General features: G+C 52.0%; 54 protein-coding genes and 1 tRNA gene (1 of these 55 cut by a window edge). 28 read left to right on the top strand and 27 right to left on the bottom strand.

Annotated elements, in window-relative coordinates; translation table 11 throughout:
* Positions 1–190, bottom strand: the start of a protein-coding gene (locus ACYVIY_RS17250; protein ID WP_460977623.1) for a chemotaxis protein CheB. The gene continues 4,409 nt to the left of window position 1, outside the view; 190 of the gene's 4,599 nt are visible here — the first part of the coding sequence; the start codon lies at positions 188–190; its stop codon lies beyond the left edge, outside the window.
* 251 nt (positions 191–441) lie between these two features.
* Here ACYVIY_RS17250 and ACYVIY_RS17245 point away from each other — a divergent pair, with 251 nt between their 5' ends.
* Positions 442–1,470 carry a chemotaxis protein CheB gene (locus ACYVIY_RS17245; protein WP_460977622.1) on the top strand — a complete coding sequence of 343 codons (1,029 nt, stop codon included), beginning with the start codon at positions 442–444 and terminating at the stop codon, positions 1,468–1,470.
* A gap of 578 nt (positions 1,471–2,048) precedes the next feature.
* Positions 2,049–3,086: a spore photoproduct lyase family protein gene (locus tag ACYVIY_RS17240; protein WP_460977621.1), complete on the top strand. Its 1,038-nt coding sequence runs from the start codon at positions 2,049–2,051 to the stop codon at positions 3,084–3,086.
* A gap of 112 nt (positions 3,087–3,198) precedes the next feature.
* Here the strand turns inward: ACYVIY_RS17240 and ACYVIY_RS17235 are convergent, their stop codons facing one another.
* The 3 genes from ACYVIY_RS17235 to ACYVIY_RS17225 form a co-directional block, all read right to left on the bottom strand.
* Positions 3,199–3,378: a hypothetical protein gene (locus ACYVIY_RS17235; protein WP_460977620.1), complete on the bottom strand. Its 180-nt coding sequence runs from the start codon at positions 3,376–3,378 to the stop codon at positions 3,199–3,201.
* A 170-nt stretch (positions 3,379–3,548) separates the two neighbouring features.
* Positions 3,549–3,746 carry a hypothetical protein gene (locus ACYVIY_RS17230; protein ID WP_460977619.1) on the bottom strand — a complete coding sequence of 66 codons (198 nt, stop codon included), beginning with the start codon at positions 3,744–3,746 and terminating at the stop codon, positions 3,549–3,551.
* A gap of 35 nt (positions 3,747–3,781) precedes the next feature.
* Positions 3,782–4,216 carry a DoxX family protein gene (locus tag ACYVIY_RS17225; protein WP_460977618.1) on the bottom strand — a complete coding sequence of 145 codons (435 nt, stop codon included), beginning with the start codon at positions 4,214–4,216 and terminating at the stop codon, positions 3,782–3,784.
* Between the two features lie 217 nt (positions 4,217–4,433).
* Here ACYVIY_RS17225 and ACYVIY_RS17220 point away from each other — a divergent pair, with 217 nt between their 5' ends.
* Complete coding sequence (locus tag ACYVIY_RS17220) at positions 4,434–5,144, top strand: DUF2461 domain-containing protein (RefSeq protein ID WP_460977617.1); 711 nt, start codon at positions 4,434–4,436, stop codon at positions 5,142–5,144.
* A 212-nt stretch (positions 5,145–5,356) separates the two neighbouring features.
* Here the strand turns inward: ACYVIY_RS17220 and ACYVIY_RS17215 are convergent, their stop codons facing one another.
* From ACYVIY_RS17215 to folP, 6 genes are all read right to left on the bottom strand, one after another.
* On the bottom strand, positions 5,357–6,847 hold the full coding sequence (locus tag ACYVIY_RS17215) for a glutamate synthase subunit beta (protein ID WP_460977616.1): 1,491 nt from the start codon (positions 6,845–6,847) through the stop codon (positions 5,357–5,359).
* 23 nt (positions 6,848–6,870) lie between these two features.
* A complete protein-coding gene (locus tag ACYVIY_RS17210; protein ID WP_460977615.1) occupies positions 6,871–7,095 on the bottom strand; it encodes a DUF4926 domain-containing protein in 225 nt (74 codons plus the stop codon).
* A 103-nt stretch (positions 7,096–7,198) separates the two neighbouring features.
* Entirely contained in the window at positions 7,199–7,432 is a 234-nt protein-coding gene (locus ACYVIY_RS17205; protein ID WP_460977614.1) for a DUF6883 domain-containing protein, read from the bottom strand.
* 4 nt (positions 7,433–7,436) lie between these two features.
* A complete protein-coding gene (gene gltB, locus ACYVIY_RS17200; RefSeq protein WP_460977613.1) occupies positions 7,437–12,035 on the bottom strand; it encodes a glutamate synthase large subunit in 4,599 nt (1,532 codons plus the stop codon).
* 359 nt (positions 12,036–12,394) lie between these two features.
* A tRNA-Lys gene (locus ACYVIY_RS17195) sits at positions 12,395–12,467 on the bottom strand.
* A gap of 78 nt (positions 12,468–12,545) precedes the next feature.
* The gene (folP, locus tag ACYVIY_RS17190; protein ID WP_460977612.1) at positions 12,546–13,388 is read right to left on the bottom strand and encodes a dihydropteroate synthase; all 843 of its coding nucleotides are present in this window, start codon (positions 13,386–13,388) and stop codon (positions 12,546–12,548) included.
* Positions 13,389–13,494: 106 nt separating this feature from the next.
* Here folP and ACYVIY_RS17185 point away from each other — a divergent pair, with 106 nt between their 5' ends.
* From ACYVIY_RS17185 to ACYVIY_RS17175, 3 genes are all read left to right on the top strand, one after another.
* Positions 13,495–14,034 carry a DUF1599 domain-containing protein gene (locus ACYVIY_RS17185; RefSeq protein ID WP_460977611.1) on the top strand — a complete coding sequence of 180 codons (540 nt, stop codon included), beginning with the start codon at positions 13,495–13,497 and terminating at the stop codon, positions 14,032–14,034.
* Between the two features lie 122 nt (positions 14,035–14,156).
* Complete coding sequence (locus tag ACYVIY_RS17180; protein ID WP_460977787.1) at positions 14,157–15,254, top strand: BT_3928 family protein; 1,098 nt, start codon at positions 14,157–14,159, stop codon at positions 15,252–15,254.
* A gap of 78 nt (positions 15,255–15,332) precedes the next feature.
* A complete protein-coding gene (locus ACYVIY_RS17175) occupies positions 15,333–15,839 on the top strand; it encodes a shikimate kinase (protein ID WP_460977610.1) in 507 nt (168 codons plus the stop codon).
* Positions 15,840–16,010: 171 nt separating this feature from the next.
* On the opposite strand, the gene ACYVIY_RS17170 is transcribed toward ACYVIY_RS17175, so the two are convergent.
* Positions 16,011–18,440, bottom strand: a complete 2,430-nt coding sequence (locus ACYVIY_RS17170; protein ID WP_460977609.1) for a prolyl oligopeptidase family serine peptidase — start codon at positions 18,438–18,440, stop codon at positions 16,011–16,013.
* 327 nt (positions 18,441–18,767) lie between these two features.
* Between ACYVIY_RS17170 and ACYVIY_RS17165 the strand changes: the two genes are divergently transcribed.
* The 3 genes from ACYVIY_RS17165 (at position 18,768) to ACYVIY_RS17155 (ending at position 20,838) form a co-directional block, all read left to right on the top strand.
* A complete protein-coding gene (locus ACYVIY_RS17165; protein ID WP_460977608.1) occupies positions 18,768–19,055 on the top strand; it encodes a YciI family protein in 288 nt (95 codons plus the stop codon).
* Between the two features lie 259 nt (positions 19,056–19,314).
* Positions 19,315–20,010 carry a hexitol phosphatase HxpB gene (hxpB, locus tag ACYVIY_RS17160; RefSeq protein WP_460977607.1) on the top strand — a complete coding sequence of 232 codons (696 nt, stop codon included), beginning with the start codon at positions 19,315–19,317 and terminating at the stop codon, positions 20,008–20,010.
* 27 nt (positions 20,011–20,037) lie between these two features.
* A complete protein-coding gene (locus ACYVIY_RS17155) occupies positions 20,038–20,838 on the top strand; it encodes a PhzF family phenazine biosynthesis protein (protein WP_460977606.1) in 801 nt (266 codons plus the stop codon).
* Between the two features lie 29 nt (positions 20,839–20,867).
* On the opposite strand, the gene ACYVIY_RS17150 is transcribed toward ACYVIY_RS17155, so the two are convergent.
* The 4 genes from ACYVIY_RS17150 to ACYVIY_RS17135 form a co-directional block, all read right to left on the bottom strand.
* Positions 20,868–22,091 carry an N-acetylmuramoyl-L-alanine amidase gene (locus ACYVIY_RS17150; RefSeq protein ID WP_460977605.1) on the bottom strand — a complete coding sequence of 408 codons (1,224 nt, stop codon included), beginning with the start codon at positions 22,089–22,091 and terminating at the stop codon, positions 20,868–20,870.
* Positions 22,078–22,491, bottom strand: a complete 414-nt coding sequence (locus tag ACYVIY_RS17145; protein ID WP_460977604.1) for a DoxX family protein — start codon at positions 22,489–22,491, stop codon at positions 22,078–22,080. Before ACYVIY_RS17145 ends, ACYVIY_RS17150 begins: the two co-directional genes overlap by 14 nt.
* A gap of 10 nt (positions 22,492–22,501) precedes the next feature.
* Positions 22,502–23,296 carry a DUF4198 domain-containing protein gene (locus ACYVIY_RS17140; RefSeq protein ID WP_460977603.1) on the bottom strand — a complete coding sequence of 265 codons (795 nt, stop codon included), beginning with the start codon at positions 23,294–23,296 and terminating at the stop codon, positions 22,502–22,504.
* Between the two features lie 299 nt (positions 23,297–23,595).
* Complete coding sequence (locus tag ACYVIY_RS17135) at positions 23,596–24,972, bottom strand: hypothetical protein (RefSeq protein ID WP_460977602.1); 1,377 nt, start codon at positions 24,970–24,972, stop codon at positions 23,596–23,598.
* A 51-nt stretch (positions 24,973–25,023) separates the two neighbouring features.
* Here ACYVIY_RS17135 and ACYVIY_RS17130 point away from each other — a divergent pair, with 51 nt between their 5' ends.
* From ACYVIY_RS17130 to mtgA, 3 genes are all read left to right on the top strand, one after another.
* Positions 25,024–25,476 (top strand): GNAT family N-acetyltransferase, encoded by a 453-nt coding sequence (locus ACYVIY_RS17130; RefSeq protein WP_460977601.1) that lies wholly within the window; start codon positions 25,024–25,026, stop codon positions 25,474–25,476.
* Between the two features lie 36 nt (positions 25,477–25,512).
* Entirely contained in the window at positions 25,513–26,634 is a 1,122-nt protein-coding gene (hemW, locus tag ACYVIY_RS17125) for a radical SAM family heme chaperone HemW (RefSeq protein WP_460977600.1), read from the top strand.
* A gap of 110 nt (positions 26,635–26,744) precedes the next feature.
* Positions 26,745–27,572, top strand: a complete 828-nt coding sequence (gene mtgA / locus ACYVIY_RS17120; protein WP_460977599.1) for a monofunctional biosynthetic peptidoglycan transglycosylase — start codon at positions 26,745–26,747, stop codon at positions 27,570–27,572.
* A 58-nt stretch (positions 27,573–27,630) separates the two neighbouring features.
* Here the strand turns inward: mtgA and ACYVIY_RS17115 are convergent, their stop codons facing one another.
* A complete protein-coding gene (locus ACYVIY_RS17115; protein WP_460977598.1) occupies positions 27,631–27,984 on the bottom strand; it encodes a hypothetical protein in 354 nt (117 codons plus the stop codon).
* A 58-nt stretch (positions 27,985–28,042) separates the two neighbouring features.
* Here ACYVIY_RS17115 and ACYVIY_RS17110 point away from each other — a divergent pair, with 58 nt between their 5' ends.
* Both ACYVIY_RS17110 and ACYVIY_RS17105 read left to right on the top strand, forming a co-directional pair.
* Positions 28,043–28,501, top strand: coding sequence for an OsmC family protein (locus tag ACYVIY_RS17110; protein ID WP_460977597.1), 459 nt, complete (start codon positions 28,043–28,045; stop codon positions 28,499–28,501).
* Positions 28,502–28,595: 94 nt separating this feature from the next.
* Positions 28,596–29,390 carry a thymidylate synthase gene (locus tag ACYVIY_RS17105; protein ID WP_460977596.1) on the top strand — a complete coding sequence of 265 codons (795 nt, stop codon included), beginning with the start codon at positions 28,596–28,598 and terminating at the stop codon, positions 29,388–29,390.
* Between the two features lie 68 nt (positions 29,391–29,458).
* Here ACYVIY_RS17105 and ACYVIY_RS17100 read toward each other — a convergent pair whose 3' ends face one another.
* Both ACYVIY_RS17100 and ACYVIY_RS17095 read right to left on the bottom strand, forming a co-directional pair.
* Positions 29,459–29,758, bottom strand: coding sequence for a 2TM domain-containing protein (locus tag ACYVIY_RS17100; protein ID WP_460977595.1), 300 nt, complete (start codon positions 29,756–29,758; stop codon positions 29,459–29,461).
* A gap of 72 nt (positions 29,759–29,830) precedes the next feature.
* Positions 29,831–30,391 carry a DUF2306 domain-containing protein gene (locus tag ACYVIY_RS17095; protein WP_460977594.1) on the bottom strand — a complete coding sequence of 187 codons (561 nt, stop codon included), beginning with the start codon at positions 30,389–30,391 and terminating at the stop codon, positions 29,831–29,833.
* A 487-nt stretch (positions 30,392–30,878) separates the two neighbouring features.
* Here ACYVIY_RS17095 and ACYVIY_RS17090 point away from each other — a divergent pair, with 487 nt between their 5' ends.
* Both ACYVIY_RS17090 and ACYVIY_RS17085 read left to right on the top strand, forming a co-directional pair.
* A complete protein-coding gene (locus ACYVIY_RS17090; protein ID WP_460977593.1) occupies positions 30,879–31,334 on the top strand; it encodes a (2Fe-2S)-binding protein in 456 nt (151 codons plus the stop codon).
* A 30-nt stretch (positions 31,335–31,364) separates the two neighbouring features.
* The gene (locus ACYVIY_RS17085; protein ID WP_460977592.1) at positions 31,365–33,617 is read left to right on the top strand and encodes a xanthine dehydrogenase family protein molybdopterin-binding subunit; all 2,253 of its coding nucleotides are present in this window, start codon (positions 31,365–31,367) and stop codon (positions 33,615–33,617) included.
* 131 nt (positions 33,618–33,748) lie between these two features.
* On the opposite strand, the gene ACYVIY_RS17080 is transcribed toward ACYVIY_RS17085, so the two are convergent.
* Positions 33,749–34,198 (bottom strand): putative quinol monooxygenase, encoded by a 450-nt coding sequence (locus ACYVIY_RS17080; protein ID WP_460977591.1) that lies wholly within the window; start codon positions 34,196–34,198, stop codon positions 33,749–33,751.
* Between the two features lie 53 nt (positions 34,199–34,251).
* Complete coding sequence (locus ACYVIY_RS17075) at positions 34,252–35,169, bottom strand: helix-turn-helix domain-containing protein (RefSeq protein WP_460977590.1); 918 nt, start codon at positions 35,167–35,169, stop codon at positions 34,252–34,254.
* Positions 35,170–35,316: 147 nt separating this feature from the next.
* Here ACYVIY_RS17075 and ACYVIY_RS17070 point away from each other — a divergent pair, with 147 nt between their 5' ends.
* The 4 genes from ACYVIY_RS17070 (at position 35,317) to ACYVIY_RS17055 (ending at position 37,675) form a co-directional block, all read left to right on the top strand.
* Complete coding sequence (locus ACYVIY_RS17070) at positions 35,317–35,466, top strand: hypothetical protein (RefSeq protein WP_460977589.1); 150 nt, start codon at positions 35,317–35,319, stop codon at positions 35,464–35,466.
* 13 nt (positions 35,467–35,479) lie between these two features.
* A complete protein-coding gene (locus tag ACYVIY_RS17065; protein ID WP_460977588.1) occupies positions 35,480–35,977 on the top strand; it encodes a nuclear transport factor 2 family protein in 498 nt (165 codons plus the stop codon).
* Between the two features lie 88 nt (positions 35,978–36,065).
* Positions 36,066–36,542: a nuclear transport factor 2 family protein gene (locus ACYVIY_RS17060; protein WP_460977587.1), complete on the top strand. Its 477-nt coding sequence runs from the start codon at positions 36,066–36,068 to the stop codon at positions 36,540–36,542.
* Between the two features lie 149 nt (positions 36,543–36,691).
* Positions 36,692–37,675, top strand: a complete 984-nt coding sequence (locus tag ACYVIY_RS17055; protein ID WP_460977586.1) for an aldo/keto reductase — start codon at positions 36,692–36,694, stop codon at positions 37,673–37,675.
* Between the two features lie 127 nt (positions 37,676–37,802).
* Here ACYVIY_RS17055 and ACYVIY_RS17050 read toward each other — a convergent pair whose 3' ends face one another.
* Positions 37,803–38,324: a DUF2306 domain-containing protein gene (locus ACYVIY_RS17050; RefSeq protein WP_460977585.1), complete on the bottom strand. Its 522-nt coding sequence runs from the start codon at positions 38,322–38,324 to the stop codon at positions 37,803–37,805.
* Positions 38,325–38,425: 101 nt separating this feature from the next.
* Between ACYVIY_RS17050 and ACYVIY_RS17045 the strand changes: the two genes are divergently transcribed.
* The 5 genes from ACYVIY_RS17045 to ACYVIY_RS17025 all read left to right on the top strand — a co-directional run bounded on the left by ACYVIY_RS17045 (position 38,426) and on the right by ACYVIY_RS17025 (position 45,907).
* Positions 38,426–40,135, top strand: coding sequence for a helix-hairpin-helix domain-containing protein (locus ACYVIY_RS17045; RefSeq protein WP_460977584.1), 1,710 nt, complete (start codon positions 38,426–38,428; stop codon positions 40,133–40,135).
* 167 nt (positions 40,136–40,302) lie between these two features.
* A complete protein-coding gene (locus tag ACYVIY_RS17040) occupies positions 40,303–42,714 on the top strand; it encodes a TonB-dependent receptor (protein WP_460977583.1) in 2,412 nt (803 codons plus the stop codon).
* A gap of 2 nt (positions 42,715–42,716) precedes the next feature.
* Entirely contained in the window at positions 42,717–43,775 is a 1,059-nt protein-coding gene (locus ACYVIY_RS17035) for a DUF4249 domain-containing protein (RefSeq protein ID WP_460977582.1), read from the top strand.
* Positions 43,776–43,780: 5 nt separating this feature from the next.
* Positions 43,781–44,863, top strand: a complete 1,083-nt coding sequence (locus ACYVIY_RS17030) for a DUF4249 domain-containing protein (protein WP_460977581.1) — start codon at positions 43,781–43,783, stop codon at positions 44,861–44,863.
* A 48-nt stretch (positions 44,864–44,911) separates the two neighbouring features.
* Positions 44,912–45,907, top strand: coding sequence for a glycosyltransferase family 9 protein (locus tag ACYVIY_RS17025; protein ID WP_460977580.1), 996 nt, complete (start codon positions 44,912–44,914; stop codon positions 45,905–45,907).
* A gap of 10 nt (positions 45,908–45,917) precedes the next feature.
* On the opposite strand, the gene ACYVIY_RS17020 is transcribed toward ACYVIY_RS17025, so the two are convergent.
* Together ACYVIY_RS17020 and ACYVIY_RS17015 are read right to left on the bottom strand one after the other, a co-directional pair.
* Positions 45,918–46,973, bottom strand: coding sequence for a glycosyltransferase family 9 protein (locus ACYVIY_RS17020; protein WP_460977579.1), 1,056 nt, complete (start codon positions 46,971–46,973; stop codon positions 45,918–45,920).
* Positions 46,974–46,988: 15 nt separating this feature from the next.
* Positions 46,989–47,591, bottom strand: a complete 603-nt coding sequence (locus tag ACYVIY_RS17015) for a DUF4254 domain-containing protein (RefSeq protein WP_460977578.1) — start codon at positions 47,589–47,591, stop codon at positions 46,989–46,991.
* Between the two features lie 206 nt (positions 47,592–47,797).
* Between ACYVIY_RS17015 and ACYVIY_RS17010 the strand changes: the two genes are divergently transcribed.
* Positions 47,798–48,817, top strand: a complete 1,020-nt coding sequence (locus ACYVIY_RS17010; RefSeq protein WP_460977577.1) for a prefoldin domain-containing protein — start codon at positions 47,798–47,800, stop codon at positions 48,815–48,817.
* A gap of 222 nt (positions 48,818–49,039) precedes the next feature.
* On the opposite strand, the gene ACYVIY_RS17005 is transcribed toward ACYVIY_RS17010, so the two are convergent.
* The gene (locus ACYVIY_RS17005) at positions 49,040–50,479 is read right to left on the bottom strand and encodes a carboxylesterase family protein (protein WP_460977576.1); all 1,440 of its coding nucleotides are present in this window, start codon (positions 50,477–50,479) and stop codon (positions 49,040–49,042) included.
* Between the two features lie 482 nt (positions 50,480–50,961).
* Here ACYVIY_RS17005 and ACYVIY_RS17000 point away from each other — a divergent pair, with 482 nt between their 5' ends.
* Positions 50,962–52,608: a two-component regulator propeller domain-containing protein gene (locus ACYVIY_RS17000; protein WP_460977575.1), complete on the top strand. Its 1,647-nt coding sequence runs from the start codon at positions 50,962–50,964 to the stop codon at positions 52,606–52,608.
* 76 nt (positions 52,609–52,684) lie between these two features.
* On the top strand, positions 52,685–53,284 hold the full coding sequence (locus ACYVIY_RS16995; protein WP_460977574.1) for a hypothetical protein: 600 nt from the start codon (positions 52,685–52,687) through the stop codon (positions 53,282–53,284).
* Positions 53,285–53,478: 194 nt separating this feature from the next.
* Here the strand turns inward: ACYVIY_RS16995 and ACYVIY_RS16990 are convergent, their stop codons facing one another.
* The 3 genes from ACYVIY_RS16990 to ACYVIY_RS16980 form a co-directional block, all read right to left on the bottom strand.
* Positions 53,479–54,309 (bottom strand): NAD-dependent epimerase/dehydratase family protein, encoded by an 831-nt coding sequence (locus tag ACYVIY_RS16990; protein WP_460977573.1) that lies wholly within the window; start codon positions 54,307–54,309, stop codon positions 53,479–53,481.
* Positions 54,310–54,382: 73 nt separating this feature from the next.
* Positions 54,383–55,237: an AraC family transcriptional regulator gene (locus ACYVIY_RS16985; protein WP_460977572.1), complete on the bottom strand. Its 855-nt coding sequence runs from the start codon at positions 55,235–55,237 to the stop codon at positions 54,383–54,385.
* Positions 55,238–55,849: 612 nt separating this feature from the next.
* Positions 55,850–57,046, bottom strand: coding sequence for a molybdopterin molybdotransferase MoeA (locus ACYVIY_RS16980; protein WP_460977571.1), 1,197 nt, complete (start codon positions 57,044–57,046; stop codon positions 55,850–55,852).
* Between the last annotated feature and the right edge of the window lie 20 nt (positions 57,047–57,066).

Here is a 57,066-nt window from a genome sequence, read left to right as displayed (position 1 = left end):
TGTCCAGATTACTTTTATGTTCAGGGCTCAGATGTTGGATATAAACGAAGGCGAATCCGGTGGTTGGCGACAGCTTTTGCAATAATTCGGTGACCGCTTCCATTCCTCCGGCCGAAGCGCCAATGGCAACGATCGGCACAAGTTCAGGTTGAGCGTTTATGGTAGGTAAGGAGGTTTTCTTCGCAGGCATAGGTGTTGTTTAAACGATAAACCAATTGGTGTTTTACTTGTTAACAAGTCGGCAATTGGTGGACAAGCATGGATTTTTTAACAGGGTAATTCAAGGAAGCCATCGCTACAATCCTTTTTTCTCCGTGAATAAGGGCCGGGAGCGTATTTCTGTTAATTCAGCTGAATGTCCGTTTAAAAGTCGGTATATTTTAAAATAAAAGCTATTCTTCGCAGAGAAGTTTGCGACACGAGCTCGTTACGCTTACGGCTATGACTAAACGCGATATTATTGTAATAGGGGCTTCGGCAGGTGGCGTTACAGCGTTGAAAGAAATTGTAGAGGCATTACCTGCGGATTTCAAAGCGCCTATTTTTGTCGTGCAGCACGTAGCACCCTATTCACCGAGTTTACTGCCCCAAATTCTGACCCATGTCGGGTCGCTGAAAGCGGTTCACCCCAAAGATGGAGAATCCATTCAGGCTGGCTATGTCTACGTGGCCCCGCCCGATCACCACATGCTTGTGGAGGATCATACGATCCTGGTCAAGAAAGGACCTAAAGAGAATCGGTTTCGTCCGTCAATCGACGCCTTGTTTCGTTCGGCGGCCTATACATTCGGCACGCGTGTAATTGGCGTCGTGCTCACGGGACTGCTCAACGATGGTACGTCGGGGATGTGGTCGGTCAAGCGGCTAGGCGGTCTGGGTATTGTTCAGCAGCCCCAAGACGCCATGTATCCGAGTATGCCCGAGAGTGTGCTCGAATTTGTTGAGGTTGAGTATGTTGTGCCGCTGGCCGAAATTCCGGCATTACTGTGTAAACTAACGGAAGAACAGGCTCCTGAAACCCCGGAACTGCCCATGGATGAAATGGAACGATTGCAGACCGAAGTCCATATTGCCGCTCAGCAAAATGCATTCGAAATGGGCGTGCTGGGCATGGGGCAACTCACTCCGCTCACCTGTCCCGAATGTCATGGTGCGCTGGTCAGCTTCAAAGAAGGAAAGCTGATTCGGTACCGGTGCCATACCGGTCATGCCTATACGGCCAGCACGCTGCTGGCCGAAGTAACGAAGACGGTTGAAGATGCATTCTGGAGCACGATCCGTGGCCTGGAAGAAAGCATCATCCTGTTGGAGCAGTCGGCGAAGCTTTTTACGGAAGCGGGTGATACCGAAGCCGCTGACCAGTTTTACCGGAAGGCCACTGAAACCAGAGAACGGTCTGTAAAACTACATGGACTGGTTTTCCAGCAAGAGCAGTTGAGCGAAGATATAGAGAACGCAGAGCCGACGTAATGAACTAAGCGTTACGTCGGCTCTACGATACGGGTTTGCAACTAATCAAGGCGCTGCATCACGGACTTCCTGTCTCGTTGTGCCTGCCCTAACAACCTTGTATGCCGCCCGGTCCCAGTAAACCTTTCTAATCTCAATCCGGAATATCGTTTGTTTACTGTGCTCAATTTGTTGATCAGGGGCGTTCAGTTCAGATGTCGCTGCATCAGGGCGTTTAGCCAATCGAGGTCGGATTCTGTCGTCCGGATGGGTTCACGAAGCACTTCCTGCCACTGTTGTTCGAGCTGTTGAAACACCATCGACAGGTTCTGCCCGTCCAGGTCTTACGCAGGTGTATCGGCGGTAAAGGTTTTATCAACTATTTGGGCCGTTAAGACCGAATTAAAGTTGAAGAAGATGGTGTCTAATTTGCACATAGAGTTCTATGTTTATTAGTAGACGGCCTAATAGGCGAAGAAGGGGCTGTTTATTGTATAAATTAGCTAGCAAATGGTTAATTATCAATTAGTTAAGTGCGTAACGTGGTGAACTAATGCCTGTAGCAGACTGTTCTTATTACAGACACTCAACGTAATTTCATGCCTGATTTCAAGCCCAGTATTGTGCTATATACCGCCGATTCCCTCAACGAACGAGGGGAGGCCATTCTGAGTCAATATCCGGAGGCTGAGACCTTAGAGGTCACGCAGCATAACCGGCTCCCTGAGCTGGGTATGAATCACTTTAAGGTTAAATCAGACGTCTTGGTTCTGGGTAAGCTCAAGACGCAGGATATTAAGTGGAGTGGCCGCAGCTCCGACTACATCGCTCCGAGCCTGGCAAACGGCTGCTTTGGGGGGTGTGCCTACTGCTACGTCGACCGTCACAAGAAAGTAAATCCCATTACGCTGTTTACCAACGTCGACGAGATTATGGCGACGGTAGACAAGCACGTGCATACGCTGGCCTGGCCGAAGCCGGTCAACCAGACCGACCCGACGTACTGGACTTACGATATTGGCTGCAATTCCGATATTTCGGTCGACTACAGCCTATCCGACGGTATCCGCCAGGTGTTTGAATTTTACCGCGATCATCCGCGGGCCAAAGCGACGTTTGCTACTAAGTTCGTGAACCGCGACTTGCTTGACTTTGATCCCAAAGGCAAGGTCCGGATTCGCTTTAGCCTCATGCCTTCCCATGTCAGTAAACTCGTAGACGTACGGACCGACAGCATTGAGAAACGTATTGCGGCCATCAACGATTTTTACGACGCAGGGTACGAAGTGCACGTTAATTTCTCCCCCGTCATTGTATATGGCGGCAAGCAGTGGCGCGACGACTACCGGGACCTGTTCCGACAACTCGACGCCCAACTACGTCCTGAAGTGAAGGCGCAGCTTAAATGCGAGGTTATTTTTCTGACGCATAACCAGTGGCAGCACCAGGCTAACCTAGCCATCAACCCCAAGGCGGAGGAACTGCTGTGGGTGCCGGAACTTCAGGAAAACAAGCGCAGCCAGTACGGTAGTTGGAACATCCGCTATGATCACCAGCTTAAGTCGAAGATGGTAGCCGTATTCGAGCGCATTGTTGATGAGGAAATTCCCTGGTGCGAAATCCGGTATATATTCTGATCAGAACCAGGATTTGTAGGATTGAAATTGATTTATCTGATTTTTCTTTCGGAGAAAGCGTTTTCAGAGTCCTGTTAATCAGCAATAATCCCATAAATCCTGGTTCTAACGATTAATCGACGCTGTTCGCGTTCTTCTTGGTATCTGGCACCGAATCGTCGGGTTTCTCCGTCGTCTTCTTGGTAGTGCGCTGATGGCTGCCGTCTTTTCCGGCTTTACCTTCCTCTTTCTGATTTTTCGAGCTATTTCCTCCGCCAGTTTGCGGAGAATAGTACTTGATGAACAGGTTCATGGCGTTGTTGCGTTGATTGCACGATTACGTTGTGATGCTGCCTTATAAACTACTTATTGAGTAGACTGATTGCGAAACTGACGTAACGGCCTGACCTAACCAGCCTATAAATCCAGAAGCAGGCACCGATCGGTGCCTGCTTCTGGATTTATTCCTGATGACTTGATCAATTAGTTGCTATGACCACCTTTGTTACCACCGGTGGCGTGTCCGGCGCTGCTGTTTCCTTTCGAGTGTTTGGCACTCTTATGAGAGGTTGACGAGCGGCCGTTGCCTTTCTCGCCGTGTTGCGTACCGTTGCCCTGATTTCCCGTAATGCGCTGGTCCTGATACTCCTCCTCGACCTTGTCCAATGTTGACTTTGCCATAACCGTTTGCGTTGAGTGTTTCAGGACCTAACCCCTTAGCGGGCGTTTTGTTTGACGTATTCGTCCATTGAAAAGCGTCCGGAGCCCAATACCAGAAATAACAGCAAGAGCATCAGCACGATAACTGAAAGCCACAACTCCGAATTCAGGGCCGAAAAGCCCCGGCTAATATTCACGAAGAAAACCGCCCCGACCAGAATGGGTAGTTGCAGCAGCACCATCAGCCGCGTCAAACAGCCGACTGCGATCAGAAAGCCACCCATCAGGTGCGCAAACGCAATGTAATGCACCAGCATAACGGCCCACAGGTCGAAGTGCAAACCGCCCACTAACTGCGTCAGGTACGTAGTGTCACTAATGAAGCTAATGCCTTTCAGCACCAGAATAGTCCCCAGCATAATCCGCAACGCGTCAGTCCAGGCAGGGTGATGCGTGTCACCCCAATGCTCAACTCGGTGTAATAGGTTCATACGTGCAACAGGTTTAGTGAATCTATACCTAATGTATGTGTTAAGACGCTTAATGTCAAGACAATATACAATATATTATCTTGTAAGTACAATCTTGATGCAGGTAGGAGGCAGTTGATAGACATTGGATCGGTGGTAAAAATCGATCAAAAGTTTCAGGGACAATCGGCCGAGCGATGCCACTTAGATGAGCGCGAGTGCTTATCTTTGATTAGTTATGACAACAAAACAGACTTCAAAAGCTGTGCTGACAGCACCAACGTTTACTTTCTTACGTGATCTGGTAAAAAACAACAATCGGGAGTGGTTCCACGCGAACCGAAGCCGGTACGATGCCGCTAAAACTGAGCTATGTGGCGTGGTCGAGCGGGTTCTCGCCGGATTGGCTCCCTTTGAACCGCTGGCCAATACGGCCGTAAAAGACTGCATCTTTCGCATCAACCGCGACATCCGTTTTTCTAAAGACAAAGCTCCTTACAAATCAAATCTGGCGTTCGCCGTGGGACCCGGTGGTCGTCACTCCGGCCGGATTGACTATTACGTACAGATTCAACCCAACAACCAGTCGTTTCTAGGGGCGGGCATGTGGCAGCCTACGCCCGCGAATCTGGCCAAATTTCGACAGGAGATTGACTACAATGTCGATGAATTAAAAGAGATTATTGAAGCCGACGAGTTTAAAGCGTTCTTTCCCGAAGCCGCCGGTGAAGTGATGAAAACAGCGCCGAAAGGTTACTCGGCCGACCACCCGGAAATTGACCTGTTACGTCGGAAAGAACTGTTTTTCATCCATCGGTTCACGGACAAGGACGTACTAAAACCCAATTTCGCGGATGAGATTGTGCGCGGTTGCCAGCTCATAAAACCCTACTGCGACTTCCTGAATTATCTGTTCTTCGACGAAAAAGAAGAGCCGGTTACGCTCTAAGATGGTAACTAACCATGCTGACGTACAGCCCCAACACATTCTAAATACCCCTCCCAGCCTCCCCTCTAAGGAGAGGAGCAGAACTTACCAGGATAAACTTCTCTTCGAGGGGAGGCTGGGAGGGATACAGCACAGGATTGTATCAACATAAAGAGAGCCAGCCAGGATAGCCTGGCTGGCTCTCTTGTGTATCTACTGTGGTTTTAAACGTACTAAACGGCTTCGATCATCGATACGGCTTTCGCTTCCAGCAGTGTTTCGCCCATCAGGTAGCAGTCGGCAGCGCGGGCCGCTTCGCGACCTTCGGAGATGGCCCAAACAACCAGCGACTGTCCGCGACGCATATCGCCCGCGGCAAATACTCTTGGATTGGTTGAGGACTGATAATCCTTTGTTTTTACGTTGCCCCGTTCGTCATACTCAAGTCCTAAGTCATCGAGCAAGCCGTTGTGTTGTGGGTGCAGGAATCCAGCCGCCAGCAGGGCCAGTTCGCAGGGAATATCGCGCTCTGAGCCTGGAAGCTCAACCATCTGCATTTTACCGTTCTCGTTTTTCCAGGTCAGGTCAACGATACGTAACGCTTTCAGATTGCCGTTTTCATCACCAATGAATGCTTTTGTATTAATTGACCAGTGACGTTCGCAGCCCTCTTCGTGCGAAGTGCTGGTCCGCAGCATCATCGGCCAGTTTGGCCAGGGGGTAGATGCTGCCCGATCCTTCGGTGGCATCGGCATCAGCTCGATCTGCGTTACACTCTTCGCTCCGTGGCGGTTTGAGGTACCCACGCAGTCGGAGCCAGTATCACCACCGCCAATCACGACTACGTTCTTGTCAGTCGCCCACAATTCGCCGTCAGCGTATGGAACGCCCTGGTGGTTGACCTGTACCGGGCGGTTGGCAACCCGCTTATTCTGCTGACTCAGGAATTCCATGGCCGGGTAAACCCCTTTCAGGTCGCGACCCGGAATGGGTAGGTCACGGGGTACCGTCGATCCACCGGTTAGCATGACCAGGTCGAACTGTTCCAGCAAATCGTTTGCCTTAATATCAACCCCGACATTTACACTCGTCTTGAACGTAATACCCTCAGCTTCCATAACCGCCAGTCGACGGTCGATGGTCCACTTCTCCAGTTTGAAATCAGGGATACCGTAGCGCAGCAAACCGCCAATCTGATCGGCCCGCTCGAAAACGGTAACGGTGTGACCAGCTTTATTGAGTTGAGCTGCAGCCGCTAAACCAGCGGGGCCGGAGCCAACGACAGCTACGCGTTTACCCGTACGTACTTTTGGTGGTTTCGGCGTAATGTATCCGCGCTCGAACGCCACTTCCGCAATCGATTTTTCAATAAACTCGATGGTAACGGGTGGTTTGTTAATGCCCAATACACACGAGGCTTCGCACGGAGCCGGACAAATACGGCCGGTAAACTCCGGGAAGTTGTTGGTTGAACTCAGGATTTCGTAAGCATAGGCCCAGTTCTGCTCGTATACCGCGTCGTTGAACTCTGGAATAATGTTTCCGAGCGGACAGCCGCTGTGGCAGAAGGGGGTGCCGCAGTCCATACAACGTGCGGCCTGCCGCTGGGAGTCCTGCTCCGAAACCGGCACTTCGATTTCCTTATAATCGTGAATCCGCTCCTGCGGGTCGCGCTTTTTGGGTAGCTCGCGCGCAAATTCTAAAAATCCGGTAGGTTTTCCCATCGTGCCGTGATCAGCAAAATAAGTTATGGCAATTGAGAGACATGCAAGATTGCCTGCTCCTGTTCAATCTTGCGTATTTGATTTAGGGATAAGGTTTCTACTGCAATTGTGCGACCGCCTGCATTCACAAACTCGACCTCAAATCCTTTTTGATTTCCATGTATCAGAGCGACTGTTCCAACGTTACCGCGAAACAAGCCCGCTTCTGGTAAATCAATTAATAAAGCTACCAAATCACGTTCGTTCATCGTTTTAATTCGGATATGCTGTTACCAATTTAGGAATTTCCTCGTCGACAGCAATGAACTAAATGGCTCGTAATGGATAATATTTACCATTCGGACGAGGTAGCTAACCTTCTATGATGTAACGATTGCCGTATTCATTTTCGACAACTCTTGTGATTCCATTCTCCTCGGCAAACCGGACCAACGCAGTTTTTAAGGCTGTCGCATTCGCTTTTGAAAAGCCAACGAGTTCATAAAAAGCTGCCTTGCCTTTGTTTTGAGGATGAGCGTGATCGAGCAGATACTCTATTATTTTTCTGTCAGGAATCGCTGCTCGATCAACATTCGGTAACCTCATGAACTCACCCCTGCGTCACATCCACCACAATATCCTGGTACACTACATTCTTGTCGCGGATCTGATCGGCGAGTGAGATGCCCCGGCTAGCCAACGCCTTTTGGAAGTCGCCAGGCATGACCTTCACGAACTGACCAATGCCGTTCGCCCAGTCCTGAATTAGCGACAGCGCTACGTTACTGGTTGTGTACTGGAAGTGCTTGTCTACGTATTCGCGCACGATAGCCTGATCTTCGTCGGTTAAGGCTTCGAGACTGACCATTTCGGGATTCACCTTCGAGGCAAACGTACCGTCCTGATCCCAGACGTAGGCAACGCCACCCGACATACCCGCGGCAAAGTTGCGGCCGGTCTGTCCTAAAATAATGGCTAAGCCACCGGTCATGTACTCCAGGCCATGATCGCCGACACCTTCGACAACGACTTTCGCCCCTGAGTTACGTACGCAGAACCGTTCGCCGGCCATACCCCGAATAAAGGCTTCGCCCGATGTCGCACCGTAGAACGATACGTTACCGACAATGCTGTTTTCTTCGGGTTTGAACGTAGCGGTTCGGTCTGGGTACACAATCAGTTGAGCCCCGCAGAGACCTTTGCCGAAATAATCGTTGGCATCACCTTCAAGTTCAAGTTTAATACCGCTTGTGCTAAAGGCTCCAAAGCTTTGGCCGGCTGTACCGCGCAACTTAAAGTGAATAGTGCTTTCGGGTAAGCCAGGGCCGCCGTATACCTTCGATATTTCGTTGGACAGCATCGTGCCGATACTGCGATCGATGTTCTGGACGGTAAACTCGGCGTATACCGACTCGGCTGATGTCAAGGCAGGCTGCGCGACGTCGATCAGCTTCCGGTCGAGAACGTCGTCCAGGTAATGGTTCTGCTCTTCCTGCTTGTACAGGGCCACATCAAGGTTGGTAGGCTGCTTATAAAGCAAGGCATCCAGATTGACGTTTTTATATTTCCAGTGCGGCAGATCATTGCGGAGTTTGAGCATCTGTGCCTGACCAACCATTTCGTTGATCGTGCGGAAACCCAGTTCAGCCATGATCTCGCGCAGTTCCGTTGCCAGGAAGGTGAACATATTCACTACGTGCTCCGGCTTGCCCGTAAACAAGGCGCGCAGTTCTTTATTCTGCGTAGCAACGCCTACCGGACAGGTGTTCAGGTGACACTTCCGCATCATAATACAGCCCGTAGCAACCAGAGCTGCGGTAGCTACACCAAACTCTTCGGCACCCAACAGGGCAGCAATGGCTAAATCGCGGCCTGTGCGCATCTGGCCGTCGGCCTGTACCGTTACGCGTCCCCGCAGCTTGTTACGTACCAGCGTTTGGTGGGCTTCGGCTAAACCAAGCTCCCATGGCAGACCCGCGTGCCGGATCGACGACAGGGGAGAGGCACCCGTACCACCATCGTGTCCTGAAATCAGGATGTGGTCGGCATGGGCTTTTGCAACACCAGCAGCAATGGTACCTACACCCGCTTCCGAAACGAGTTTTACACTGATGCGTGCCTCGCGGTTCGCGTTCTTAAGATCAGAAATTAGCTGGGCTAAATCCTCAATCGAATAAATATCGTGGTGGGGCGGGGGCGAAATCAAGCCAACGCCGGGCGTTGAATGGCGCGTCCGGCCAATCCAGTCGTCTACCTTGAAGCCCGGCAGCTGACCCCCTTCGCCGGGTTTAGCACCCTGCGCCATCTTGATCTGCAACTCTTTCGCATTCGTCAGGTAGTAGCTCGTTACACCAAAGCGACCAGACGCTACCTGCTTAATAGCGGAGTTCAGGCTGTCACCGTTTTCGAGTGTCTTATACCGTAATTCGTCTTCGCCACCTTCACCCGAGTTACTCTTGCCGCCGATGCGGTTCATAGCAATGGCCAGCGTAGTATGCGCTTCCCAGGAGATCGAGCCGAACGACATTGCTCCGGTGGCAAACCGCTTGAATATGCTTTCGATCGGTTCGACCTCATCCAACGGAACGGGCGTACCTTTCTTGAATTTCAGCAAGCCACGCAGCGTAATGGCCTTCTGCGTCTGATCGTCAATGAGCTTCGAATATTTCTTGAAGAGCTGATAATCGTTCCGCTGGGTCGACTGCTGGAGCAGGTGAATGGTATCCGGGTTGAAAATGTGTTTCTCGCCCCGCTGTTTCCACTGATAAATACCGCCCACTTCAAGACGAGGAACTGAAACGGGCTTGTCGGGAAACGCTACGCAGTGACGGATCAGAATCTCGCGGGCAATTTCGTCGAGACCCATGCCGCCGATGCGGGAAACCGTACCGGTGAAATACCGACTTACTACGTCTTCATTCAGGCCTAAGCACTCGAAAATCATGGCGCCCTGGTACGATTGCAGGGTAGAGATGCCCATTTTCGAGAAAATCTTTAACAACTCGCCGTTAACGGCTTTTACGTAGTTTTTATAGAGCTTATCGAGGTCGTAGTCAACCTGCAAAAGCCCTTTCTCTTTCATGTTGGCAATCGTTTCGAAGGCCATGTACGGATTCACCCCCGAAGCCCCGTAACCGATCAGCGTAGCAACGTGGTGAGTTTCCCATACGTCGCCCGCTTCCACTACGATACCGACTTTGCCCCGGAGGCCCTGACGAATGAGGTAGTGGTGAATCGCGGACGTAGACAACAGCGACGGAATCGGCGCGTGGCTGGAGTCGATCGCCCGGTCAGAAAGAACCAGAATCGAATACCCGTCCTGAATGGCGTCTTCGGCGTAGCGGCAAATCCGGTCCAGTGCCCGTTCGAGCGACTTGCCCTGGCCGTCGGCGGTGAACAGACAGTTAATCGTTTTCGCCTGGAACTTGGGTTTGTCAATGAACCGCAGCTTGTCGAATTCGGAGGTTGTCAGTACCGGTTGGTCGAGTTCAACCTGACGGCAATGTTCGGGCGATTCGCTGAGCAGATTATACGTAGCGCCAACGAACGAAATCAGCGACATAATCGACCGCTCCCGAATCGAGTCGATGGGCGGGTTCGTCACCTGCGCGAATAACTGTTTGAAGTAATGGCTCAAATGCTGGCTTTGCTCCGACAATACGGCTAGCGGTACGTCGGTACCCATCGAGCCCAGCGCTTCTTTGCCGGTTTCGACCATGGGGGCCAGAATCATCCGCAAATCCTCCGACGTAAAGCCGAAGGCCTGTTGCATCCGCAGGAGCTTAGCCGGGTCGTACGGATTGTAAGAACGAATTGGCGCTTCCAGATCGGAAATCCGAATCTTGTTGGCGTCCAGCCACTCCTGATACGGCTTGCGGGACGACATTTCGGCTTTGATTTCTTCGTCCGATACAATACGGCCCTGCTGCATGTCGACCAGGAACATCTTGCCGGGTTGCAGGCGACCTTTCGAAACCACCTTCGCCGGGTCGATGTCGAGTACGCCTACTTCAGACGCCATAATGACGATGTCGTCGTTGGTGACCCAAAAGCGGGATGGACGCAGGCCGTTCCGGTCGAGCGTCGCGCCGACGATACGCCCATCGGTGAAAGAGATCGACGCGGGGCCATCCCAGGGCTCGATTAAAGCCGCGTGGAACTCATAGAATGCCTTACGGGCGGGGTCCATGTGCTCGTTACCATCCCAGGCTTCGGGAATGAGCATCATCATGACGTGCGGCAACGACCGGCCACTCATGACCAGCAATTCAATAGCATTGTCGAGGTTCGCCGAATCAGACTGGTTCGGGTCGCAGATGGGCAATAGCATGTCCATCTCGTCTTTGGTAAACTTCGACGACTCCAGCAACCCTTCGGCCGCTTTCATCCAGTTGACGTTACCACGTACTGTGTTGATTTCTCCGTTGTGGGCGATGTACCGGAACGGCTGCGCCAGCTTCCACGAGGGGAACGTATTGGTCGAGAAACGAGAGTGCACCACGCCCAGGGCCGAAACCACTTCTTCCCGTTGCAGATCAGGGAAATAAGGCTCTAGTTGAAGCGTAGTTAATTGACCCTTATAGGTAATGGTCCGGCACGAAAGCGACGAGAAATAAAACGTATCGACGCCCGCTACCGTCTCATTGATCAGGCGAGTACTATAATTTCGTAGAATGTAAAGTTTACGCTCAAAATCTTCGGGGTTGTTGATATCCGCTGGGCGTTTAATGAACACCTGCTCCATTTGGGGTTCGCACGAGCGGGAGCCATTGCCCAGATCGCTGTTATTGACCGGCACAACCCGGTAGCAAAGCAACTCCAGGCCCAGCTTTTTCATGTTCCGGTTCAGAATGGCCCGGCACTCTTCCCGTAACCAGACATCCTTCGGAAAATACACCATACCTACACCGTATTCCAGCGCGGGTGGCAGGTGTACACCCAGTTTTCGGGTCTCATCCAGGAAAAACTCGTGCGGAATTTGAATGAGCAGACCAGCTCCATCGCCTGAGTTGGGTTCGGAACCTACCGCGCCCCGGTGCTCCATGCGCCGAAGCATTTGCAGCGCGTCGGCCACAATCTGGTGCGATTTGCGCCCCTTAATGTGAGCGACAAAGCCAATTCCACAGTTGTCGTGTTCAAACTCGGGGCGATACAGGCCTGAATTGCCGGAGTTCTTTAGTGGGTTTTGTTGGTCAACCTGATCAGACATGGTCGTAACAGCGTTGGATGAGGCAGTCGTTTTTAGCATCCCAATTAGGAGAATGTCAAAAAAAGAAAGCTTAAATTAAAAAAATAGAAATTATTAATCCGTCCAGCGGGTAATTAGAATGGGAGATAAGGGCTGGAATAACGAATGTTTGCGACAAAGTCACGCAATATACTACAAAAAAAATTTGGCAAAAATAGGGTTTATCGGAATTATATTGCAGAAGGACTCCTTTGTGAATTTGATTATAGTTGTTCTTGAAAAGTGAATATATTGATGGCTCTTCAAGTGAAAAATTGTCCGCTACCAATAGCATAATAAACGCAAAAAGCCGCTCAATCGAGCGGCTTTTTGCGTTTTCGTGATTCGGCTGGGATTCGAACCCAGGACCCATACATTAAAAGTGTATTGCTCTACCAGCTGAGCTACCGAATCATTTCCCAATTGAAACGGGGTCGTTGTCGTTTGGGAATGCAAAAGTAGGGTTTTGATTTAGTAAGCGCAATAGTTGCCTTAAAAAAAAGTTAACTGCTGCTGTAATGTCACCGCTTCTACAGCCTCCCGAACATCGTGAACGCGCAGGATGGTTGCGCCTTTTGTGAGGGCAATCGTGTTCAGAACCGTCGTACCATTCAGGGCTTTATCGGGTGTCGTGTTCAACGTCCGCCAGATGGTTGATTTGCGGGAGAGACCGACCAGCACCGGTTCGTCGAATATCTGAAAGGAGTCGAGAAGCTGGAGCAGTTCGAAGTTCTGAGCCGGTGTTTTGGCAAAACCGAAACCAGGGTCAAGAATAACATCTTTGTGCCCCAGGGCGCGAAGGTGGGCTAACTGACCGGCCAGTTCGTCGATAACCTCGTTCGTTACGTTGGTATAGTGAGCCAGCGACTGCATGGTCTGGGGCGTCCCCCGCATGTGCATAAGTATATACGGAACCCCCAGCCCGGCGACCGTTGAGAACATCGCGTCGTCCAACGTACCACCCGCCACATCATTGACCAGTGTGGCCCCCGCTTCAACGGCCTGCCGCGCCACCGCTGCCCGATACGTATCAATCGAAATCAGGGTATCTGGCAGCGCAGCTAAAATGGCTTCGATAATCGGCAACACCCGATCGGCTTCTTCGGCTGGACTGACGGGCGAGGCACCGGGGCGGGTCGAATAGCCACCTACGTCCAGAAACGTCGCTCCGTCGGCCAGCATGTTCTGGGCAGTCTCTACGGTTTTATCGAGCGAAATGCGGCTTCCGGCAAAAAACGAATCGGGTGTGCTGTTGAGGATACCCATGACGACGGGCGTAGCTAAGGAAACCAGCCGACCCCGGCAGTTAAGCGTTTTTTTCGTAACTTTCGCCATTAAAAATGTCAGTTAAGCGTCATCCGTAGTCGATGGTAGTCGTGCATTGGTAAACGATCGAGACGACGAATGGCAAGCAATGACACCGAATGATCAGGTAATGACCATGTCCACTACGGAAACCGAATATCGGCAGGTAATTCAACGCTGCAAGGATTTATTTTTAAAAAAGAACCAGGATTATGGTACCGCCTGGCGGATTTTAAGGCTTCCGAGCATTACTGACCAGATATTCATCAAAGCGCAGCGCATCCGAACGTTACAGGAAACCGGCGTTAGCCGCGTTGGCGAAGGCATCGAGCCTGAATTTGTGGGGATTATCAATTACTGCGTTATGGCCCTGATTCAGATGCAGTTGGCTAGCGATTCGCGTACGGATATTCCGACGGACGAGCTGGAGCGCCTGTATGACGCACAGATTGGCCGGGTAATTGACCTGCTGTTTGCCAAAAATCACGACTACGGTGAAGCCTGGCGCGAGATGCGGGTGAGCTCAATGACCGATATTATTCTGATGAAGCTGTTACGTACGAAGCAAATCGAAGATAATCGGGGCAGTACGCTGGTTTCGGAAGGCGTTGAGGCTAATTATATGGATATGATCAACTATGCCGTTTTCTGTTTAATAAAACTGACAAGTCTCTAAATTATCAACTACCTGTCGGGAAGCATCAGGCCATTCCTACTGGTTAATTTCTAGCCTTTATTCAGCAACAACACGTGAATCAAATTACCACTCCACCAAAGGTTAAGACGGGGACTCCACCCATGCTGATTGCGGCTCGGATCGCTAAAGTACTGGTTGGCGTTGTTTTTATCTTCTCCGGCCTAATTAAGTTAAACGACCCGATCGGCACTCAGATAAAATTTGAGGAGTATTTCGAGGTGTTTGCCCAGGACGTACCGTTTCTGCATGATTTCTTCATGGGATTAGTACCGTTCACGCTGGCCATGTCCGTTCTGTTCTGCGCGGCCGAAGTTATCCTGGGCGTAGCGCTGCTGGCTTCGTACAAACCCAAAACAACGACCTGGCTGCTGTTTTTCCTGATTGTATTCTTTACGTTTCTGACGTTTTATTCGGCGTATTTCAACCGGGTAACCGACTGCGGCTGTTTCGGAGATGCCATTAAGCTCAAGCCGTGGACATCCTTCGGGAAGGACGTTGTGCTAACGATTCTGATCCTGTTCATCATTGGCCACCGAAACCGGATTCGTCCCCGGAACACCGGCTGGCTGGTCGGCATTACGACCGTACTGACGCTGGCGCTGGGAATTTATGCCGTTCAGTTTCTGCCCCCGATCGATATGCTGCCGTATGCCGTTGGCAAAAGCATTCCGGCGGGTATGAAGCCATCGGAGCCCCTGCGGTACAAATACATCATGGAAAAAGGCGGGAAAACCACTGAGTTTGAACAGTACCCAGCCGACCAGAGCTACAAGTTCAAAGAAATGGTGCTGGTCAACGAAAGCGCCAAGCCCAAGATTACCGATTACCGCATTTGGAACGACGAAGGTGACTTCACGCAGCAGACGTTTGAAGGCAATAAGTTATTCATCATTGTTAAAACCACGAAGGGAATCGATGCGGGCAGTATCCCCGCTATTCGGGCGCTGGCCGAAGGGTTGAAGGGCTCAGCCGTGTCAACGTATATCCTAACCTCGACCAGCGATGACGAGATCAAGGCGTTCCGGAAAGAATTTCAGATGGAAGAGATTCCATATTATAAAGCCGATGCCACGGTGCTCAAAACCATTATGCGATCGAATCCCGGTACGTGGCTCATGAAAGATGGCGTGGTGCGGGGTAAGTGGCATTATAATACAACCCCAGACGCGGCTGAGGTTAAAAAATTAGTGAATGAGTAATTGAGTGAATGAGTGAATGTAGACTGCTCAGCGTCAGCCATTCACTCATTCACTCAATTACTCATTCGCTCATTGCGAATGAAAAACATCTTCCTGGTTGGAATGCCTTCGTCGGGCAAAAGCACATTAGGTAAGCGTATTTCCGATGTGCTGCATTATCGTTTTGTGGATACCGATAAGCTCATCGTGCGAAATGAGGGGCGCTCCATCGCGACTATTTTCGCCGAATCGGGGGAGGCTTACTTTCGGGAAGCTGAGCGGCAGGTTCTCCGAGCCATACGTCCGGGGGCTAGTCTGGTGGTTTCGACCGGTGGGGGTATGCCCTGCTTCCACAAAAACATGGAGTACATTAATGCAACCGGCGTATCGGTTTTCCTGGATGTGCCGGTGGAGGTGCTGGTACGTCGGATGATGGCCCACGCCCAGGAAGATCGGCCGCTTTACAGCCCAAGCGATCCTGAATTGTTGCAAAGTTTACAGGCCCGCTACGTAGCGCGGCTGCCGTTTTACAGCCAGGCTCATCTGATCGTCTCCGGAGAAACAAATGCCGACGACGTTCTTCAGCGCGTAGGAGCGCTGCTGTGAAGGTGGGTAGTTGCCCGCGAAGTTGTTTAGGGTTTTAAGAGAGCAGTTTCGTCATTCCGACCGCAGGGAGGAATCTTCTACCGATGGAGGTTTTCATACGAGAAGATTCCTCCCTGCGGTCGAAATGACAGAATCACGTTTTCTTCCAACTCAAATGCGCATCAGCAAAGCTTATAGGCGCTCTTCGAATAACTTCAGAATCCGTTTGTATTCATCCATCCAACTGGTTGGTTCTACAAAACCGTGGTCTTCGACCGGGTAAGCGGCCAGTTCCCAATTCTCTTTCTTCAATTCGATCAGACGCTGAGCTAACCGGACAGCATCCTGAAAATGCACATTGACGTCGACCATGCCGTGGCAGATGAGCAGGTGCCCTTTCAGCCCCTCGGCGAAATTGATAGGCGACGAACGACGATACGACAGCGAATCGGTTTGGGGTTCGTTAAGGATATTCGCCGTGTACGGGTGATTATAAGCGGCCCAGTCGGTAACGGGACGTAACGCGGCTCCAGCCTTGAACACATCGGGCGTTGTGAACATGGCCATCAACGTAATGAATCCGCCGTATGAGCCCCCATAAATGCCGATTCGGCTGGCGTCTACTCCGTGATTTTGTACCAGCCATTTTGCGCCGTCAACATGATCGTCGAGGTCTTTGCCGCCCATGTGTCGGTAGATGCCCGTCCGCCAGTCGCGGCCGTAACCCGCGCTGGCCCGGTAATCCAGGTCCAGCACCGTATAGCCCCGGTCAACCAGCAGATTATGAAACATATACTCGCGGAAGTACTGGCTCCACCACTTATGCGCATTTTGCAGATAACCCGCGCCGTGAACGAACACAACGGCTTTGCCGGTAGTTTTCGCGGGCTTGTACAGTCGACCGTAGATCGTCTGACCATCGCGGGACGGTATTGTTACCAGAGTCGGCTCCCGCCAGTCGTAGGCTTTAAACGTATCGGTTAATGAACTCGTCAGTTTGGTTGGGCTGGCTGGCGCATCAATCGGGCTGACATACAACTCCCAGGGCTGATTGGTGGACGAATAGCGAATGGCCAGTCTGGTTTCGTCGGGCGAAAGCGTTACGTCGTTCGCGCCGGTCATACTGGTTAGTCTGGTACGTGGACCGCCCGCGACGGCCATGCGGTAGAAATGCTGTTCGCCGGGATGCACTTCGTTGGTTTGCAGGAAAAACTGGGTTCTGTCTTTGGACAATTGCACCTGCTGCACCTCGAATCTGCCCGATGTCAGTTGTTTCTTTACACCGGTCAATACGTTCACTGAGTACAAGTGCGAGTAACCATCGGCCTCCGACTGGTACCAGAGCGTCTGGTTATCAGCCAGGAAGCTCATGTTGCCCACTGAGTTGGCCGAGCCGATGCCGGGCCCGCCGATCCAGGTATCGTCATGCTGGCGATCGAGCAAGGAGAGTTTTGGCGTTCCGGCCGGGCTTGCGTCCAAGTCAAGGCGCATAATCCAGCGATCTTTGTTGTCGAGCGATCGCACCACTACGACACATAACTTCCCATCCTCCGACCAGACTGGACCGTTGATCACGACGGGACGGTTCTTTTTGCTGGTGTCCGGTTTGCTGGTCGTAACCGTTTTCAGAAACGCTGGCTTGTCGCCGATGCCCGGAATATTCGCTGTGCCCACGGTCCGAACGGTGTCTTTTACGGTATCATACACAAAAAACTCCTGCGTGGGCAACGGAGCGCCTACTTTGGTACGCGCCGGGATATTCTCGGTATAGCCCGACTCCGTTACGTAGTTAGGTACCTGCGCCGTTTTCGCGTTGGCGGCACTTTTGCTGAGCCGGTACGTAACGAAGCGGCCATCCGGGCTAAGCTGCGGATTAACAAGCTGCTTTTCGTCGAGGTAAATTTCTTTCGGGCGTTTCGGGCGGTCCGCTTTCGTGATGCGCTCCCCGGCGTCCTTCTTTTCCTTTCGTTCCTTCAGCACATCCGACAAGCGCAACTGATCCTGCTTCAGAAACTTTTCTTCGTCGGTAAGTTTAGGGTCGGCCTTTTTTGCGCCCGTGCGGAAATCGGTGAGCTGGGTCAGTTCGCCCGTTTGAAGGTGAATGCTGAACAGGTTGGGGCTGCGCCGAAAAATGACCCGTTGCTCATCGCCCGAAAAAAGGGCGTCCGTTTCGGCATCCACCGTGTTCGTTAGTTGACGTGTTCGTCCGGTTTTTACGTCGAGCCAGAACAAATCGCCCTGCCGCTCAAAAATTCGCTGGGTCCGGGCCCGGTTGTAGGCGGCCGTTGGAGCAGCAGGCAGAGCCCGGCGCTCGGCGGGTGTCACCTTCGTTGGCTGCGAGGCCACTAACGCTTTGCCGCGCGGGCTAGCAGTGAACGTAACCTTGTATAACGAGTCGCCTTTGGCTTTTTCACCAACCGGATTCCAGTTAAAATAAAGCGTCCGGGAATCATCGGACCAGAACGGGTTGCTTGGGGAGACACCCATCCAGACCCTGGGGTCTTGCATGATGGTTTCGACGGTGAGGGTGGTGGCGGCCCGGGCGGGAATTTCCACCGGTTTAGGCTGGGCAAGAGCCGGTAATGTTAGCATGGCCAGCGGCCAGCAAAAAAGGCGCTTCATGAGATGATGAGGTAGGCGAATTGGCTAAAAAGTCGGAAATTAAGAAGAAAAGCGGGAAACAAATTAATTTCTGGCAGGGACAAAGCCGCCATCCGCTGGCTCAGTAGATAAGTCAGCGATCAACACTCCTGGCAAGGGGCAGACTCAGACTCGGTTGAGCGGATAAACCAGAGCGGTGTGCATGAGTGGGCAAGGAGGAGTCTCGAGGGTAGCCGTCCGGCAGAATCAGCACCGTTACGTCGGCAAAAAAAGCGGAGAAACCCCACAAAGGGTAGGGCGAAATTCTCGAAAGATGGTATCTTGCCCGACGAAATTAGGATAGATTCAATGCAATACGTTATTCACGCTTATGATCACACCGATTCGGGCGCACTCGACCGACGGGTGGATGTACGGCCTCGTCACCTCGACTTCGTTCGGCAATTGAAAGCAAAAGGTCAGTTTCTGTTCGGTGGTGCCTTGCTTGATCCAGACGGTAAGATGATCGGTTCGATGCTATTACTAGAGCTTGACACGGAAGATCAGCTAACGGAGTATTTACAAACCGATCCGTATGCCGTAGAAGGCGTTTGGGGAAAAATCGACGTAAAGCCGTTTCGCAAAGCCGACGTATAACTCGCCTGCGTTACCGGGAGTTAGGGCAATCTGATCGGATTATTGAGTCTACACTAAGAAAAATAGGAGAAACGGTCGCTCGATTGTTAACGAACTGTGAATTTAGATAAGACAGGACCTAGATCAGGCAATGAATATCCAGTTGCCACCTTACTGGTCTCTTAGTTTATGAATCGGGCACTTTGAATACGATCTGGTAAGCCTAAAATCAGGTTTGTTAATCGAAACAGCGCCCGACAACTCTTGAATACAACTAATTTTGATACACGCAGCGATATTTGACATGGATGGGTTGTTGGTGGATTCGGAACCCCACTGGCGCGCAATGGAACGGGATGTGTTTTCCACCGTCGGCCTACAGTTGACCGATGACGAATGCAAGCAGACGACGGGCATGCCCATTCTGGACGTAGTGAAGTACTGGTATGCACGCGCCCCCTGGCCCGCGGAGGACCAACCCGGCCGACGGCTGGTAGATCTGGCAGAGGCTATCACGGACGGCGTTCACGTGCGGATTGCCAACCTGGCGGAGCCCATGCCCGGCGCCATCGAAGTCCTTGAGTTTTTTGCGCAGCAGGGCCTGCCAGCTGCCATTGCGTCGGCATCGCCCATGAGTTTAATTGAAGTCGTCGTGACCCGGCTGGGGATTCGGGACCTGCTCACGCTCTGGCATTCCGCTACGCTTGAAGCCCGCAACAAACCCGCGCCGGACGTTTATTTAGGCACGGCGCGTAAACTGGGCGTGTCCCCGGCCGATTGCGTAGCGTTTGAAGATTCCGGAAGCGGCCTGCGGTCAGCCCATGCGGCTGGTATGCGTACGATTGCTGTTCCGGCCGCTTTTGAACGAAACGACCCTAAATTTGACCTGGCCGACGTGATTCTGCCTTCATTGACGGCGTTTTCATCAGATACGTTCGACCTATTGCAAGAAACAAGTACCATTCCTAAATCATAACCTGTGCCCAGCACATCGCGATTATTTATGCGTATATACCAGCTCGATGCGTTTACCGATCAGTTATTTGCGGGGAATCCGGCGGCCGTTGTTCCGTTGACGGACTGGCTACCTGATGAACAGATGCAGCAGATAGCGGCCGAGAATAATTTAGCCGAAACTGCTTTCTATGTCAAAACGGAAGGCGACGCCAACTACCACATCCGTTGGTTTACGCCAACTGTTGAGGTCGATTTGTGCGGACACGCTACGTTGGCCGCTGGTTATGTTGCCTTTTATCTCGAGGAGCAACTGGAGCGAGACCAGATCTTTTTCGAGTCGCGCTCGGGTACCCTCAAAGTTTGCCGGAGCGAAGACAACTGGCTGACGCTTGACTTTCCCGTTGATCTGGTGCAGAAAGCCAACGTACAGCCACCGGCACTGTTAACGAGTTTAGAGGAAAAGCCACTGGCTATATTCAAAGGTAAGACCGACTATCTGCTGGTTTATGAAACTCAGGCGCAGGTCGAAGCCCTGGAACCTGATTTTCGGGAGATGAGCACGGTGCCCGCCAGGGGCGTGATTGTCACCGCGCCGGGTGATGCTGATTCGGGCGTTGACTTCGTTTCCCGATTCTTTGGTCCGCAGTCGGGTATCGACGAAGATCCGGTAACCGGCTCAGCGCACACAACCCTGGTGCCGTATTGGGCCGAGCAGCTTGGCAAAGAAGAGCTTACGGCTCGTCAGGTTTCGAAACGGGGCGGGTATCTGCGCTGTAAACTCAACGGCGACCGGGTCGACATCAGTGGGCAGGTACAACTATATCTGACGGGCGAAATCTTACGATAAACCCAAAATCCTTCGGGCAACTACATCGTTCAGCGTTGTTTAACAAACCGTTTTAGGCCGTTCCGGATCGCTTTTGCCATTGCCTGGCGAAAGCGATCTTCGAGCAGTAAGGCTTCGTCGGCGGGATTACTCAAAAATGGGCCTTCAACCAGGGCGTTCGGATAGTCGGTAGGGGCGTTGAAAAAGAAATTGAAGTGACCCACATTGCCGAACTCCGGGGCGTTGGTTTTCCGAAGTTCCCGCAGGATCGCCTGACTTAGTGGCCGAAAGCCAATGTGCTTGTAATACGTACTGACGCCCCGCACCCGCGCATCGCCCGATGCGTTGAAATGAATGCTGACCAGTATATGGGGCAGCGTTCGGCGCATGGCCAGAATGCGGGCCGTTGGCCCCAGTAACGTATCGGTCGTGCGGGTCATAACAACAGTTGCACCCGCTCGTTCGAGTAGCGTACGCAGGCGATCTGCCACAGCCAGCGTCAGGTCTTTTTCCAGTCTACCCGACTGGCTTCCTTTAGCGCCCGTATTGCTACCTCCGTGCCCGGCGTCTACCGCTATGGTCAACCCTCGTAAGCTGCGCTGCCGGGGTGGACGACGTACGCGGACAAATAAGGTATTCTGCTGGTAGTACACCGAATATCCCCACGACTGAGGATGGGTCAGGTCAATGTAGATTCGAGTGATTTCATCGGCCAGTTGCTCAAACCAGACCGTTTTGATTTCCTGATTGGAGGTCAGTTGCGTAATCCAGTTCGTATTCGGCGTCACACCAAATACGTCGATTATGAGCCGCGCTGGATTGACCTGCTGCTGACTACGGTAGGGGAAGCGGGCAGGGAGCTGAATAGCGACGTAATCAAACTGTAAACGCCGATCAGTGCTAACCGAGTCGCCGTAAACTCGCCAGTTTCCCATCAGGGCTCCCGCCGGATACCCACCGGACGTATCGACGGCTACCTGCGCAATCGGTACGTAAGCGGTCAATGACGGAGCGAGCCGGACCCGCCAGAACCGATTTAATGTATCCGCACCCATCCAGGCTAAGCCAGTTACTGACAGGACGATACCAGAGTCGAGGGTTTCCATACGCGCTCCGCCGAGCCGGTCCGTGCCGAGTCCGTAATACAGGGGCGTAACGGCGGTGCGGGTGTAGCCAGTCAGTACGGTATCCTGTATAGTTGGCGTCTGCGCTGCTGCAGACAGTCCGACGAATACAACAAGGAATTGATAGAGATACAATTTACAGGCCTTCATCGACGGAGGGTTTGCCGGGCCCGTTCAGCATCAGGAACACCATCATGGCGAACAAATTGAGGGCCGGAAAGGTGTTTTTGTACGTATCATGCGTGGCCAGATGGGCTACAGCAATGGCGAACGCGAAATTAATGCCTAAAGCAAGGGCCGCCCAGCGGGTCTTAAACCCGATAATGAGCAAAACAGCCCCGATACTTTCGGTATAAGCCGACAGAATGGCACTGACCACCGGAAACGGAAACCCCAGACTCCGTAACCAGTCGGCATAACCGGGTATGCCTTCCGTTGGGTGAAGAGCCGTATGCCCGGCCGCATCGAAGAGTTCGTAACCAAACGCGAGCCGGAGCAAAAACGGAGCATAAGCCCGGTAGCGGTGGAGGGTGGCGAATGGAGAAGACATAGGACGAACGTTAACGGCAACCAAATGTAAGACTCCCCCAGTAACTATGCCAGTCGGCCTGCTTCAGATCAGCCGCCGGTACCATGTGAACAAGGCTGATCATGCAGTGGCCCGCCCGCAGCCGGAAGCTGACATCGCCCAGAGCGTTGGTGCGCTGCGTTTCTTCGATTACCTGGTTGGCGATGGTGCGGGTCCAGTAGCGCACGAGCACTCCCTCCAGGGGTTTATCCATAAACAGGATTTTAAACTCAGCCATCTGCCCGAAGCGCTGATCGTACGGATTTTTGGCAGGAATGATCTCTATCGGCATACCCGTATGTTTCGAGAACGTCCGATCGGTAGTCGTTCCCACCTGTACCAGCGTTTTGGCGCAGCGCTGATACAACTCCCGGCTGGGTTTATCCGTTTCGCCCCGCTGCTGGCGGGCGGCTATGACCAAATCGAGGCCATCTTCCTGTAAATACAGCAGAAAGCTGTCAGCTTTCATACTGAGCAATGCCGGTGTATTGGCGAAACTAATCAGGTGCGTACCCTCGGTCGTGAGCGGAACTGATACCTCGCCATACGTATCACCAGCTATGAGTGAAGACAGATCGGCAGTGCCGGTGGCGGTGTGGTGCCGGTAGTCGATAATACGATTGGTTTTTGCAATGGATCGTGCCCCCGAAAAGTGTTCGCCGACGAGCGTCTGGACAATGAGCTGATCGCCTACCCGCGCAAAGAATCGGTTTGGCTGTAACCAGAACTCATGGGCAACGGCTGCGCTGACCAGTACACTCAACGCAACAGTTAAAACTTTTCTCATAACATTGTTTGTAATTAATCTAAATAAAGTAATTTTGTGTCTGTAACAAATCAGTACAATGAACGCTGAGTTTTCTCCCGTTGACCACGTCATCTCGTTAGCACACGAAAAAGCTGTTTTACAAACCAACTCCTTTCTGGGCAGCGAATGCGTGCTGAAAAAGTGTTGCAAGAAGTATAAAAAGGGCAAACGCTGCAAAAAATGCCCCGACTGACCAGTAAACTTTAGCATTCACGCTGCCCGATGCCGACCATCACTACGTAACGTAGTACTAGCGGCACGTCGATGGTATGTACCGGTTATTTTTCGGGCACGTACCAGAACGGAACCAGGCTGTAGGTTTCGGCGGGTTTGCCAGTGTCGCCCAGCACCGTCAGGCGAATTATGTTCTTTCCGGGTTTCAGATTGGTAGGGAGCAATACGGTGGTGAGCCCCCGCTGGTCGTTATCAGGCCGTTGAGTGAATAGGAAATCAACTTCTGTATACAACGAGTCATTCACGTAAACGCCGAAATACCGCTGAAACGTTTGCAGATACCAGGCCGCGCGCCGTTCGCGCCGGGCCCTCCGCGATAAACTATCTGGCCACGTAGGCTCTTTATACCGCCTGCTCAGTTCAGCATCCAAGATCTTAGGGTACCCCACAAACAACCGCACATACGGTTCCCGAATCACATCGGCCTGAATACTAGCTTTGTCGATTAAGTCCTCTGCCGGGCGTAAATTGTCGAAAGTATTGGCGTTGAGCGTGCGGCTCGAATCGCGAAGACTGATAAATGACCGGCTATCGAGTATACTGGTAATGCCCCGAGTCTGTAAGGTTTGACCGCCTATAAATATGGCCTCGGTCAGAAAAAATATCGCAAAAACGACATAGAGACGGCGTTGTAGCTGGGGCTTGGGAATCTGGCTGTAAAACGTGTAGGTGATGTACAGCAAGGGGCGGTGCAGGCCCAGAAAATTAAGTGGCTGGCTGAGCCGAAAGGAGATAGGGGCCAGGGCTGGGTTGTCGCGAAATTTTGGCAGGTTTAATATAAACGCAGCCAGCATAAACAGCAGAAACATACAGCCGACCAACCAGCCAAAGGCGGTACGTACAACTGCATAGGTATCAGGTGGAAGGAGTACCTGCAATAGGGTGCCAATACCGATAAAAATCAGGTATGCAGCTGCAATACCAAACAACAACAGCGCCAGGGCGAAAGCCAGCGCAAAAATAACGTTGCAGCGCCGGTCGAGCCGAATAATAAAGTCTTCCAGCGACCCCATCTCCCGAGCGAAGCGCTGGCGGGCATATTCACTCAGATTGTAAATCTGATCGTAGCGAATGCCGTCTGGATATACAGCCAGCAGGCCAACCAGACCTACCCAAAAGGCCCGCATAACGAAATTAAGCAGGAAGGCCACAAACAGAACGTATGAAACCCCTTTACTTAAACCCAACACCAGCGTAGGCAACATATCGTGCACGTAATCGGTATCGGGCATTAGATTGTATCGGTAGTACGTTAGCGCACTATCGAGAAGTTCGGGCAAACTGAGGGTAGCAAACAGAGCAGCTCCCGAAATCACCAGTTCTAAATTCCAGCTTTGGGTGGCCAGTTCACGGAGCTTAATCTGGTCATCAGTAGGTGTTTGGGCAGACGAGTCGGGGAGTGGAGCGGACGAGTCGGTCATTTTTGTGGAAACTGTTCCTGCAACATAGCTGATTTTTGTCATTTTTACCCCATGAATATTCGGTATGAACAGTATAATAGTCTACCCGACGAGCCGCTGCGGTCGTCGCTCCTGGAAGTACTCCAAAGCGTGTTCAGCAATCGCAGCCGGGAGGATACCCTCGCCGAACTGACGTATCAGCTAGCCCACACTAGCGTACCGACGTTTCTGGCCCTCGATGGCCAGCAGGTAGTTGGCTGTAAACTCGGCTACGAACGACAACCTGATCAGTTCTATAGCTGGTTGGGTTGTGTGCGGTTAACTCATCGTGGGCATGGTATAGCCGCTGAACTTATGCGTCAGCAGCACGACTGGTGTCGGCAGCAGGGGTACCGGACAGTTCGAACGCAGACCTACAACCAATGGCGTTCTATGCTTATCCTGAACCTGCGCGCGGGCTTCGACATTATCGGTACGTTGCAGGGAAAACACGGGCTGATGATCGTACTGGAAAAAATACTTTGAGGAACCCGCAGGCCTGCTTTCTTGTCATAGAAAGAGATGCATCTTTACCTTCACATACCCTTCTGTAAGCAAGCCTGTCATTACTGCGACTTTCATTTCAGCACCAACCTGACTCAGAAATCAGCACTGGTGAATGCGCTCTGTGCCGAGATTCGGTTGCAGCACGCCTATTTGCCCACTAACCAGCTGGAAACGATTTACTTTGGAGGAGGAACCCCTTCGTTGCTGACGGAGCCGGAACTAACGCAAATTTTTGCGGTCATTCACGCGCAGTATCAGGTGTCGCCGTCGGCCGAAATAACACTTGAAGCCAACCCGGACGATTTGACGCCGGATAAGCTCAGGATGCTGCGGCAGTACGTGAATCGGCTGAGTATAGGGATTCAGACGTTTGACGAGGCTACGTTACGTTGGATGAACCGGGCGCACACGGCGGGTGAAGCCGAGGCCTGCGTTCAGCTGGCCCGCGAAATGGGCTTTGATAATTTGAGCATTGATCTGATCTACGGCATACCCAACCGTGACGAGTCGCTCTGGCAGGCCGATCTGCAAAAAGCATTGGCTTTGAACGTGCCTCATCTGTCGGCTTATGCGTTAACCATTGAGCCCGACACTGCTTTTGGGCGCTGGCAGCAGAAAGGAAAACTTCCACCCGCCGATGAAGCCTTAGCGGCTGCTCACTTCGAACAACTGACGCAGGCCTTGCGAGCGGCAGGCTACGAGCATTACGAAATATCGAATTTTGCCCAGCCCGGACGGTACGCCCGTCATAACACCGCCTATTGGCAGCGTCGGCCGTATTTGGGCATTGGACCAAGTGCGCATTCCTACAACGGCCACTCCCGCCAATACAATATTGCCAATAATGCGCGTTACATCGCCCAAATTCAGCAGGGAAACGTACCGGCTACAAGCGAAGAACTGAGCAGGGCCGACCAGGTCAACGAATATTTGCTGACGGGTTTACGTACCCAGTGGGGCTGTTCGGTGGCCGAACTGAATAGCCTCGCGGGAGCCGATTTTACTACGGTACAGGCTCGTGATTTGGCCAGTATGATTAGCGCCGGCTGGCTATTTCAGGAAGGTGATCGGCTCCTGTTGACGGAGCCGGGTAAGCTTTTCGCCGATCGGGTGGCCGCAACGCTTTTTATGGAGTAAGGTAAGCGCGTACCCGTTGCGGAAGAAAGGTGAATTTTTCGCAATAAACCTGCCTCGGGCGCACGTTTCCAATCGTGTGACTGCTATTTTCGCACGACAGACTTGCCGTTATGAATCCCCAACGCCCGACCAATACGTTTCGCAACGCGCCCCAGCCTCGCCCAAAAGCGGCTCATGCGTCTACGCAGCGCTTGCAAAAAACAGGACGTTGGCAACGGGCCCGTCGGTTCATTCGGGAGCGGCCACTGCTGGAGCGTATCTACTGGTTCTGCGTCAAAGCTTTTCTGTGGCTTTTCTTCGGTTCGCTCGGGTACGTGGTGGTGCTGAAGTATGTGCCCGTGTGGGTAACCCCGCTCATCGTTTCGCGCTGGATTGATACGTTTGGGACCGACGAAAGCGGTCGTGTGTATAAGAAATGGCGGGCCTACGACCAGTTGAGTAAAGAAGCCGCACTGGCAGTTGTTGCGTCTGAGGATCAGGCGTTTCCCGTGCACTGGGGGTTCGATTTTGACGAAATTCAGGATGCGATCAAGGAAAATCAGCACCGTAAACGACCTAGGGGAGCCAGTACTATTTCGCAGCAGGTCGCCAAAAACGTATTTCTCTGGAACGGGCGCAGCTATATCCGCAAGGGACTTGAAGTGTATTTTACGGCGGTTATCGAATTAATCTGGGGCAAAAAACGCATCCTGGAGGTATATCTCAACGTGGCCGAAACCGGACCGATGACGTTTGGGGTGGAGGCCGCTTCACAGCGGTATTATGGCCACTCGGCGGCAACACTGACCCGGAACGAAGCGGCTCGGATTGCTGCGGTATTGCCCAATCCCCGATTGTTTTCCATCAAAAGTCCCTCAAATTACATTCAACGCCGGACCCGGCAAATTTCGCGGCAAATGCGGTACCTGGGTGGGCAGCGCTACATTCGGAATTTGTAATGGTCGTGCCGGAAGGCTAATTACCAGACAGAAATAGGCGATTCAGTGAGCGTCTGGCTTAGAACAAGCTGTGTTTGAACAATTGCGGCAAGGCAATCGGCTCGTTGTGAAGTATAAAAAAGTAGACGAGTGCGGCTAATACTAAGTAGCTGACGGCGAGCCACTTCTTTTTCTGCGCAAATTCGACGGGGTGGTGATGATAATCATAAATCATAGAGGCCGACAGGCCCATGACCATCAGAAAGAACGAGAACACCCCAAAATCTGTTCGATACATGCTAACCGACTGCATGAATCGGGCACCCGACACGATGTACAGCAGCCACGCACCAAAGCCTGCCCGGTAGAGATACACGCTCAGCCGTCGGTCGTTTTTAAGATCGAAGAGGTCATCAGTGAATTTTTCGGACATGGTACATTGGTTTGGTTAGTGAAACTACGAACTCTTAGGTATAAACGCAAAAAAGATTATGCTTGATTCACAACCGGTTGACACTACTACAGAATTTAATACCATGCAGGTAGAACTCGCTCGTGTAGACGATGCATTTCACTTTGAAGCTGTCGGTCTGTCGGGAGTAGCGCAGCACATTGATGCCGCCACCGATATTGGCGGACACAATGCGGGTGCCCGGCCGATGGAAATGTTGCTCATGGGCCTGGCGGGCTGCTCGGCTATTGATGTGATCCTGATTCTGAACAAGCAAAAGCAACGTATCGATGACTTTCGGTTAAAAGTGGATGGCCTGCGCGAAAAAGGAGCGACCCCAGCCCCGTTCAAGAAAGTACATATTACGTACCTGCTGAAAGGCGAACTGAATGCCGAGAAGGTTCAGCGGGCCATTGATTTATCGATGGACAAATACTGCTCGGCGACCGCTCAGTTCCGGCCGTCGGCTGAGATTACGTATTCATTCGAGATTAACTAGACGACAGGAGTTCTTCAGACCCGTCAAACGAATCTACCCTGGAAAACGAAAAAGGTGGCTTCCATGGAAGCCACCTTTTTCGTTTCTTTGTCGTATGCGCCAATATCACGACTTACTCCGCCATATTCTTGATCAGGGGACTCGCAAAACTGACCGTACCGGCACGGGTACCATCAGTGTATTCGGTTACCAGATGCGGTTCAATTTGCAGGAAGGCTTTCCGTTGCTGACTACCAAGAAAGTTCATACCCGATCTATCATTCATGAACTGCTCTGGTTTATCAAGGGCGACACCAACATTAAGTATTTAAAAGACAACGGCGTCAGCATCTGGGATGAGTGGGCCGACGAGAATGGCGATCTGGGGCCCGTCTACGGAAAACAGTGGCGAAGCTGGGCGGCCCCCGATGGTCGTGTCATTGATCAGTTGCAGGATGTCCTGAACCAGTTAAAGAAAAATCCGGACTCCCGCCGGATGATCGTGTCGGCCTGGAACCCAGCCGATGTACCCAGCATGGCCCTGCCTCCCTGCCACCTGCTGATGCAGTTCTACGTAGCCGATGGGAAATTATCCTGTCAGTTGTATCAGCGCAGTGCCGACGTTTTTTTAGGCGTGCCGTTTAATATCGCGTCATATGCGTTGCTGACCATGATGATTGCGCAGGAATGTGGCTACGAAGCGCACGAATTCATCTGGACCGGGGGCGACACGCACCTGTATCTGAATCACCTGGAACAGGTCGAAACGCAGCTTTCCCGTGAGCCACGCCCGTTACCAACAATGCGACTGAAGCCGGCCGTGCAATCAATCTTCGACTTTACGTACGACGATTTTACGCTGGAAAATTATAATCCGTATCCGGCCATCAAAGCGCCGGTGGCCGTATAAAACCGTACCATTCTGTAAATCGGATCGGGGCCGAACGTAATGCTAGTCCCTGATCCGGTTTGCTGGGCTTATAACGTCGATTGACGATCAACCAGCTTCTGGTATTCCTGTTCGATCATCGACTTTTTATTGCCCCGGTGGTAAACCGCAAAATAGTGGGAGAGGAGCCCGATACCCCAGCCGATTGTAGAGAAAATAGGCCAGGGAAACAGGAAACCGTGATTCGTTGAGTCGTGAATCGAAAAGTTGATAACGGCCCAGATGAGCCAGAGTCCGGCGTTAATAATCAGATAGGAGCGAAGATGCATCCGAAAGCCAACGCGGGCTTTTGCTTGTTTCCAAAGGATAGGGTCGTGTTTAGAGTCCATGGCTGATCAGGGTATTAATTAGGGCTGGTTATTGATTAATTCTGTCGAAAGGTCAGCGGATAACTAGCCTGATCAAATCACTTTCTGATGAACCACGCCGTTGGGGGGGCTAACAGCCTGCCTGACGCGACGAAATGCCGAATGGGCGGTTGGCGTGATTGTGTCGGCAGCCCAGCGTGGATAATAGCGGTAAAGAAGCCACCCTCCCATGACGAAAACAAGGTTGGCCGCTCCCAGCGTTACCCACCAGAAATAAGCGGGCGGAAAGAAACGGTACGTACTTTCAACGACAAAGGCGGCATACAGACCAGTTACCGAAGCGCCCATGCCAAGGTAATGCCACTGGAGCCAGGAGCGAATTGCTGACCGTACGAGTATTGCCCCGACACCCACCAGCAGCGCTCCAACGCTGCCCACGGCGCCCCAGTGAATGACTCCAAATCGCCCGAATAAGTAATAAATCTGAAAGGCCGTGGCAAGTAAAATCACCATTGCCGCAACGTAAACGCGGCCCATCTGCCGGTGAACCGGGGTACCTTTCTTCGCGAAGAGGATAAACGTTCCGGTGAACATAGCCGTTAGCGCGGCTGTCAGATGAATAACGCTAACCCAGGAATGCACTATAGTCGCCATACACGTATCCGCGCCGGTAAACTGGCTTACTTTGGGTTGTCTTGCCAGTCCCGCGTATACTAACTACTCATTGTTCGCAAAAGTGTTACGTTCCAGCCGAGGATTACCGCAAAAATGGGTAACCACTCAATACCGCCGATGCCAACGGTGCCGGGCGTTGCCAATAGTACGGTTGGCCAAAAAATCAACGTTGATGAAAGTTACCGTTACGTATATGATAGTAGACAAGTAATTAAAGGCTAGTGAGTTACGTTATAAAATAGCCATAGGCGTCTTTACAACAGATAAGACTAGGGCTGATCTCATGAGTCAGTAAAAATGGTAGCAATATCCGTAATTTGTATACCCTACGTAATCCGATCAAACGAGACATTTGTCTTTCTTGCGTTACCGGATTCAGCACTAGCAGTTGTAGATAGAATTTAGTTTCGCTGGCTTTAGCGAACCGTCCCGTTCAGATAAACGTAATAAATTAAACCCGATACGTGTGGCAACTTTCAACTTAAAAATCAACGGTAAAATCAGCCGGGTAGACGTCGATCCAGCGACGCCGATGCTTTGGGTACTCCGCGACCATCTCGACCTACAGGGTACCAAATACGGATGCGGGATTGCACAGTGCGGAGCCTGCACGGTTCATCTGGACGGAACGGCGGTACGTTCCTGTCAGCTGCCCGTTTCCGCCATTGGAAAGCAGGCCATTACAACGATTGAAGGCTTATCGGCGAAGGGCGATCACCCGGTTCAGAAAGCCTGGCTGGAACACGACGTAGCCCAGTGTGGCTATTGTCAGTCCGGGCAGATCATGAGCGCGGCTTCCCTGCTGAAAACTAATCCTAACCCAACCGATGCTGATATTGATGCGGCCATGAGTGGCAACATCTGCCGCTGTGGTACGTACCTGCGCATCAAAGACGCCATCAAATCAGCTGCCAGGAAGTAAAACCCTGTTGTTAACTCCAGAACCTTGATCATGAAAACAAGCCGAACAACCTATAACAGGCGTTCCTTCTTAAAGACCTCACTGCTTTCGGGTGGGGGCATGCTGCTCAGCGTGAGCTGGCTGTCGAACCTGAAAGCCGCCGATAAATCAGAGGCTCTAAACCTGCCGGAGCAGTGGGCCCAACTGACCGGCTATATTCAGATCACACCCGACAATGTGATCAAACTTATGTGCCCGAACCCGGAGTTTGGGCAGAACGTAATGACCTCGCTGCCGATGATGGTAGCCGAAGAACTGGATGCCGACTGGAAGAACGTAGTCGTTGAGATGGGGCCGCACGACAACGCGAAACTGGGACCGCAGTTTACGGGTGGCAGTAATTCGGTTCGAATGTATTGGAAACCCCTCCGCGAAGCCGGAGCCGCTGCCCGCCAGATGCTGTGCGAAGCAGCCGCCCAAGCCTGGAACGTGCCCGTCGGTGACGTGACGACCCAAGCGGGTGTCCTGCGCCATTCGAGCGGAAAATCGGCGACCTACGGCGAAATGGCCAGTAAAGCCGCTACGCTGGCGGTGCCGAAAGAGGTAAAACTAAAATCGCCTAAAGACTTCACCATTGTCAGAAGCGCCAAGAAGAATGTGGAAGGGCTCAAGGTTGTGACCGGCAAACCCCTCTTCGGGCTGGACTACCGCGCCGACGGCATGTTGATTGCCATGATTCAGCATCCGCCCGCCTTTGGTATGAAACTAAAGTCGTTCAATGCGTCGCAGACTCTCAAAATGCCGGGTATAAAGGACGTGTTCAGACTGAAATTGTACGAAGATGGCTTCGAGCAGGCCGGTTTCGATACCCGTACGTTCAACGATCTGCTGGTTGTGGTCGGTAAAACGACCTGGGAGGTCATGAATGCCCGTAAAAAGCTGATAGCCCAGTGGGAGCCAGCCGGTGATGTGAACGAAACAATGAGCGGCCGGGGTGGAAAACGGGAGGTGACTGTGCCGGGACGGCTGGAAAGTACCTCGGCTCAACTTGAAAAAATGCAGGAGTTGGCCAGTAAACCGGCTCAGCAACTGCGTAAGGACGGCGACCCCGAAACAGCGTTTAAACAGGCGGCCCAGATCATCGAACGCACTTACAACGCCCCGTTTCTGGCGCACAACTGCATGGAGCCGATGAATTTTTTCGCTCACGTTACGTCCGAAAAAGCGGTGTTGGCAGGTCCTTTGCAGGCACCGGGCTGGGTTGAACCGACGCTGTCGAAACTGCTGAATCTTCCGGCCGATAAAATTGAAATTCAGATGACGCGTATGGGGGGCGGGTTTGGTCGCCGGGCGTATGGCCATTATCTCTCCGAAGCGGCCCTGATCTCCAGACAGGTCAAAGCGCCCGTTAAGCTGATCTACACCCGCGAAGATGACATGACCTATGGCATCTACCGCCCTATGTACACGGCGACGTATCGGGCCGCCTTGGATGCCGACAAAAACCTGATCGCTTTCCATGTGAAAGGCGGGGGTATTCCGGAGCATCCTATTCATGCTAACCGGTTCCCGGCCGGTGCCGTAGATAATTACCTGGCCGAAGGTTGGGAGATTCCGTCCAACATAACCATTGGTGCCTTCCGGGCTCCGCGCTCCAACTTCAACGCAGCCGCCGAACAATCCTTTCTGGATGAAGTGGCCGAGGCTATGGGTAAAGATCCCATCGAATTTAGACTTGAGCTGTTGAAACGGGCTAAAGAAAACCCAGTCGGCAAAAACAACGAGTACGATGCTGATCGCTACGCGGGTGTTTTGACGCTGGTACGTGATAAATCGGGCTGGAACAAGACCGGTAATGAGAAATACAACCGGGGCGTAGCGGCTTATTTCTGCCATAACTCCTACGCAGCCCACGTAGTAGATATGGTTACCCGCGATGGCGAGCCTTACGTGGAACGCGTATTCAGCGCGATGGACTGCGGAATTGTGGTGAACCCCGAATCGGCAACCAACATGGTGCAGGGTGCCGTGGTCGATGGTATCGGCAATGCGTTCTACGGGGCATTGACCCATAAAAACGGAGCTACCGAGCAAAGCAATTTCCACAACTACCGAATGATTCGTCATAACGAGGCTCCCAAACAAATCGAGGTTCATTTCGTCGAAAACGACATCGACCCAACCGGTTTAGGCGAACCGCCCTTCCCGCCGGTGTTTGGGGCCGTGGCCAATGCCTTGTACAAAAACAAGGGCAGGCGTTTTTACAACCAGCCTTTCAAGCCCGAGCTGGACAAGGGGATTTAGAACGGGGTGCCAATACGTACAGCGCCGGAACCGATCTGATCGATTCCGGCGCGCTGTGTTTACGGGCGCGTATAAACCGGCTACGCTTCACCTGAACTTTGAATTTCCCAGGTGGTAATAAGCACGAATTCTTACTCTTTAATCTTCATTGAGGGAATAAGCGGAACCGTGTCAATCAGTTCCAGTGACTTTACCATCTTTTGGGTACCGGTTTTGTACTTGAGAAAATGGGGCGTCTGGATGTGCGCTTTATACGCACTGGAATCAGCGTAGATTTCTAGAATCGTGATGTGGGTAGGATTATCTGTCTCCGACGTAGCGTATAAGGTCAGCACACCGGGCTCAAGACGTACCGACGCTTCAATTTCTTCTTTGAGGGCCGCTTTGTAGGGTTCGAGCTGCGCCGGGTCAACTACGATTCTGGCGATACGTACCATCTGCGTTCTGGATTGGCTAAAAGCAGGACCCGTCAATAGACCAATCAGCAGGATAACCGCCAGAAATCGCCCTGGCCGAAAACCGTTGCCACGAGCAGTGGTCAGCATTTCATTCTGAGTCAATAGGCTGCGTTTTTCGGTCATGTCAGGCATTTATGACGTAATGAAGTTGAATAATCTGCGCACCAGCGTACCGCTTAGTTGGAGCTGGCATCTGCAATGGTGGTTCGGCGGTATTCGTTGGGTGATTGGCCGACGCGCTGTTTAAACAACCGGATAAAATGCTGGGGGTATTTAAAACCCAGGTCATAGGCTATCTGGCTAACAGATTTGCCAGGGTCAAAGATCTGTTCTTTAGCCACGTCCATCACCTTCATCTGAATAAACTCCTGCGCCGTCTTACCGGTTTCTTTCTTTACCAGATCGCCAAAATAGTTGGCTGATAAGTTCATTTCGCTGGCACAGTACGCTACCGAAGGCAAACCAAGCGTCTGTGGTTTATCGGTCTGATAATATTCGTTCAACAACGTCTCGAACCGTTCGATAACGCCCTGGTGAACGGTATCACGAGTGATAAACTGGCGGTCGTAAAAGCGGACGCAGTAATTCAGTAAAAGCTCGATGTTAGAGACAATCAATCGCTTACTGTGTTTATCAACGGCATGTTCCAATTCATAGTCAATTTTCGAGAAGCAATCCAACACAATCTTTCGTTCGCGTTCGGATAAATGCAAGGCTTCGTTGGATTCATAGCCGAAAAATGAGTAGTCCTGCATATGTCGCCCAAGGGGAGTTCCGTGAATCAGATCCGGGTGAAAGACTACCGCATAGCCTTTAGGTTGATACGTTTCTCCGGTGCTATCAACGCTGACGACCTGCCCGGGACCAATGAATACCAGCGTTCCTTCCTGGTAGTCATACGTTTGTCGACCATACCGCAGATCACCGCATTTTACTTCTTTCAGAAAAATGGTATAAAACCCGAAATACATGTTGGAGGCTTGTCTTGGGTCTGCTTTAGATAAGTCAACAACGCTCACCAGTGGGTGGCGCGTTTCGTTCTTGTTGAAGGCGTTGTAATCGCTTACTGTCTCAAACCGTCGCAGGGTGTCCATAGCGCTATTGGGGTCTATCTCCAGTCAAAATTAGCGCTTTATTCACCCTTCACCAGACTAGCTTACCTTGGTCAGTAATATTGGTAGACATATCTGTAATCTGTATACCATTCCGGGAACAGGAAACCATGACCTTTGTCCTGTCGAATGAAGTGTACCCGATACCATCGAAACGGGCTATCGATTGATCGATACGGCGGCTTGTACGGCAGCAAAGGAGCCGTGGGCAACCTATTCTTCGACCAACGGAACCCGGCTATGGCCACTTGGCCGGAAACGCACAAACCTAGCACTTAAACTCAAGGAACAAATGAATTCAAAAAATCAGTACAACCCATTGAAGGACAGCGTGAACGTATTCATTCTCGGCTTATGTTTCTTTGGTTTGGGCACCCTGTCAGCCGCTGCCCAGGCGAGTTCTTCGGCAACCAATGCCGAACAGGAAGTAATAACGCTTTCAGGCCAAAAGTGGCAATGGATGGCCGATAAGAATGTGGACAAGCTGGCTGCCTTATTTGACGAGAAATCGATGTTTGTCCACATGGGTGGTAGCTGGGGCAAGAGCCAGGAAATAGAGGTGATTAAAAGTGGCAACATCTGGTACAAGAAAGCCAATGTTCATTCTACTACCTTCAACAGGATTGGCAGTACGGCCATTCTCCTGAGCGATATTGATCTGGTAGCTGTGGTAGGTGGTAATGAAGTTACAAATCCATTTATGGTGACGGAGGTATTTGTCAATCAAAACGGTAAATGGACGCTGGGGCAACTTTCATTTTCCAGGCTGATGAGGCCCGTCAAAAAGTAGCCTCGTTGTTACCCTTCGTCCTCGGCTTGTAATCCTATCCAAAACAAACAGACCCGTTATTAACCCGTTCATTTAATCAATCCGCTCAATGAAAGCATTACTTATGGGCCTTTGTTTGCTGCTAACGAGTATGCAGGCCTCCTTCGCTCAGTCCCCAAAAGCAGGTACGACTAGGGCCAGCAGTACCCAACAGGAAATCGTTACGCTCTCGAAGCAAAAATGGCAGTGGATGGCCGACAAGAATGTCGAAAAGCTGAGTCAACTTTTTGATGACGAGTCAAAGTTTGTTCACATGAGTGGCACCTGGAAAAAGGACGAAGAGCTCGACATTATCAAAACTGGCAGCATCTGGTACCGGAAAGCGGATGTGCACGATACGGCGGTGGAGCTTTTTGAGGACACGGCCATCATCTGGAGTCGAATAACGCTGGAAGCCCTGGTCCGGGGCAATGAGGCAAAGACGGAGTTCACGGTTACCGAAGTTTATAAAAAGCAGGCGAATACCTGGAAATTGTTAGCCCTGACCTTCAGCAGTGTACGCGACACTCACGTTATTAAGCACTGATCCGGTAACGCGTTTAGGGCACTACTACAGCCAGAAACTGCATGCTTTAGTTTTGATAGTTAGGCCGTATCTAACAGGAAAAAGAAGCCGAAGCGAACACCAGGCAGTAGCTGCTTTCCATTGACTTACTAAAAAATAAATCAACGCTCATGAAAACAAGAACAGTAGGTAAAAGCCGCCTGGAAGTATCAGCTCTGGGTTTGGGTTGTATGGGCATTAGCTTTGGGTATGGAGACGCAATGGCTAAAGAAGACGCCGTTACCTTGATTCGGGCTGCTTTCGAACGGGGTGTTACGTTCTTTGATTCAGCGGAGGCTTACGGGCCGTTCACCAACGAAGAACTACTAGGCGAAGCCGTGGCACCATTCCGCAGGGACGTAGTGATTGCCACAAAATTTGGGTTCAAAGAAGGTAAACCCGCTTTGGGCGTGGATAGCCGTCCCGAGAACATACGCGCCGTTGCCGAAGCGTCGCTGAAACGACTCAAAACCGACGTAATCGACCTGTTCTACCAACACCGCGTCGACCCGAACGTACCGATTGAGGACGTAGCCGGTACGGTCCGCGATCTGATTCAGGAAGGCAAAGTAAAGCACTTTGGCTTATCGGAAGCCGGAGTTGAGACCATTCGGCGGGCGCATGCCGTGCAGCCGGTTACGGCCCTGCAAAGCGAATACTCGCTGTGGTGGCGCGAGCCTGAAGAGCAGATTTTACCCGTCCTGGACGAACTGGGTATTGGCTTTGTGCCGTTTAGTCCGCTGGGAAAAGGATTTCTGACCGGCAAAATCGACGCGAACACGACCTTTGACAAAACTGATTTTCGAAATACGGTTCCCCGTTTCTCGGGGGAAAACCGACAAGCCAACCAGGCGTTAGTGGATTTACTGGGCAGGATGGCAGGTGAACGCAATGCTACGTCCGCCCAAATCGCTCTGGCGTGGCTGTTAGCCCAAAAGCCCTGGATTGTTCCGATTCCGGGTACAACCAAATTGCACCGCCTGGACGAAAATCTTGGTGCAACTGAGATAACGCTGAGCGGGGATGACCTCACGGCGATTACAGAAGCCGTTTCGGCAATTGATGTGCTGGGAGCGCGCTACTCTGAACAGGCGCAAAAAATGATTGATCGCTAGGTTGGCAGCGTTCACCCCTGTTAGCCTGATGAGCCATAAGTTGTAATTCAACTACCTGACGAATTACTTCATAAACCCGGTTGACCCTCCGTTCGTGAAGGTCAACCGGGTTTTAGTTTTCTTGCGTTTATGCAGTAAGGGGCGGAGCGATACGTTCAGTCGTGGGCTGGTACCTGGCCAGAAAACGGGCCTTGTGGCGCTTGATGAGTATACCGCCGATGAGAACGGTGCCGAGCGTGGCCAATAACACCACCGGCCAGAAATACCTCATCGGAAAAAAACGAACCAGCGTTTCGGCCCAAAAAGCGGCATACAATCCAACGACCGACCAATTCATAAACGCATAGTGCATATGCAGCCATTTGCCGTTGCCTGGCCGCTTGGCTAAAACGGGAACCATACCGGCCAGAATGCTGACACTACTCCAGACAGCCGCTCCGTGAAAAGGTCCAAACTTGCCGTATAGATCGTAGATCAGAAAGGCCGTTGCATTAACGGTTACCATAGCCGCTACGTAGATATAGCCGATTCGCTTGTGCTGTAGCGAGCCTTTAGGTGTGTAGAAGGTCAGGGTGCCAACTAGTAAGGCAATTAAGGCTGCACTTACATGAATAAAACCGGTAGGCGAGTGTAGGAACGTAACGAACATAGCGGAAATGAATGTATGGCCTAAAACTAGTGGATTTGCCTTTGTTTGACCTGCGAAGTCCGACCAATTGGCTAATTTGCGGAGTAAACCACTACGTATAGATGACCAATTCCGAAATCGTTGACCTGCTCGAACTGACCGGCCGGTTACTGGAACTCCACGACCGGGATGCCTTCCGCACCCGAAGTTTCCAGACAGCCGCTTTCAACCTGGATAAATCGACCGCCGACCTGGCCAATCTGCCCGTGGAGGAGTTGGTCAAGCTACAGGGCGTCGGCAAATCCGTTGCCCAGAAAATCCGCGAAATTGCCGAAACAGGTCACCTCTCCGAGCTTGATGAGTTGCTGGCGCAGACTCCGCAGGGCGTCATGGATATGTTTCGGATCAAAGGGTTGGGTGTGAAAAAAATTCGCACCATCTGGCACGAGGCTGGTATCGATAACCTGCGGGATTTGCAGATGGCCTGTGAATCGGGTCAGATTGCCAAGATTAAAGGGTTTGGTGCGAACACGCAGGAGAAAATACTGGCCGCGCTGGAGTTCCTGCAGGAGCAGCAGGGCAAAGTGCGTATGGATAAGGCGGCTATGATCGCCAACCTGTTACACGACGAGTTGACCCCTCATTTCGACCGCGTGGAGATCAGCGGACAGGTTCGGCGAAAAGCGCAGGAAGTCGATACGGTGCAACTCCTGATTCAGACCAGTGACCCCTTGTCGGCTATGCTGACCCTGAACGGTATGCCGAACCTGGAACAGAACGAGGTCGCATCGTCGCCGTTCGCCTGGCGGGGACAGTTGAACGGCTTCGATGTCGGGGTTGAACTGCTGCTGTTTCCGGCTCAGGAACTGGACCGTCAGCTGTTCATTCAGACGGCTGATGAGCCGCACCTGCAGCAGGCGGGTGCTTCGGGTGTTACGTTGCTGCAGGCTGCATACACAAGCCCCGACGTTGCCGAAGAAGCGATCTACCAACGGGCTGGCTTGCCGTACATTGTGCCCGAAATGCGCGAGGATGATTTCGCTTTTCGGTGGGCCAGTCGTCACCGGAACGACGAGCTGGTTACCTGGGACGACCTGCGGGGAACGCTCCATAACCATAGCACCTGGTCGGATGGCAAGCAGTCGGTGGCCGACATGGCGGCTTACTGCCGGACGCTGGGACTGACGTATTTTGGGATCGCCGATCATTCGAAAACGGCCACCTATGCCAACGGTCTGGACGTTGACCGGGTGCAACAGCAGCAGGTCGAGATCGATGCGCTCAACGCGACTTTCGGGCCAGAATTCCGCATCTTCAAAGGCATTGAATCGGATATTCTAAGCGATGGTTCGCTGGACTACGACGAGGCCATACTCGCCACGTTCGACTACGTAGTGGCTTCGGTTCACCAGACGCTGACGATGTCGCTGGAAAAAGCGACAACCCGCTTACTCCGCGCTATTGAAAACCCCTATACGACCATCCTGGGGCATCCGACCGGCCGCCTGCTGTTAGCCCGCGAAGGCTACCCGATTGACCACCGGGCCGTTATCGACGCCTGCGCTGAACATCAGGTCGTTATCGAAATTAACGCCAGCCCCTACCGGCTCGACATCGACTGGCGCTGGATCGACTATGCGATGGAACAGGGGGTTATGCTAAGTATTAACCCGGACGCCCATGACTTGGCGGGCTTACTGGATATGCACTACGGAGTGGCCATCGGCCGCAAAGGGGGCTTGACAAAGAGCATGACCTTTAACGCACTTTCGCTGACGGAGATGGACGCGTATCTGCAACAGCGTCGGCAGAACAAGCGTATGCAGCGCTGATTCCTGCCTCCGGTCGGGCCGCGAATGATACGTAGTGCCAGATTAAGAGCGTATTATAATTTAGTAAACTGTCAGTAAATTAACGTTGGTCTGCCTTTATACTCCAGGCAGACCAACGCGACCCGGTACCCCACTTTCTATTGCCTTTGTGATTCCTAAACCTTTGTATGCGATTCCTCTTTTTACTGGCTCTGTTGCCGTGCTTTCTCGGTAAAGTAAACGCACAATCGAAAGACGGTCCGGACAAATCACGCACCGTGTTTTCGACCTCCGGCTACGTACGTGATGCAAAAACGGGTAAACCAATTCAGGGCGTCAATATCGTTGTTCTGAACGTCTCCAAAGGCTACGTAACGGCAAAAGATGGCTTTTACATTGTGACCTTAGCGCCGGGTAACTATATACTCCGGTTTACGCACGTCGGCTACCGGCCGGTTCAGGATACAATATCCTTGCAAAAATTGCTGTTTCGGGAAATTCGGATGGAAGACGATTCCAAAGACCTGGAGGAGGTGGTTGTCACCAGCGAAGCCCCCGACCGGAACGTGCGCAAAGTCGAAATGGGCGTATCACAACTCTCGATCCGCAGCATCCGGCGAATCCCGCCGTTGATGGGAGAAGTCGACGTTGTCCGGAGTTTGTTGCTGCTGCCGGGCGTGACCACCGTTGGCGAAGGCGCACCGGGCTTCAACGTACGAGGGGGGAGTACCGATCAGAACCTGATCTTATTCGACGACGCGCCCGTGTTTAATTCCAGCCACCTGATGGGCTTTTTCTCGGTTTTCAATCCCGACGTGGTCCGCGACGTAACCTTAAACCGGGGTGGGGTAGCAGCGGCATACGGCGGGCGGGCTTCGTCGGTGCTGGACGTAAAAATCAAAGAGCCCGATGCCGAAAAGTGGGGTATCAATGGCGGCATCGGTATTATTTCGAGCCGACTCGGTGTCGAAGGGCCGATTATCCGAAATAAGCTTTCATTTCTGGCGGCTGCGCGCGCTTCGTTCAACGACTTTTTGTTCAAACTAACTCCGCCCGGTCTGCGGGATACCAAAGCCAATTTTTACGACCTGACCACTAAGCTGAAATACCAGCCCAGCGAGCAGCATACATTCACGTTTACAGGCTACATGAGCACCGATGTGTTCAAGTTAGCCTCTGATTCGCTGTCGGGCCAGGAAATCAACGCATCGTCTACCCGATTTGCGTACCAGACCCTGAACGGTGTTGCCCGCTGGAATTACTTCGTCAACCGGCAGGTGAACGTAGCAACTGCGCTGATCCTGAGTCGGTACCAGGCGGATCTGTCAGCTCCGGATTCGGCCAATGCTTTCCAGTTGAAATCGGGTGTGTGGCACCGGCAGATCAAGTCCGACGTAACGTACACGCCGAACGACAGGCACCAGTGGCAGGCCGGAATTAGCGCCATCGACTACGACATTCAGCCCAACTCACGGATTCCGGGGCCAGCCTCGAACGTCCTGCCGATTGATCTGGCCCGCGAACGGGCGTACGAACTAGCCGCCTACGTACAGGACGAGTGGAACGTAAATACAAACGTATCGGTGCTGGCCGGGCTTCGGTACTCGGCTTTACTCAACCGGGGACCCGCTAATGTGCGGAGGTACCAGGAAGGGGGACCCCAACAGGATGAAACCGTGGCCTCGATTCAGCCGTACGGATCGGGCAAGATTTACAATACAGCCGGTGGGATAGAGCCTCGTCTGGCCATTCGCTGGTCGGTCGGGGAGGGGAAAGCCATTAAGGCCGGATACAGCCGACTGCGTCAGTACATTCAGCAGGTGACCAACACCACGGCCGCTTTACCCACCTCGCGCTGGCACCTGAGCGATACGTACACCAAACCGCAAATTGCCGATCAGTGGTCCATCGGGTATTTCCGGAACACCCAGGATAATGCCTTAGAGATTTCGGGCGAAGTTTATTATAAATCGATCACCAACGCCATTGACTACCGCGACGGAGCAGAACTGCAACTGGCCGAAGCTGTAGAGACGCAGATCGTGCAGGGAAACGGTCAGGCGTATGGGCTGGAGGGATTGTTACGTAAGAACAAAGGGCGCTGGACCGGTTTTGTCAGCTATACCTACGCGCGTACGTTCCTGACCATGAATAGCCCCTATGCCGAAGAACGAGTGAATAACGGCCGTGCCTACCCCGCCAATTACGACAAACCCCACACCCTGAACGTATTGGCTACCTATCGGCCTCTGGCCTGGTTCAGCCTGTCCTTAAATTTCACCTACAGCACGGGTCGGCCGATCACGCAACCCTACGCCCGGGCCCTGATAAACGGCGTTTACGTACCGATTTATATCGATCGGAATCAGCAGCGTATTCCTGATTATCACCGGCTCGATTTCTCGATGTTGTTCGAGCAGAATCCAGCCAAGAAAAAGCGGAACCAGAGCAGCTGGGTCTTCTCCGTGTATAACGTGTACGCCCGCAAAAATGCGTATTCGGTTTTCTACCGACTGAACAACCGAGCCATGAACGATGCCTATAAGCTGTCGATCTTTGGTACCGTTTTCCCGTCGCTGACCTATAACTTCAAGTTTTAACTATGCGTCGGCTGCGATTGGTCTTTTATGCTTTGGCGAATCTGGTTCTGGTGCTGTCCTGTGTGACAGAGTACCAGCCCGATGCGCTTAGCATAGCCCCTTCGTTGATCGTAGAGGGCCAGATCACCGACCAGCCCGGTCCTTATACAGTCAAACTGACCCGCACGGCCAACTACTCCATCCGCAGCCTCAACCTGCTCGAAACGGGCGCCCTGGTCACCATCGAAGACAACCTGGGTAACCGCGAGATCCTGCGCGAGCTAGGCGCAGGTGGGATCTACACCAGTTCGGCAACGGGCATCCGGGGCATAGCGGGCCGCAGCTACAAGCTGACCATTCAAACCAAAGCCGGTGTACGCTACGAATCCGATACCGAAGTCTTAACGGCGGCTCCCCCTATCACGAAGCTATATACCGAGTATCATAACGAAGCCGTTCCAAACCGAGTGACGCGCAAACAAAGCTGGGACGTATTGCTGGACACGAAAGACCCCGAAACCACCGGCAATTATTACCGCTGGATTTGGACCCATTACAACTTTGCAGCGATCTGTCAGCAAACCGAACAGAGCGATGGGACCATCATCGGTAAGCCCTGCTGCACCCCCTGCTGGAATATCAATCGCTGCTACAACTGCATCAGTGTTAACTCGGATGTAAACATCAACGGGCAGGCCATCAGTCGGCAGCTGATTACAAAGGTTCCCTATACGTCATCGAATCCATATTACCTGGAAGTGCAGCAACAGGCTCTGAGCAAAGGAGCGTATGCTTTCTGGAAAAGTGTTCGCCAATTGGTCAATAACACGGGCGGTCTGTTCGATGCCGCCCCGTCGTCCGTACAGGGAAATATGCGGTGCGTGAGTAATCCGGAGGAACGGGTGTTCGGCTATTTTGGCGCGACAGGCATATCGGAACAGTATCTATACGTTGATCGGAGTGAGGGCGTAGGAACGCCCGACCTTGACCCTCCGGTAATCATTCCTCCGTTAACCCCTTGCTTCACCTGCGAAAACAGTCTGTATCGAACTTCGACTAAACCGCGCTGGTGGAACGATTAATCTATATGAAATCTGGTCAATCATTTTTCGGGAATATCAGTAAACGAGTGTCAGTCGTTTGGATCGTGTTAGCGGGTCTCATTGGCTGCGTAACGGAGTACCAGCCCGATACGCTCAGCCTGCCACCGGCCTTAGTGGTAGAAGGCCAGATCACCGACCAGCCCGGTCCCTATACGGTCAAACTGACCCGCACGGCCAACTACTCCATCCGCAGCCTCAACCTGCTCGAAACGGGTGCCCTGGTCACCATCGAAGACAACCTGGGTAACCGCGAGATCCTGCGTGAGCTAGGGGCGGGTGGGATCTACACCAGTTCGGCAACGGGTATTCGGGGCATAGCGGGGCGTAGCTACAAGCTGACCATTCAAACCAAAGCCGGTGTACGCTACGAATCTGATACCGAAGTCTTAACAGCGGCTCCCCCTATCACGAAGCTGTATACCGAGTACCGGAATGAAGTGGTTCCAAACCGGGTGACGCGCAAACAGAGCTGGGACGTATTGCTGGACACGAAAGACCCCGAAACCACCGGCAATTATTACCGCTGGGTCTGGACTCACTACGAATTCATTGATGTTTGCCAGGTTATTCAGGCGCGTGATGGTTCGGTAAGCGGCCGCAACTGCTGCTCCGAGTGCTGGGATATTACCCGCTGCTACAACTGCATCAGCGTCAATTCGGATGTAAACATCAACGGGCAGGCCATTAGCCGTCAGCTCATTACGCAGGTGCCCTATACGTCGACATCCCGGTATTATCTGGAAGTACAGCAGCAGGCGATCAGCAAAGGCGCGTATGCTTTCTGGAAGAGCGTCCGTCAGTTGGTTAACAACACGGGCGGTTTGTTCGATGCGGCTCCGACCCCGGTGCAGGGCAACATGCGGTGCGTCAGTAATCCCGATGAAGCGGTTTACGGGTATTTTGGCGCAACGGGCATATCGGAGCAGTCGGTCTACGTTGACCGGAGTGGCGGTCAGGGAACGCCCGACGTAACGATGCCTGTATCGGTCCCCCAGCCGTCGGCCTGTGTGCCTTGCGAGAACAGCCAGTACCGAACCCCGATCAAACCCCGATGGTGGGTCTATTAAACGGTTTGGCGGGCCGTACTAAATGAAATAATTTTGCAAAAAAGATGTATGGCAGCTTCCACTAAACTCCTGATCCTACGGTTTGCGTCCATCGGCGACATCGTGCTGACTACGCCTGTCGTTCGGTGTGTGAAGCAGCAGCTTGCCCAGACCGAGGTGCATTTCTGCACGGGGCAGGATTACCAGCCGCTGGTTGCTTACAACCCCTACATCGACAAGTGCCATTACCTGAACGGAAACCTGTATCAACTGATTCGCCAGCTGCGGGCCGAGCAGTTCGATTACGTTATTGATCTGCAAAACACCTGGCTGACGGGTCTGATTAAGGCTGCACTCGGCGTTCGATCATTCAGCGTAGAAACGCTTTCGCTCCGCCGGTGGCTTTATGTGCGCTGGAAAATCAACGCCATGCCTACCCAGCACGTTGTGGACCGGTACATGGCCACACTCCACGAACTCGGAATAAAGAACGACGAAAAAGGACTGGATTACTTTATCCCCTATAAAGATCAGGTGGAAACCGACTGGCTGCCGCCCACCCACCAGCATGATTTTGTCGCCTACGCCATTGGCGGCCAGCACCTGACCAAGCGATTGCCCGTCCGACGAATCATTGAGCTATGCCGCAAAATCAACCATCCCGTTGTGTTGCTGGGCGACAAAGCCGACCGGCCGCAGGGCGAAGCGGTGGTACAGGTCCTGGGCAGCCGATACGTGTACAACGCCTGTGGGCAGTTCAATATCAATCAGTCCGCATCGTTGATTCAGCGCGCGCGGGTGGTGTTCTGCCACGATACGGGCCTGATGCATATTGCCGCGGCATTTGGCAAGAAAGTGTACTCAATCTGGGGCAGTACGACGCCCCAGCTAGGCAATTATCCGTATAAAACGCCCTACGTTCGACTGGAAAAACAGGGACTAGCCTGCCGACCCTGTTCACCGAGCGGGTTCAACAACTGTCCCATGAAGCATTTTCGCTGCATGAACGACCTCTCGTTCGACTTTGAGATCAAGGAGTTGCGGAAAAAGAAAAACTTCGAGTAAAGGCCAGGTACTACGTAGACAACAGTCTGTCGACGCGTTCAGCTACCGTTTCAACGGTAATCCAGTGCAGGCACGCCAGATCACCCCGCCAGCAGGGCTTGCTGCCAAATACGGAACAGGGGCGGCAGGTAAGTTCGTCCGGCGAAATTTGTAGAATGGCCTCGTTCCCCTGTCCCCAGGGACCGAATCCCGCGTCGGGGTGGGTAGATCCCCATATCGATAAAACGGGTACGCCACTTAAGGCGGCCATGTGCATATTGCTTGAATCCATGCACAGCATCCCACTCAGCCGACGGATAAGCGCTAGTTCGGCCATAAGCGAAAGCTGACCAGCTACCAGAATCGCCTGGGGAAATCGCTGACGTAACGTCTCCAGCTGCGCAATTTCTGCCGCACCCCCACCAAACAGGAAAATCGTGAGCGGCCGACGCTGAACCAGCTGGTCGAGCAGCGGGGCGAATCGCTCAAAAGGCCACATCTTCTGCACGTGCTGCGCAAACGGGGCAATACCCAGCCAGGATGAATCGGGCTGGATCGAGTGACGTTCCAGAAACGCCCGCACCTCGTCCTCGGCCGATGAAAACGGGGGGAACTGAAAAGGACGAGCGGGCTTGATACTGAACCCGGCTTCTTCGAACGCACGGGCGTACCGCTCAACACTGTGCAGAAGCGGTTTTCGGATCTTATGATCTTTACGCGTCAGGGCTTTCTTCTCGGCCCGGCCTTTGTCAATCGTAACGGACGTAACGCCGATTAGCCGAAATAAGGTTTTTATGATGGCAGACCTCAGATTCTGGTGTGCGTCGACAACCACCGAAAACGGCCCGTGCTGACGAAGCTCGGTAAACAGCCGGACCAGACCCGGCAACCCCTTATGATACCCCTCGAAGTCGGCTCCGACGATATGAACATTGGGAAAAGGCTCAAAAAAAACGGCGAACTTTGCCCGTGTAACCACCGTAACCGGTACGTCGGGATAACGCTGGGTAAAGGCTTGCACGACCGGGGCCAGCAGGGCGACGTCGCCCATGGCCGAAAAGCGCAGTAAAAGAAGACGTTTGCTCAATGGATGGACGATCGTCTAGGCTTGCCCGTACAGAACCGGGTTGAGCGTTGGATCATTGTACATCTTCATCTGGCGGTAGACTTTCATATACCGGCTGCCATTGCGGATGTCTTCGAGCAGTTCGTCGAAGCAGCGGGCCAGATCCTGTTCCTGTTCCTGGAGAACAAGAAGTTTTTGCTGGGCATTCCGGCGATGGTCAGCGGATACCTCGGGCCGTTCGGTTTGTTCACGGAAGTGGTACAGCTTCAGTTGTAGAATCGACATACGGTCGAGGAGCCAGGCGGGTGTTTCCGAGTTCATGCGAGCCCCCGGTTTCGGCGTAATGCCCCGGAATAGTTCGTCAAAATACGAGTCGATGCGTTCGACGGTATCCGTGCGGTCCTGGTTGGACTGGTCGATTCGGCGCTTGATAGCAACCAGCTCACCCGGCTGGATGGTCGGGCTGCGGATAATGTCTTCCAGATGCCATTGTACCGTATCGATCCAGTTCTTTTGATACAGCAGAAAGGCGATGTCGTCGGGGGCATACGGATTTTTTATGGGCGTATCAACGTGGTCGGTGCGGTGGTAGTCGTGAATACTCTGGCGAAAGAGTTCGTTGGCGAAGAGGGCGTTCATAAGCAGTAGATCAACCGCAAAGATACGCGTTTTGGCCAAGTAGCGGTAATTCGGTCACGTTGAACCGGTTCACTACCCGACAGAGCCTATTTTGCAAAATAGGCCGGGTGTATGGTAACCAGAATGTTCTCTATTTTCGTACTTTGTGACGTAACGAATCTCTGGTATTCGTTAGTTTTACCGGGCAATTCCAAATTCAATCCCCCATGAAGCATTCCTTTACCGCAGCCCTTTTACTAAGCACCTGTGCCGCTGGGTTTTCTCAGCAAATCATAATCCCCGACGCGGAACCCTTAAACATGCGCACCGCGTCCAACAACGTAACGGTGTTCGTTGGGTTAAACACGGCCGAAACCAGCGGAGGGGGATCGAACACCTTTGTCGGATTTCAGGCGGGGCAGGGAACAACGTCGGGTATCCAGAACACCTTTGTCGGCTGTCGGGCGGGCCTGCCCAATACCGTCGGGAGTCGCAATACGTTCGTCGGCTACCAGATCGGCCAACTGAACATTGATGGGTCCGACAACGTCTTCATGGGCTATAATACCGGTGGACGTAACCGGCGCGGTGATCGAAACATCGGGATTGGGGTCGGAGCCGGGTTGTTTGGCGACGAGGGCAGCGACAATACGTTAATCGGATCGAACGCGGTTGGCGAAGGGCTTGCCCTGACCAACGCTACGGCCATCGGTGCCAATGCTAAGGTGCTGGCCAGCAATGCGCTGGTACTAGGCAATCGGGCCAATGTAGGCATCGGTACCTCGGCACCTCAACAAAAGCTCGAAGTCGTGAGTGAACAGGTGGACCAAAGCGGCCTGCGCCTGAGTCGGTTAACCAGCGCCAGCCCCGCCGTTCGGGCTACCGACCAGTTTCTGACTGTGAGTGAGCAGGGCGATGTAGTTCTGAGCCGGTACAAAGTAAAAGTGAATAACACTGCGGAATGGAGCGACCGCGTCTTTGAGCCGGGCTACTCACTACGGAGCCTGTCCGAGGTTGAGCGGTTTATCAAAGCCAATAAGCACTTGCCTGGCATTCCATCCGCCACCGAAATGGCTGAAACGGGCATTGACGCGACGCAGTTGAACGCGAAACTGCTGGAGAAAATCGAAGAGTTAACGCTGCACCTGATCAGCCTCACGAAAGCTGACCAGCAAAAGAACCAGCGGATCGATGAATTGGAAAAACAAATCCAGGAGCTCAATAAGCGCTTACCACGTACCAAATAAGGATACAGCACACCCTAATAGAAACGCCGACTAAACGATTAAGTTAGTCGGCGTTTCTATGTAGGTCTCACCGTCAACTGTAAAAAGCTTAATACGTAGAATCCGAATGAAGGAGTGAGTAACGATTATGCTTGAACCCCAGACCGTGACGAGATAAGCGGAAGCCAGGGAGCGTTTATCGCTTCTAAACACTAAACCTGCAGCAGAAGGACAAGCAGATCCTTATTTCTTCATATCGCTCTGGTACGGTTGACTCACCCGTCTCTGGGCAAAGAGCCAGTCAAGTATACCGGGTGTAGCGTTTAGGCTGGGGTCAAGATAGTGACCGACGTCTGCAAACTCGGTGTATCGTGGGTGACCACCTGCCTGCTGGATAGCCTGAATGACGTTTCGCGACCCGTCAATCGGTACATTGCGGTCCAGTTCTCCATGGAAGGCCCATATTGCTACATCTACCATATTTTGGGCTAACGAAGGGTCGCCAGCGCCACTTAAAGGGATGGCAGCGGCAAACACACCAGGGTGAGTTCCAATGAAAGACCAGGTTCCGTAGCCTCCCAACGAGTGTCCTGCTACGTAACGCCGTCCAGGATCAATGCTAAATTCCTCTTCCAACGCCTTTAGCAAGTCAAAAACGATCGTATCCCGGGCGACCAGGTGCGGCAATCCGCCCCAACTGCTGCCATGGTTACACTGAGGGGCCAGGATAAAGACAGGGTACTTTTTTCGATTTTCTGACTCGGTCAATCGCCGAATCTCCCAACTGGCTAACTGACGGATATTGTCTGTGCCATAACCTGCTCCCCCGTGCAGGCTGATCAGCAGCGGATAGCGTTGGGTAGCCACATAACCTGCTGGCTTAAGCAGTCGATACGAGAGGGTATCGCCACGCTGGTTGGTAAAAGTGCGCGCTTCGAAAAGCAAGGCCTGCTTGATAGCTTCCGGTTGCGGCCTACTGGCCCTAATCCCTTCCCCAAACAGACTCACGCCCAGAAACAGGAACGCGCCAACGCCGATGAATCGAACCATGTCAACCAAGTGTGTCTGCCAACTGGACAGGATTGGATCGGAGGGGTGTGACGAGCCGGTCGGTTGCTGCCAAAAATAGCCGATGAAAAACAAAGGCTGTAAACTAGCCATAAAGGAGAGCCCTAGTTGCCACCTTTCCAGAGTTGGCGTACTCTGACCACTCTGCGTCTGTATCGACCAGATCACCAAGGCTAAAGCACTGCTTGCCACCAGGAAGCCGGATACGCCAGCCGCTTTTAACCAGCCGTTTTTTCCGGCCCGTGAAAACGCCAGGCTACTGGCGGCTAAGATATTGGCACTTAAATCCAGCACTAAGATCACGGGGTAATAACCTTCAAACGCTTTAGTCAGAGGGACCAATAGGCAATAAAGTAGCGCTGTGCGCAACAGTGTAGTTAACAACGCAACCAAACCCGTTAGAAAGGCTGTCTGGAATCGTTGGCTACAGTAGAATCGAAGTAAACAGGCTGAAGTAAAGAGTGCAAGCAGATTAGCTGCCAAAAAGTAATTGGCAAATGAGGGCTGGGTCACCAAGTCAGGGCCTACGTTCAGGTAGAGCAGACTTTGAAAGAGCCCCATGGCCAAGGAAAGTCCCAGAAAGAAAATGGCAGTCTGGTTAAACGATTTTGTCATGCTAAGGGTAGGTCTACAAAAGTCCAGCGTGGGTAAATCATTCAGACGCACCGTCTCGTCTGGTGTGGTAAGAGCGGAGGTGCTTACCGGTCAAGTTAGCCATGTATCTGGTACATTAATCCATTCTATGTTGACCTACCCGTGAGATGTCATCTTACCAGCTATTAGATGCCTATAGATGGTTGAAAATGGTCTGCTATCGCAATGCCAAAGGAAGAGCAGTTACAGGCATTCCAAAAACCGAGCGTTTTTATAAGATAGGTACATGGGCAACATTTTTGTCTAGTATATCCAACTTATTCAGAGCTAAAATCTACCGCAGTCTATAAAACCGGACGGCACAGGCCGCCCTACGCCAAGCGGCAACTTTTACGTTTCGTTAACATTCTTTTACTAGCCCGCCAACACATCTCAGCACAAAGAACGGTAGGTTTACGGCCCACTGTAGTAGTTGAAATTTGTTGGTATTAAAAAAGAAAAGGATGAAATACGCACACATATATGCTCTGCTCTTGATGCTTATTTTTTGCACCTCCTGTGGGCAAAACCAAACAAACGTACCCAATGATACCATCAAGTCCGAAGTTAAAGATATAGGGCCTAATATAATGGTCCGTACTATAAAGAAAGGCAGAAATGGCACCATTTTGATGGCTGGTCCCAACAACGCATCATTTGGTGATGTATTTCGATACAACCCTTCCAGGGTCGGGGAAAAACCGTTTATTAATCTTACCCGTAAACTGGGTCAGTACAAATTCCAGGATGTCCTAGAAGATCGACGAGGTAATATTTGGTTCGCTTCTCTTGATTCAGGCGTTTTTTATGACAACGGGAAATCCATTCAGCATTTCACTACCATGGAAGGACTTGCCAGTAATCAGGTTAATTTTATTTATGAAGATAAAGCCGGCAGTATTTGGTTCGGTACTGGAAATGGTCTGAGCTGTTACGATGAGAAATCGTTTCGAAATTTTACCTCTCCAAACGCTCCGCTTTTTTATAAAGAAGGGCATTGGAATAACGAGATTAATACAATCCTTGAAGATAAAACCGGGAAACTGTGGGTTGGTACCAGGGGCGACGCCTTTGTTTATGACGGGAAAAAATTTACCACGTTAACTCATAAAGGCGAGCCCTTTCTTGGCGTTTGGAGCATAATCGAGGATAGAAAAGGCTTTATTTGGCTCAGCGGTTACAATGGCTTTAAAGGAGGCCGTCGACCCGGTGGCCTCTATCGCTACGACGGCAATACCTTTACGAAGGTATCGGAGCGAGGTGCTTATGCGATAATCCAGGATAAAAAAGGAAACATCTGGACTACTGGTCCGGTGAATCCTGCTAATTGGACGGTCCAGGCCCTTTCCCGTTATGATGCAAAGTCCCTGTATAGTGATGAGCCCACCGTAACCGAAATTAGGTCAGGAAAAGCTTTTCTGGGGCTCTTGGAAGCGAACGATGGCAGTATTTGGTTTGGCGATGCGACCGGTGTGTATCGGTATGATGGAAAGAACATCACGGACTTTTATAAGAAAGAGGGGCAGAAAAAATATAGCATCGATACGAAGCAAAGTATTGTCATCTGGAAGGGTTCCAGGCTACTTGGTGGATGGGAAGGTACTACGTTTCTTGGTGATGGTTCTAGTACAGGGGACGTCGAGCTAGTAAAAGGAGAATTGTTGATCGACAACCGTCATCTGGTAGGTGGTGCCGTTGAAGTCGACATGACGACCATTGAACGATTTGATGATCAACCTTCACTCAATAAGTTACCTGCCTTTTTTGATGTCAAAAAATTCCCTGTTTCAACCTTTGCCATTACGAAGGTTGAAACAGGGAATGATAGCAATACAAAAGTGCCAACTGATGGAAGTATAAGAATTACAACTGAGGGAAATATAAAAATCACCGGGAACCTGACTCTCGAAGGGGTCACGAGGGTTGTTACGTTTCCAGCTAAACTGCATTTTAAGGACGGAATGGACGGAACTGTCGAGTTGAACGGCACGCTGATCATTGATCGAACCAATTGGGGTATCGACTATGGATCAGAAAAGCACTTTTTTCAGTCAGGCGATGCAATTTTGGACGATATTAAACTCCTTGTGAAAATCGTAGCAAAAAAATAGTGTTTGAATCTGTTACACTTCAACTAGATCATGTCATTCCTTTACAAAAGCTTTTAAATTCTTAACAATTAAAACGATGAAATACATGTATGCTTTTTTCTTCATGTTTGTTTTTTGCACCGCCTGGAAGCAACAAAACAAGACGGACCAACCAACCGATATTCATAAGTCTGAAACTAAAGGCGTACTCACCTCCCGCGTATTAACAAGTATGGCCGCAGATCGCGCCAACTTTTCTGGGGAATGGAAACTCAATGAGTCGAAAAGTGAACTGGATAGACAGTTTCCTATTTGCATATTCGGAGAGAGGGATCATCTGGTTTCTAAAACTATGAAAATAGCCCGACAGGCAGATTTTCTAACTGTAGACGTAACAGGCATGTCTGCTGACGGAACCTTAGTTACAAGACAAGAGAAACTATTCTTCGCCGGGGAAGAAAGTGAAGCTATTATTGTCGGAAGTCCAAGAGAGAAGTCTACCGCAAGGTGGTCGGCTGATGGCCAGACGATGACGATTATTTCGGTCAGATCGTTCGCTACAATTGCTGAGGAACCAGATTTTGAAGTAACCGAAGTTTGGACGTTGATTAACGGTCGAAAATCTATTTCTGTCCAAGTCAATTCGCGCTCAGTCTCTCGCGAGAATACGATGACGCTCATATACGATAAGCAGTAACTTGTGAATTACTGCTTGTTCGGCGTAAACGAAAGCGATAACCGGATTTAGCTAGATATGACCAAAGGCAAGCCCGGCGTTTACACCGGGCTTGCCTGCTTTTATTCCTCAGGGTATCCTTAGTCGCGGACAGCCACTCGTTAACGAGTGGCTGTCCGCGACGCTTGGCGTATTAATACTCTCGAAACGCCCAATTACAGTATGTTCTCCTCTACGGCCTGATAGACTGTGCGGACCGTAGCCTGGAACCCCAGCCGACGAGCCAGTGAACAATCGCTAAGCAGGTACCAGGGATTCACCAGCGGCTCGGAGGAGGAGTCTAAGGGCTCACCAACCAGTTGGGCTAATTCGTAAATTGACGTGGGAGCTTCATCGGCAATATTGACGATGCGCTCGTCCATTACACCGGCCAAAGCCAACTGCATAGCCGTGGCAATGTCACGATGGTGAATGGTACTCATCCGCATAGCGGGGTGCCACTTGCCGGCAATCGCATACTTGGGTAGTGCGTCCAGATGCCCATCCCCGTCTCCGTAGACAAAAGGGAACCGAAGCACCACCCAATTCAAACCACTTTCCCTAAGTTCCTTCTCAGCCGCCACCTTGCTGGCTGGGTAGGCGTGTTGGGGATCTACCGGGTCATCTTCGCGACCGGGATGCGGATTATACGGGTTGTAGACGTTGGTCGTGCTCGCCAAAATGAACCGGGCCTTAGGCGCATGCGCTTTTACCGCCGTGATCAGGTTGCGTGTCCCTTCCAGATTGCTCCTCCAGATTAAGTTTGTGTCTGACGTGCGAAACACGGCTGCCAGATGAATAATGGCGGACACATCCTTCACGGCCTCGGTGAGTGATGTAAAATCGAAGAGGTCTCCTTCTACTGCCTGTACATCGGCCGGTATGGTTTTGCCGACGCGTACCAGCGCCCGGCAGTCCATACCCGCATCGGCAAGACGCCGATGCAGACGCTCTCCAACTAAACCCGTCACACCGGTTACCAGTATTTTACCTCTTTGTCTGTTCATAGCCTAGCTGATTTATGATGGGAACAAAGCTCGCCAGTGCGCCATGAACAGAGCCGGATGAAAGCCGATGAGTTCAGGACAAATCCCGAAAAAACTCGGCGACCGTCTTACCCGTTACTTTTTTAAACAAGCGGGAAAAGTAATCAGGGTCATTGAAGCCGAGTTCAAAAGCCAGTTCCTTGACCGAAGACCGCTCTCCGTAGTACATCCGGCGTCTGGCTTCCAGGATCAACCGATTCGTTACAAATTCTTTGGGAGAGAGCCCCGAGTACTGTTTAACCAACTGGTATAAACTATCCGTACTCAGGGCGAGTTGCTCGGCAATATCCTTAATGGCTGGGTGATCCGTCAGGTTATTTTCGACAAATACTTTAAAGCTGATATACTTGGTGAGCCGGTCATCGGCTGGCTTTGGCTCACTGGCAAAATAAGCGGCATTGATTTCCGTCAGGAGACTATTTAGGTGGGCTAGGATGAGTTCAGGAGCCGTATTCGAAGCTGTTAATAAACCTTGAAGTATGTCAAAGATCGCCTGCAGTCGTTTCGCGGCAAGCGGTGAAAAACTTATTTTTTGCTGGTTGAGGGGATTCAGCAAGAACGGATATTGCCTGGGTAATCGGGACAAACATTGATCATCAAAGCCCAATTTGTAATACTTATTTCCGTGTGGAGCGGAGGCCACCTGCTGAATCTGGTGCGGCAAGCAGAAAAGTAACTCGTGCTTTCCAACGTCGAATGTTTCCCCATCAACGCCATACTGAGTAGAGCCGTCCAGTACAAAAAACAAGAAGTAGTAGGGTAAGCGGTGGGTAAGACCATAGTTTTCTACGGCCTCTGGAGCCATATGGCCAAAATTTGGGGTAACGATCCGAATCGGAAGTTGGCTATTCTGGCTGAAATTTTCTGGAAACGAATTGGTACTGGGCATACCTAGTGACGACCGAACATGAGTGAATCAAAACCTACTTTTCTAACCCGGGAAAGGCAACAGGGGCCAGACATAGTCAGGTATAAAGTTTACCCTCAACAACATTGCATGCAAATAAAAGCCCTACTTAGTGACCGAAAATTAAGACATTACCTGCATCGTGAAACGCCCGTTTTGATAGATGTCGTCTGACGACGCAAAGGCCAAGCCAATTCTCCAGGAAGCGATCTGCTTCGGCCCGTGACGACGTATCGTGTATGATCAAATTATTATTTCACAAATCAACCGCTGCAGCGGACGGCCGCAACGACGTACCATGTCTCATTAAATACTTAACCAGAGATAGTTTAACTTATTCTACAATAGCCTTTTTTGTCATGCTGACGCAGGAAGCATCTTCTGTAATAGTATAAAATGCCTCATCCAAAGATGCTTCCTGCGTCAGCATGACAAAAAAGGCTATTGTACTTCCGCTGGTCTCCTAATCAGGAATTATCTGAGGTGATAACACTCACAATAACTGTTTATGCACGCTCTTCTGACTGCCAGATGAGATGGATCTTAAGGCCGGCTGTCGCCGTACGAAACGGCCAACACCCCCGTAGGCCAGGTTCATTGCTTGGTTGGCCATACCAAAAACGCTTCCCCCGCTGGGAATTCAGATCGGTCAGCCGGTAGCTCCATGAATGCATCAGCGGCCAGCAGGTTCGCAAAGTCGGCAGAACCAGAACCCGGCAACGGCTGCGCCACAAGACGACCATCGGGTGACGAACGAAGTTGTACGGGCAGAAAATACGTAACGGCAGGCTGGAACGTAACGGATGTCGCCAGTTGAGCGTATCGAACCGGAGGGGCAGGGGCGCCTAGCGATGCCCATACGTAAGGCAGGACGTAGCGATAAAAGCAGAGAACCGTGGAAACCGGATTACCCGGCAGGGCAAAGACGGTGTTTCGGGCGGACGTGCCAAACCAGAGCGGTTTGCCGGGGCGCTGCTCAATCTTATGAAAATGCTTCTGAACGCCTAGTCGCGCCAGTACGTCCGGCACAAAGTCGGCTTTACCCGCCGATACGCCACCGCTTAGAATCAGAACATCGTTTGAGGCCAGTAACGCTTGTAAACGTTCATGAAGTTGAGTTTCATCGTCGACAATGTGATGTAAAGTGGCGGTAATGCCGACGGATGCCAGGGCTGCCTGAAGCATATACGTATTGGAGCGTCGAATCTGGTAGGCGAGGGGCGTATCGCCGATGTCGACCAGTTCATCGCCCGTCGATACCAGCGCAACGCTGGGCAGGGCCGTAACCAACACCCGCGTTTGACCAACCGAAGCCGCAACGGCTAATTCCGGTGGCCCCAGTCGGGTGCCGACCGGCAGGAGTTCATCGCCTGCCCGCCGGTCCGTGGCCTGATGATGAATGTGCTGGCCTGCGTGTACGTCGTCCAGCAACACCACCGCCTGATCGGCCGTGGAGCGAATGTCCTCATACCGCACAATTGTATCGGCTCCGGTGGGCAACATCGCGCCCGTCATCGCTTCCAGGCAGGTACCGGGTTCGGTCAGTGCCTGCTGCGGTTGCCCGGCGCGTTGCGTACCCACAATCCGGAAACTACGTTGTCCGGCTGCATAATCCGCAAAGCGAATGGCGATGCCGTCCATTGCAACCCGATCGAAGGGAGGAAAATCACGGTCGGCCCGGACCGCTTCGCGTAACACCCGGCCGTTGGCTTCGGTCAGCGGAATGGATTCGGTGGGCAAATGGAGAAGATGCTGTTGAGTAAGGGCAAACGCTTCGGCGACAGATTGCATGGCAGCAGATAAAAAATAAC

The organism is Spirosoma knui (assembly GCF_054780635.1).
Note: the sequence above shows the minus strand (reverse complement) of the source record. Positions and strands in the feature narration are given on the sequence as shown.

Bases quoted from the DNA above. Each gene is read 5' to 3' on its own strand.
- ACYVIY_RS17245 (WP_460977622.1), top strand. From the start codon at position 442: ATGACTAAACGCGATATTATTGTAATAGGGGCTTCGGCAGGTGGCGTT.
- ACYVIY_RS17240 (WP_460977621.1), top strand. From the start codon at position 2,049: ATGCCTGATTTCAAGCCCAGTATTGTGCTATATACCGCCGATTCCCTC.
- ACYVIY_RS17235 (WP_460977620.1), bottom strand. From the start codon at position 3,378: ATGAACCTGTTCATCAAGTACTATTCTCCGCAAACTGGCGGAGGAAAT.
- ACYVIY_RS17230 (WP_460977619.1), bottom strand. From the start codon at position 3,746: ATGGCAAAGTCAACATTGGACAAGGTCGAGGAGGAGTATCAGGACCAG.
- ACYVIY_RS17225 (WP_460977618.1), bottom strand. From the start codon at position 4,216: ATGAACCTATTACACCGAGTTGAGCATTGGGGTGACACGCATCACCCT.
- ACYVIY_RS17220 (WP_460977617.1), top strand. From the start codon at position 4,434: ATGACAACAAAACAGACTTCAAAAGCTGTGCTGACAGCACCAACGTTT.
- ACYVIY_RS17215 (WP_460977616.1), bottom strand. From the start codon at position 6,847: ATGGGAAAACCTACCGGATTTTTAGAATTTGCGCGCGAGCTACCCAAA.
- ACYVIY_RS17210 (WP_460977615.1), bottom strand. From the start codon at position 7,095: ATGAACGAACGTGATTTGGTAGCTTTATTAATTGATTTACCAGAAGCG.
- ACYVIY_RS17205 (WP_460977614.1), bottom strand. From the start codon at position 7,432: ATGAGGTTACCGAATGTTGATCGAGCAGCGATTCCTGACAGAAAAATA.
- gltB (WP_460977613.1), bottom strand. From the start codon at position 12,035: ATGTCTGATCAGGTTGACCAACAAAACCCACTAAAGAACTCCGGCAAT.
- folP (WP_460977612.1), bottom strand. From the start codon at position 13,388: ATGGCGAAAGTTACGAAAAAAACGCTTAACTGCCGGGGTCGGCTGGTT.
- ACYVIY_RS17185 (WP_460977611.1), top strand. From the start codon at position 13,495: ATGTCCACTACGGAAACCGAATATCGGCAGGTAATTCAACGCTGCAAG.
- ACYVIY_RS17180 (WP_460977787.1), top strand. From the start codon at position 14,157: ATGCTGATTGCGGCTCGGATCGCTAAAGTACTGGTTGGCGTTGTTTTT.
- ACYVIY_RS17175 (WP_460977610.1), top strand. From the start codon at position 15,333: ATGAAAAACATCTTCCTGGTTGGAATGCCTTCGTCGGGCAAAAGCACA.
- ACYVIY_RS17170 (WP_460977609.1), bottom strand. From the start codon at position 18,440: ATGAAGCGCCTTTTTTGCTGGCCGCTGGCCATGCTAACATTACCGGCT.
- ACYVIY_RS17165 (WP_460977608.1), top strand. From the start codon at position 18,768: ATGCAATACGTTATTCACGCTTATGATCACACCGATTCGGGCGCACTC.
- ACYVIY_RS17155 (WP_460977606.1), top strand. From the start codon at position 20,038: ATGCGTATATACCAGCTCGATGCGTTTACCGATCAGTTATTTGCGGGG.
- ACYVIY_RS17150 (WP_460977605.1), bottom strand. From the start codon at position 22,091: ATGAAGGCCTGTAAATTGTATCTCTATCAATTCCTTGTTGTATTCGTC.
- ACYVIY_RS17145 (WP_460977604.1), bottom strand. From the start codon at position 22,491: ATGTCTTCTCCATTCGCCACCCTCCACCGCTACCGGGCTTATGCTCCG.
- ACYVIY_RS17140 (WP_460977603.1), bottom strand. From the start codon at position 23,296: ATGAGAAAAGTTTTAACTGTTGCGTTGAGTGTACTGGTCAGCGCAGCC.
- ACYVIY_RS17135 (WP_460977602.1), bottom strand. From the start codon at position 24,972: ATGACCGACTCGTCCGCTCCACTCCCCGACTCGTCTGCCCAAACACCT.
- ACYVIY_RS17130 (WP_460977601.1), top strand. From the start codon at position 25,024: ATGAATATTCGGTATGAACAGTATAATAGTCTACCCGACGAGCCGCTG.
- hemW (WP_460977600.1), top strand. From the start codon at position 25,513: ATGCATCTTTACCTTCACATACCCTTCTGTAAGCAAGCCTGTCATTAC.
- mtgA (WP_460977599.1), top strand. From the start codon at position 26,745: ATGAATCCCCAACGCCCGACCAATACGTTTCGCAACGCGCCCCAGCCT.
- ACYVIY_RS17115 (WP_460977598.1), bottom strand. From the start codon at position 27,984: ATGTCCGAAAAATTCACTGATGACCTCTTCGATCTTAAAAACGACCGA.
- ACYVIY_RS17110 (WP_460977597.1), top strand. From the start codon at position 28,043: ATGCTTGATTCACAACCGGTTGACACTACTACAGAATTTAATACCATG.
- ACYVIY_RS17105 (WP_460977596.1), top strand. From the start codon at position 28,596: ATGCGCCAATATCACGACTTACTCCGCCATATTCTTGATCAGGGGACT.
- ACYVIY_RS17100 (WP_460977595.1), bottom strand. From the start codon at position 29,758: ATGGACTCTAAACACGACCCTATCCTTTGGAAACAAGCAAAAGCCCGC.
- ACYVIY_RS17095 (WP_460977594.1), bottom strand. From the start codon at position 30,391: ATGGCGACTATAGTGCATTCCTGGGTTAGCGTTATTCATCTGACAGCC.
- ACYVIY_RS17085 (WP_460977592.1), top strand. From the start codon at position 31,365: ATGAAAACAAGCCGAACAACCTATAACAGGCGTTCCTTCTTAAAGACC.
- ACYVIY_RS17080 (WP_460977591.1), bottom strand. From the start codon at position 34,198: ATGACCGAAAAACGCAGCCTATTGACTCAGAATGAAATGCTGACCACT.
- ACYVIY_RS17075 (WP_460977590.1), bottom strand. From the start codon at position 35,169: ATGGACACCCTGCGACGGTTTGAGACAGTAAGCGATTACAACGCCTTC.
- ACYVIY_RS17070 (WP_460977589.1), top strand. From the start codon at position 35,317: ATGAAGTGTACCCGATACCATCGAAACGGGCTATCGATTGATCGATAC.
- ACYVIY_RS17065 (WP_460977588.1), top strand. From the start codon at position 35,480: ATGAATTCAAAAAATCAGTACAACCCATTGAAGGACAGCGTGAACGTA.
- ACYVIY_RS17060 (WP_460977587.1), top strand. From the start codon at position 36,066: ATGAAAGCATTACTTATGGGCCTTTGTTTGCTGCTAACGAGTATGCAG.
- ACYVIY_RS17055 (WP_460977586.1), top strand. From the start codon at position 36,692: ATGAAAACAAGAACAGTAGGTAAAAGCCGCCTGGAAGTATCAGCTCTG.
- ACYVIY_RS17050 (WP_460977585.1), bottom strand. From the start codon at position 38,324: ATGTTCGTTACGTTCCTACACTCGCCTACCGGTTTTATTCATGTAAGT.
- ACYVIY_RS17045 (WP_460977584.1), top strand. From the start codon at position 38,426: ATGACCAATTCCGAAATCGTTGACCTGCTCGAACTGACCGGCCGGTTA.
- ACYVIY_RS17040 (WP_460977583.1), top strand. From the start codon at position 40,303: ATGCGATTCCTCTTTTTACTGGCTCTGTTGCCGTGCTTTCTCGGTAAA.
- ACYVIY_RS17035 (WP_460977582.1), top strand. From the start codon at position 42,717: ATGCGTCGGCTGCGATTGGTCTTTTATGCTTTGGCGAATCTGGTTCTG.
- ACYVIY_RS17030 (WP_460977581.1), top strand. From the start codon at position 43,781: ATGAAATCTGGTCAATCATTTTTCGGGAATATCAGTAAACGAGTGTCA.
- ACYVIY_RS17025 (WP_460977580.1), top strand. From the start codon at position 44,912: ATGGCAGCTTCCACTAAACTCCTGATCCTACGGTTTGCGTCCATCGGC.
- ACYVIY_RS17015 (WP_460977578.1), bottom strand. From the start codon at position 47,591: ATGAACGCCCTCTTCGCCAACGAACTCTTTCGCCAGAGTATTCACGAC.
- ACYVIY_RS17010 (WP_460977577.1), top strand. From the start codon at position 47,798: ATGAAGCATTCCTTTACCGCAGCCCTTTTACTAAGCACCTGTGCCGCT.
- ACYVIY_RS17005 (WP_460977576.1), bottom strand. From the start codon at position 50,479: ATGACAAAATCGTTTAACCAGACTGCCATTTTCTTTCTGGGACTTTCC.
- ACYVIY_RS17000 (WP_460977575.1), top strand. From the start codon at position 50,962: ATGAAATACGCACACATATATGCTCTGCTCTTGATGCTTATTTTTTGC.
- ACYVIY_RS16995 (WP_460977574.1), top strand. From the start codon at position 52,685: ATGAAATACATGTATGCTTTTTTCTTCATGTTTGTTTTTTGCACCGCC.
- ACYVIY_RS16990 (WP_460977573.1), bottom strand. From the start codon at position 54,309: ATGAACAGACAAAGAGGTAAAATACTGGTAACCGGTGTGACGGGTTTA.
- ACYVIY_RS16985 (WP_460977572.1), bottom strand. From the start codon at position 55,237: ATGCCCAGTACCAATTCGTTTCCAGAAAATTTCAGCCAGAATAGCCAA.
- ACYVIY_RS16980 (WP_460977571.1), bottom strand. From the start codon at position 57,046: ATGCAATCTGTCGCCGAAGCGTTTGCCCTTACTCAACAGCATCTTCTC.